This is a genomic window from Motilibacter deserti (assembly GCF_011250635.1).
GTDB classification, from domain to species: Bacteria; Actinomycetota; Actinomycetes; order Motilibacterales; family Motilibacteraceae; genus Motilibacter_A; species Motilibacter_A deserti.
Window position 1 is genome coordinate 100,697 of record NZ_JAANNP010000003.1, and the last position, 41,416, is coordinate 142,112.

Annotated in this window: 44 protein-coding genes (1 of these 44 only partly in view); 22 read left to right on the forward strand and 22 right to left on the reverse strand. The window is 73.6% G+C overall.

Going from position 1 to position 41,416, the window contains the following annotated elements; translation table 11 throughout:
- A partial coding sequence (locus G9H71_RS08630; protein WP_166280791.1) for an RDD family protein occupies window positions 1–602 on the forward strand: 602 nt, incomplete at its 5' end.
- Window positions 603–687: 85 nt separating this feature from the next.
- Here G9H71_RS08630 and G9H71_RS08635 read toward each other — a convergent pair.
- The 4 genes from G9H71_RS08635 to G9H71_RS08650 all read right to left on the reverse strand — a co-directional run bounded on the left by G9H71_RS08635 (window position 688) and on the right by G9H71_RS08650 (window position 3,905).
- Window positions 688–2,160, reverse strand: a complete 1,473-nt coding sequence (locus G9H71_RS08635; protein ID WP_166280793.1) for an MFS transporter — start codon at window positions 2,158–2,160, stop codon at window positions 688–690.
- Window positions 2,161–2,231: 71 nt separating this feature from the next.
- Entirely contained in the window at window positions 2,232–2,564 is a 333-nt protein-coding gene (locus G9H71_RS08640) for a YnfA family protein (protein WP_166280795.1), read from the reverse strand.
- Complete coding sequence (locus G9H71_RS08645) at window positions 2,561–3,235, reverse strand: potassium channel family protein (protein WP_166280797.1); 675 nt, start codon at window positions 3,233–3,235, stop codon at window positions 2,561–2,563. The genes G9H71_RS08640 and G9H71_RS08645 overlap by 4 nt, the downstream gene beginning before the upstream one ends.
- Before the next feature lie 4 nt (window positions 3,236–3,239).
- Complete coding sequence (locus tag G9H71_RS08650; protein WP_166280799.1) at window positions 3,240–3,905, reverse strand: potassium channel family protein; 666 nt, start codon at window positions 3,903–3,905, stop codon at window positions 3,240–3,242.
- A gap of 125 nt (window positions 3,906–4,030) precedes the next feature.
- Between G9H71_RS08650 and G9H71_RS23090 the strand changes: the two genes are divergently transcribed.
- Together G9H71_RS23090 and G9H71_RS25000 are read left to right on the forward strand one after the other, a co-directional pair.
- On the forward strand, window positions 4,031–6,079 hold the full coding sequence (locus G9H71_RS23090; RefSeq protein WP_331272851.1) for an APC family permease: 2,049 nt from the start codon (window positions 4,031–4,033) through the stop codon (window positions 6,077–6,079).
- The gene (locus G9H71_RS25000) at window positions 6,076–7,389 is read left to right on the forward strand and encodes a class I SAM-dependent RNA methyltransferase (protein WP_331272852.1); all 1,314 of its coding nucleotides are present in this window, start codon (window positions 6,076–6,078) and stop codon (window positions 7,387–7,389) included. Before G9H71_RS23090 ends, G9H71_RS25000 begins: the two co-directional genes overlap by 4 nt.
- Before the next feature lie 135 nt (window positions 7,390–7,524).
- Here the strand turns inward: G9H71_RS25000 and G9H71_RS08660 are convergent, their stop codons facing one another.
- The gene (locus G9H71_RS08660) at window positions 7,525–7,734 is read right to left on the reverse strand and encodes a hypothetical protein (protein ID WP_166280801.1); all 210 of its coding nucleotides are present in this window, start codon (window positions 7,732–7,734) and stop codon (window positions 7,525–7,527) included.
- A 130-nt stretch (window positions 7,735–7,864) separates the two neighbouring features.
- On the opposite strand from G9H71_RS08660, the gene G9H71_RS08665 reads away from it, so the two are divergent.
- Complete coding sequence (locus tag G9H71_RS08665; protein WP_166280803.1) at window positions 7,865–8,683, forward strand: FkbM family methyltransferase; 819 nt, start codon at window positions 7,865–7,867, stop codon at window positions 8,681–8,683.
- A 64-nt stretch (window positions 8,684–8,747) separates the two neighbouring features.
- Here the strand turns inward: G9H71_RS08665 and G9H71_RS08670 are convergent, their stop codons facing one another.
- Together G9H71_RS08670 and G9H71_RS08675 are read right to left on the reverse strand one after the other, a co-directional pair.
- Window positions 8,748–9,566: an ABC transporter permease gene (locus G9H71_RS08670; protein WP_166280805.1), complete on the reverse strand. Its 819-nt coding sequence runs from the start codon at window positions 9,564–9,566 to the stop codon at window positions 8,748–8,750.
- Entirely contained in the window at window positions 9,563–10,516 is a 954-nt protein-coding gene (locus tag G9H71_RS08675; protein ID WP_166280807.1) for an ATP-binding cassette domain-containing protein, read from the reverse strand. Before G9H71_RS08675 ends, G9H71_RS08670 begins: the two co-directional genes overlap by 4 nt.
- A gap of 77 nt (window positions 10,517–10,593) precedes the next feature.
- Between G9H71_RS08675 and G9H71_RS08680 the strand changes: the two genes are divergently transcribed.
- Window positions 10,594–11,358: a TetR/AcrR family transcriptional regulator gene (locus G9H71_RS08680; RefSeq protein ID WP_166280809.1), complete on the forward strand. Its 765-nt coding sequence runs from the start codon at window positions 10,594–10,596 to the stop codon at window positions 11,356–11,358.
- Window positions 11,359–11,467: 109 nt separating this feature from the next.
- Entirely contained in the window at window positions 11,468–12,163 is a 696-nt protein-coding gene (locus G9H71_RS08685; RefSeq protein WP_331272853.1) for a cyclase family protein, read from the forward strand.
- Here the strand turns inward: G9H71_RS08685 and G9H71_RS08690 are convergent.
- Entirely contained in the window at window positions 12,160–13,308 is a 1,149-nt protein-coding gene (locus G9H71_RS08690) for a glycoside hydrolase family 3 protein (protein ID WP_166280811.1), read from the reverse strand. The genes G9H71_RS08685 and G9H71_RS08690 overlap by 4 nt on opposite strands.
- 77 nt (window positions 13,309–13,385) lie before the next feature.
- Between G9H71_RS08690 and cobF the strand changes: the two genes are divergently transcribed.
- Genes cobF through G9H71_RS08710 form a run of 4 tightly spaced genes read left to right on the forward strand, consistent with a single transcriptional unit; the run spans window position 13,386 to window position 15,777 of the window.
- On the forward strand, window positions 13,386–14,156 hold the full coding sequence (gene cobF / locus G9H71_RS08695) for a precorrin-6A synthase (deacetylating) (RefSeq protein ID WP_166280813.1): 771 nt from the start codon (window positions 13,386–13,388) through the stop codon (window positions 14,154–14,156).
- A gap of 9 nt (window positions 14,157–14,165) precedes the next feature.
- Complete coding sequence (locus tag G9H71_RS08700; protein WP_166281201.1) at window positions 14,166–14,906, forward strand: cobalt-precorrin-6A reductase; 741 nt, start codon at window positions 14,166–14,168, stop codon at window positions 14,904–14,906.
- 38 nt (window positions 14,907–14,944) lie between these two features.
- The gene (locus tag G9H71_RS08705; RefSeq protein ID WP_166280815.1) at window positions 14,945–15,277 is read left to right on the forward strand and encodes an ArsR/SmtB family transcription factor; all 333 of its coding nucleotides are present in this window, start codon (window positions 14,945–14,947) and stop codon (window positions 15,275–15,277) included.
- On the forward strand, window positions 15,274–15,777 hold the full coding sequence (locus tag G9H71_RS08710) for an SRPBCC family protein (protein WP_166280817.1): 504 nt from the start codon (window positions 15,274–15,276) through the stop codon (window positions 15,775–15,777). Before G9H71_RS08705 ends, G9H71_RS08710 begins: the two co-directional genes overlap by 4 nt.
- A 4-nt stretch (window positions 15,778–15,781) precedes the next feature.
- On the opposite strand, the gene G9H71_RS08715 is transcribed toward G9H71_RS08710, so the two are convergent.
- Both G9H71_RS08715 and G9H71_RS08720 read right to left on the reverse strand, forming a co-directional pair.
- Window positions 15,782–16,558, reverse strand: coding sequence for an SDR family NAD(P)-dependent oxidoreductase (locus G9H71_RS08715; RefSeq protein WP_166280819.1), 777 nt, complete (start codon window positions 16,556–16,558; stop codon window positions 15,782–15,784).
- Window positions 16,559–16,762: 204 nt separating this feature from the next.
- Complete coding sequence (locus G9H71_RS08720) at window positions 16,763–17,137, reverse strand: hypothetical protein (protein ID WP_166280821.1); 375 nt, start codon at window positions 17,135–17,137, stop codon at window positions 16,763–16,765.
- A 291-nt stretch (window positions 17,138–17,428) separates the two neighbouring features.
- Here G9H71_RS08720 and G9H71_RS08725 point away from each other — a divergent pair, with 291 nt between their 5' ends.
- Window positions 17,429–18,292 carry an FRG domain-containing protein gene (locus G9H71_RS08725; protein WP_166280823.1) on the forward strand — a complete coding sequence of 288 codons (864 nt, stop codon included), beginning with the start codon at window positions 17,429–17,431 and terminating at the stop codon, window positions 18,290–18,292.
- A 40-nt stretch (window positions 18,293–18,332) separates the two neighbouring features.
- On the opposite strand, the gene G9H71_RS08730 is transcribed toward G9H71_RS08725, so the two are convergent.
- From G9H71_RS08730 to G9H71_RS08745, 4 genes are read right to left on the reverse strand one after another with little or no spacing between them, the layout of a single operon-like run.
- Window positions 18,333–19,286, reverse strand: coding sequence for a VWA domain-containing protein (locus G9H71_RS08730; RefSeq protein WP_166280825.1), 954 nt, complete (start codon window positions 19,284–19,286; stop codon window positions 18,333–18,335).
- Window positions 19,286–20,218, reverse strand: coding sequence for a DUF58 domain-containing protein (locus tag G9H71_RS08735; RefSeq protein ID WP_166280827.1), 933 nt, complete (start codon window positions 20,216–20,218; stop codon window positions 19,286–19,288). The genes G9H71_RS08730 and G9H71_RS08735 overlap by 1 nt, the downstream gene beginning before the upstream one ends.
- Window positions 20,215–21,216 carry an AAA family ATPase gene (locus G9H71_RS08740; RefSeq protein WP_231134457.1) on the reverse strand — a complete coding sequence of 334 codons (1,002 nt, stop codon included), beginning with the start codon at window positions 21,214–21,216 and terminating at the stop codon, window positions 20,215–20,217. The genes G9H71_RS08735 and G9H71_RS08740 overlap by 4 nt, the downstream gene beginning before the upstream one ends.
- 49 nt (window positions 21,217–21,265) lie before the next feature.
- The gene (locus G9H71_RS08745) at window positions 21,266–22,240 is read right to left on the reverse strand and encodes a VWA domain-containing protein (RefSeq protein WP_166280831.1); all 975 of its coding nucleotides are present in this window, start codon (window positions 22,238–22,240) and stop codon (window positions 21,266–21,268) included.
- A 118-nt stretch (window positions 22,241–22,358) separates the two neighbouring features.
- On the opposite strand from G9H71_RS08745, the gene G9H71_RS08750 reads away from it, so the two are divergent.
- Entirely contained in the window at window positions 22,359–22,820 is a 462-nt protein-coding gene (locus G9H71_RS08750) for a pyridoxamine 5'-phosphate oxidase family protein (RefSeq protein WP_166280833.1), read from the forward strand.
- A gap of 44 nt (window positions 22,821–22,864) precedes the next feature.
- On the opposite strand, the gene G9H71_RS08755 is transcribed toward G9H71_RS08750, so the two are convergent.
- Window positions 22,865–23,263 (reverse strand): RidA family protein, encoded by a 399-nt coding sequence (locus tag G9H71_RS08755; protein WP_166280835.1) that lies wholly within the window; start codon window positions 23,261–23,263, stop codon window positions 22,865–22,867.
- 112 nt (window positions 23,264–23,375) lie between these two features.
- Between G9H71_RS08755 and G9H71_RS08760 the strand changes: the two genes are divergently transcribed.
- Window positions 23,376–24,374, forward strand: coding sequence for a helix-turn-helix transcriptional regulator (locus G9H71_RS08760; RefSeq protein ID WP_166280837.1), 999 nt, complete (start codon window positions 23,376–23,378; stop codon window positions 24,372–24,374).
- A gap of 10 nt (window positions 24,375–24,384) precedes the next feature.
- Here the strand turns inward: G9H71_RS08760 and G9H71_RS08765 are convergent, their stop codons facing one another.
- Window positions 24,385–25,815 carry an NAD(P)/FAD-dependent oxidoreductase gene (locus G9H71_RS08765; protein WP_166280839.1) on the reverse strand — a complete coding sequence of 477 codons (1,431 nt, stop codon included), beginning with the start codon at window positions 25,813–25,815 and terminating at the stop codon, window positions 24,385–24,387.
- A 195-nt stretch (window positions 25,816–26,010) separates the two neighbouring features.
- Here G9H71_RS08765 and G9H71_RS08770 point away from each other — a divergent pair, with 195 nt between their 5' ends.
- The 4 genes from G9H71_RS08770 to G9H71_RS08785 all read left to right on the forward strand — a co-directional run bounded on the left by G9H71_RS08770 (window position 26,011) and on the right by G9H71_RS08785 (window position 28,656).
- Complete coding sequence (locus G9H71_RS08770; RefSeq protein ID WP_166280841.1) at window positions 26,011–26,772, forward strand: SDR family oxidoreductase; 762 nt, start codon at window positions 26,011–26,013, stop codon at window positions 26,770–26,772.
- Window positions 26,769–27,665: an RNA polymerase sigma factor SigJ gene (gene sigJ / locus G9H71_RS08775; protein WP_166280843.1), complete on the forward strand. Its 897-nt coding sequence runs from the start codon at window positions 26,769–26,771 to the stop codon at window positions 27,663–27,665. Before G9H71_RS08770 ends, sigJ begins: the two co-directional genes overlap by 4 nt.
- 43 nt (window positions 27,666–27,708) lie before the next feature.
- Window positions 27,709–28,221, forward strand: a complete 513-nt coding sequence (locus G9H71_RS08780; protein ID WP_166280845.1) for a DUF6584 family protein — start codon at window positions 27,709–27,711, stop codon at window positions 28,219–28,221.
- A gap of 105 nt (window positions 28,222–28,326) precedes the next feature.
- Entirely contained in the window at window positions 28,327–28,656 is a 330-nt protein-coding gene (locus G9H71_RS08785; protein WP_166280847.1) for a putative quinol monooxygenase, read from the forward strand.
- 73 nt (window positions 28,657–28,729) lie between these two features.
- Here G9H71_RS08785 and G9H71_RS08790 read toward each other — a convergent pair whose 3' ends face one another.
- Window positions 28,730–29,728 (reverse strand): sirohydrochlorin chelatase, encoded by a 999-nt coding sequence (locus G9H71_RS08790; protein WP_331272855.1) that lies wholly within the window; start codon window positions 29,726–29,728, stop codon window positions 28,730–28,732.
- A gap of 166 nt (window positions 29,729–29,894) precedes the next feature.
- Between G9H71_RS08790 and G9H71_RS08795 the strand changes: the two genes are divergently transcribed.
- A complete protein-coding gene (locus G9H71_RS08795) occupies window positions 29,895–32,735 on the forward strand; it encodes an aconitate hydratase (protein WP_166280849.1) in 2,841 nt (946 codons plus the stop codon).
- Window positions 32,736–32,829: 94 nt separating this feature from the next.
- Window positions 32,830–33,201: a hypothetical protein gene (locus G9H71_RS08800; RefSeq protein WP_166280851.1), complete on the forward strand. Its 372-nt coding sequence runs from the start codon at window positions 32,830–32,832 to the stop codon at window positions 33,199–33,201.
- Between the two features lie 83 nt (window positions 33,202–33,284).
- Here the strand turns inward: G9H71_RS08800 and G9H71_RS08805 are convergent, their stop codons facing one another.
- The 3 genes from G9H71_RS08805 to G9H71_RS08815 all read right to left on the reverse strand — a co-directional run bounded on the left by G9H71_RS08805 (window position 33,285) and on the right by G9H71_RS08815 (window position 36,501).
- Window positions 33,285–34,175, reverse strand: a complete 891-nt coding sequence (locus G9H71_RS08805) for a carbohydrate ABC transporter permease (protein WP_166280853.1) — start codon at window positions 34,173–34,175, stop codon at window positions 33,285–33,287.
- On the reverse strand, window positions 34,172–35,017 hold the full coding sequence (locus G9H71_RS08810) for a carbohydrate ABC transporter permease (protein WP_166280855.1): 846 nt from the start codon (window positions 35,015–35,017) through the stop codon (window positions 34,172–34,174). The genes G9H71_RS08805 and G9H71_RS08810 overlap by 4 nt, the downstream gene beginning before the upstream one ends.
- Window positions 35,018–35,178: 161 nt before the next feature.
- Window positions 35,179–36,501, reverse strand: coding sequence for an ABC transporter substrate-binding protein (locus tag G9H71_RS08815; protein ID WP_166280857.1), 1,323 nt, complete (start codon window positions 36,499–36,501; stop codon window positions 35,179–35,181).
- Between the two features lie 568 nt (window positions 36,502–37,069).
- On the opposite strand from G9H71_RS08815, the gene dxs reads away from it, so the two are divergent.
- On the forward strand, window positions 37,070–38,983 hold the full coding sequence (gene dxs, locus G9H71_RS08820) for a 1-deoxy-D-xylulose-5-phosphate synthase (RefSeq protein ID WP_166280859.1): 1,914 nt from the start codon (window positions 37,070–37,072) through the stop codon (window positions 38,981–38,983).
- 87 nt (window positions 38,984–39,070) lie between these two features.
- Here the strand turns inward: dxs and G9H71_RS08825 are convergent, their stop codons facing one another.
- The gene (locus G9H71_RS08825) at window positions 39,071–39,943 is read right to left on the reverse strand and encodes a hypothetical protein (protein WP_166280861.1); all 873 of its coding nucleotides are present in this window, start codon (window positions 39,941–39,943) and stop codon (window positions 39,071–39,073) included.
- 97 nt (window positions 39,944–40,040) lie between these two features.
- Here G9H71_RS08825 and G9H71_RS08830 point away from each other — a divergent pair, with 97 nt between their 5' ends.
- Entirely contained in the window at window positions 40,041–40,916 is an 876-nt protein-coding gene (locus tag G9H71_RS08830) for a DNA adenine methylase (RefSeq protein WP_166280863.1), read from the forward strand.
- 4 nt (window positions 40,917–40,920) lie between these two features.
- Here the strand turns inward: G9H71_RS08830 and G9H71_RS08835 are convergent, their stop codons facing one another.
- The gene (locus tag G9H71_RS08835; protein WP_166280865.1) at window positions 40,921–41,142 is read right to left on the reverse strand and encodes a helix-turn-helix domain-containing protein; all 222 of its coding nucleotides are present in this window, start codon (window positions 41,140–41,142) and stop codon (window positions 40,921–40,923) included.
- A gap of 96 nt (window positions 41,143–41,238) precedes the next feature.
- On the opposite strand from G9H71_RS08835, the gene G9H71_RS08840 reads away from it, so the two are divergent.
- Window positions 41,239–41,416, forward strand: partial view of a GNAT family N-acetyltransferase gene (locus G9H71_RS08840; RefSeq protein ID WP_231134458.1) — the 5' portion only. It continues 1,190 nt past the right edge of the window; only the first 178 of its 1,368 coding nucleotides appear in the window; it begins with the start codon at window positions 41,239–41,241; its stop codon lies off the right edge, out of view.

A 41,416-nucleotide genomic window follows, 5' to 3' on the forward strand; every position in this document is an offset into this window, starting at 1 on the left:
CGTACGGCCAGCCCCAGTACGGGGCACAGCAGTACGGCCAGCAGTACGGCCAGCCCGGCTACGGCTACCCGTCCGCCCCGGGCTACGGCGGCGGCTACGGGCAGCAGGCGTACGTCGGGACCCCGGCCTCGATGGGCAAGCGGCTCGGCGCGCGGCTGCTCGACGGCCTCATCATCGGCGTCCCGGCCCTCGTCGTCCTCATCGTGCTCTGGGTGCTGCCCTTCGCGGCCGGCTCCTCCACAGAGGAGCTGGACGAGTTCGGCGACACGACCACCAACTACGACCCCAACATCCCGCTGCTGCTGCTCGCGATCCTGGCGACGCTGGTGGTCTTCGTCCTCGCGTTCCTCTACGAGCCGGTGCTGACCGCACGGCGGGGGGCGACGTACGGCAAGAGCATCCTCGGCATCAAGGTCACGATGATCGACGGGCAGCCGATCACGTCCTCGGCCTCGTGGATCCGCTGGGCGGTCTTCCAGCTGCCCGGGATCATCGTGCCGTTCTGGCAGCTGGTGTTCGCGATCAGCCCGTTCTTCGACGGCGACCGCCGCCAGGGCTTCCACGACAAGGTCGCGAAGACCCTGGTCGTCGAGTCGCGCTGAGAGCGGCCGGCCGCTCCAGCCTCGAGAGGCGCCCCGGGCACGCGATCTGCGTGCGCGGGGCGCCTCTTCGCACCAGGGGCAGGCGTCAGGCCGCGTCGGCAGCTGGGCGGCCGGAGCCGCGCAGCGCGGAGGCCAGCGCGCCGAGCACGCAGAGGGCGAACAGCACCAGCAGGGCGACCCGGTAGCCGTCGACGAAGCCGTCGAGGTCCTGGCCGGGCAGCGCGGAGAGCGTCCCGGCGTACGCCGCCCGCTTCTCCGCCTCGGCGAGCGGGCTGGTCACGATGGCGAGCGACATCGCGGTGCTGACGACGAAGCCGGTGTTCTGCAGCATCGACCGCACCCCGTTGGCGATGCCGCGGCGGGCCGGCGGGACGCTCGACATGATCGCGCTGGTGTTGGGCGTCATGAACAGCCCGGTCCCGACACCGACCGCGAGCAGCGCGGGGGCGATGACGAGGCCGGGCAGCGTGGGGCGGACCGACACGGCGAGCACGAGCAGCCCGGCAGCCGCCAGCAGCAGGCCGGACGTCGCCAGCACACGGGCCGGGACGCGCCGGGCGAGCCGGCCGGCGAAGGGTGACACGAGCATCATCCCGAGCGCGACCGGCAGCACCCGGACCCCGGCCTCGAGCGCGTCGAGCCCCTGGGCCGCCTGCAGGAAGAGCGAGATCAGCAGCACGACCGCGAACCGCGCGACCGCGAGCAGGAAGACCGCGAGGTACGCCATGGCGCGCTCGCGGTCGGCGAAGAGCCGCAGGTCCACGAGCGGGTCGCGGCCGCGCCGGGCGGAGGTCTGCTGCAGGTGCAGGAAGGCGGGCAGCGCGACGGCCGCGGCCGCGGCGCCGGCGAGCACCGCGGGGCTGGCCCACCCGCTCGCGCCGCCCTCGGACAGGGCGAGCACGAGCCCGCCGAGGGCGACGGCCGAGAGCACGGCCCCGCGCAGGTCGAAGCGCTCTCCGGGCGCGGTCGGCGGCGCCGGCCGCAGGGTAAGGGCGGCCCAGGCCAGGCCCAGCACCCCGACCGGCACGTTGAAGAGGAAGACCGCCCGCCAGCCGAACGTCTCGACCATCGCCCCGCCGACGACGGGCCCGGCGACCTGGGCTGCGGAGATGATGGTGATGTTGAGCCCGAGCCCGGTGCTGAGCAGCTCGCGGGGGAAGGCGTCGGTCAGCAGCGCGGTCGTGTTGGTGATGATCGCGGCGGACCCGACGGCCTGGGCGGCGCGCAAGCCGATGAGCCACGCCGCGTCGGGGGCGAAGCCGCACCCGAGGCTGGCCAGGGTGAACACCGCGAGCCCGGCGACGTAGAGCCGTTTGCGCCCCACGAGGTCGGCCAGCCGGCCGAACACCAGGATCAGCGTGGTGTTGACCAGCATGTAGGCCAGCAGGATCCAGTTGGCCTGCGACGGGGTCGCCGAGAAGTGCCGGGAGACCGCAGGCAGCGCGACGTCCAGCGTGCTGGTGTTGAGCCCGGTGAGGATGACGCCGAGGCTGGTGACGGAGAGGACCTGCCACGCGTAGCGGGTGTCTGGTGAGGACGAGGGGGAGCCGGGCTGCACCGCACCAGTCTCCGGCGTGGCGCCCACGCCGGGCCCGGCACCCCGTGCCCGAGCGGGCTCCGAAAGGGCGGTCAGCCGCGCGGGGCGTACATGATGAGCCCGACGCCGGCCAGGCAGACGAGCGCGCCGGCCACGTCGTAGCGGTCGGGGCGGTAGCCGTCCACGGCCATGGCCCAGGCGAGCGACCCGGCGACGAACACCCCGCCGTATGCGGCCAGGACCCGGCCGAACGCCGCGTCCTGCTGCAACGTGGCGACGAAGCCGTAGAGCCCGAGCGCGATCACCCCGGCGCCGGCCCAAGCGAGGCCGCGGTGCTCGCGGACGCCCTGCCAGACCAGCCAGCAGCCGCCGATCTCCGCGACCGCCGCGAGCAGGAACAGCGCGACGGAGCGGGCGAGGCTCACGCCCGTCCGGACACGCCCGGGGCGAGCAGGTCCTCCAGCGCGGGCGCCGCCTCCGACACGGCTACGAAGAGCAGCTCGTCGCCGCCCTCGAGCGGGTCGTCCGGGCTCGGCGGGATCGGCCGCCCGCCGCGCAGGATCGCGACCAGGGCGGTGTCGGCCGGCCAGGGGACGTCGCCCACCCGCGTCCCGACGATGGGGGAGTCGGCGGGCAGGGTGAGCTCGACGAGGTCGCTGCCGGACTGCTGGAAGGTCATGATGCGGACGATGTCGCCGACGCTCACGGCCTCCTCGACGAGGGCGGTCATGAGCCGGGGCGTGGAGACCGCGACGTCGACACCCCAGGCCTCGTCGAACATCCACTCGTTCTTCGGGTTGTTCACCCGGGCGACGGTGCGGGGGACGGCGTACTCCGTCTTGGCGATCAGCGAGATGACCAGGTTGGCCTTGTCGTCACCGGTGGCCGCGACCACGACGTTGCAGCGGTTGAGGCTCGCCTCGTCCAGCGAGGACATCTCGCAGGCGTCGGCGAGCAGCCACTCGGCCTCGGGCACGGTGTCGGCTCGCACGGCCCGCGGGTCGCGGTCGATGAGGAGCACCTCGTGACCGTTCTGCAGCAGCTCGTTGGCGATGGACCGGCCGACGCTGCCGGCCCCGGCGATGGCGACGCGCATGGGCTCAGGCCTCCGCTTCCGGTCCGCGGGCGAAGACGCTGGTCACCCGCGACGTGTCCGTCTCGCGCATGACCACGTGCACGAGGTCGCCGTCCTGCACGAGCGTCTCCTCGTCGGGGAGCACGCCCTCGCCGAACCGGGTGAGGAAGGCCACCCGGGCTCCGGACTGCTCCTCGAGCCGCCGGACCGAGGAGCCGATCCAGGCCGGGGCGACGGCGACCTCGGCGAGGCGCATCGTCCCCGTCTCGTCGTGCCACTCGGCCTGCGCGCCCTCGGGCAGCAGCCGGCGCAGCACCTGGTCGGCGGTCCAGCGGACGGTCGCGACCGTGGGGATGCCGAGCCGCTGGTAGACCGCGGCCCGGCCGGGGTCGTAGATGCGGGCCACGACGTGGTCGACGCCGAAGGTCTCGCGGGCCACGCGGGCGGCCAGGATGTTGGAGTTGTCGCCGCTGCTCACGGCGGCCAGCGCGGCCGCGCCCTCGATGCCCGCCTCGAGCAGGGTGTCGCGGTCGTAGCCCTCGCCCTCGACCCGCTTGCCGGCGAAGCCGGCCCCCAGGCGTCGGAACGAGTCCGCGCGGCGGTCGATGATGGCCACGCTGTGGCCCATCTCCTCCAGGCTGTGGGCCAGGGTCGAGCCGACCCGGCCGCAGCCCATGATCACGAAGTGCACGCCCGTCCTCCTGCGGCGGTGCCGACCGGTGCCGAGGTGGCGCCGGGCGAACGCTCGCGAACGCTACACGGCACCGGCCGGGCGCGGTGCGCCCGTCCACAGACCCGCGCACCTAGCATCGGCGCGTGGCTCTCCTCTCGGACCTGTCGAAGCGCCTGCTCGTGGGGCGGGCGCTGCGCAGCGACCGCCTCGGCGAGACGCTCCTGCCCAAGCGCATCGCCCTGCCCGTGTTCGCCAGCGACATGCTCTCCTCCGTCACCTACGCGACGCAGGAGATCATCCTCTTCCTGACCCTGGGCGGGCTGGCCTACCTCTACCTGACCCCGTGGCTCGCCGGTGGCGTCGTCCTCCTGCTCGCCGTGGTCGTCGCGTCCTACCGGCAGCTCGTGCGGGCCTACCCGACCGGCGGCGGCGACTACGAGGTGGCGAGCAAGAACCTCGGCCGCGGCGCGGGCCTCACGGTCGCCAGCGCCCTGCTCGTCGACTACTGCCTGACCGTCGCGGTGTCGATCTCGGCCGGCGTCGACAACATCCTCTCCGCGGTCCCGGGGCTCGCGCACTACCGGGTCCCGCTGGCGGTGCTCTTCGTCCTCGTCCTGACGACGATCAACCTGCGCGGGCTCAAGGAGTCGGGGACGGCGTTCGCCGTGCCGACGTACGCGTTCATCACCGTGGTGCTGCTGCTCATCGGCACCGGGCTGGTGCGGGTGCTGTTCGGGGACACCCCCGAGTCCGAGAGCGCCGGCTACTCGATCCACCCCGAGGTGGAGAACCTCGCCGGCTTCGCGCTGGTCTTCTTCGTCCTGCGCGCGTTCACGTCCGGCTGCACCGCGCTGACCGGGATCGAGGCGATCGCGAACGGCGTCCCGGCGTTCCGCAAGCCGAAGGTCCGCAACGCCCGCCTGACGCTGCTGATGATGGCGATCCTCTCGACCGTGATGTTCGGCGGCATCACGACGCTGGCCATCATCACGGACGTCCACTACGTGGAGAACTCCTGCGACCTCGTCGGCTTCGACTGCGACAACGAGGTCCAGCGCACGGTCATCGCCCAGGTCGGCGCGGCGGTCTTCGGCGAGAACGTGCTGTTCTTCGCCCTGCAGGCCGTCGCGGCGCTGATCCTGGTCCTGGCCGCGAACACGGCCTTCAACGGGTTCCCGCTGCTGGGCTCGATCCTCGCCCAGGACCGCTTCCTGCCGCGCCAGCTGCACACCCGAGGCGACCGGCTCGTCTTCAGCAACGGCATCCTGCTGCTGTCCGGCTTCGCCATCGTGCTGATCGTGGCGTTCGAGGCGTCGGTGACCCGCCTCATCCAGCTCTACATCGTCGGCGTGTTCACCAGCTTCACGCTCGGCCAGATCGGGCTCATCAAGCACTGGAACCGCGAGCTCGCGGCCGAGCAGGACCCGGCCGTACGCCGCCGCATCCGCAACTCGCGGGTGATCAACACCGTGGGCGCCGCGTCGACCGGCACGGTCCTGGTCATCGTGCTGCTGACCAAGTTCCTGGCCGGCGCGTGGATCGTCTGCCTCGCCATGCCGGTGATCTTCCTGCTCATGCGCGGCATCAGCTCCCACTACGAGGCCGTGGCACGCGAGCTCGCCGTCGAGGAGGGCGAGGAGACGACCCTGCCCTCGCGCACCCACGCCATCGTGCTCGTCTCCAAGATCCACAAGCCGATGCTGCGGGCGCTCAACTACGCCCGCGCGTCGCGGCCGTCCACGCTCGAGGCTGTGACCGTCAACGTGGACCCGGTGGAGACGGCCGCGCTGCAGGCCGAGTGGGACCGCCGCAACCTGCCCGTGCAGCTGAAGGTCCTGGACTCGCCCTACCGCGAGATCACGATGCCGATCGTGAAGTACGTCCGCAGCGTCCGCCGGGCCAGCCCGCGCGACATCGTGATGGTCTACATCCCCGAGTACGTCGTGGGCCACTGGTGGGAGCAGCTGCTGCACAACCAGAGCGCGCTCCGGCTGAAGACCCGCCTGCTGTTCACCCCCGGGGTCATGGTCACGAGCGTGCCGTGGCAGCTGCGCTCGTCGATCTACGCCGAGATCCGCCCCGAGGTACGCCCCGGCAGCCCCGTCGTGAACGACGCCCGGCGCGGGATGACCAAGCCCGCCGACCATCCGCCGGAGGCCGTGAGCGCCGAGGGCGACAGGAGCCACCCGTGACCGTTCCCCCGACGACGCCCGCGCAGCTCACGCTGGGCACGGAGGTCGAGCTCGAGGTCGGCCCGGTCGCGCACGGCGGCCACTGCGTCGCGCGCCACGAGGGCCGGGTCGTGTTCGTGCGGCACGCCATCCCCGGCGAGCGGGTGCGCGCCCGCATCACCGAGGGCGGAGAGGGCTCGCGCTTCCTGCGCGCCGACGCGGTGCGGGTGCTCGAGCCCTCGCCGGACCGGGTGGAGCAGCCCTGCCCCTACGCCAAGCCGGGGCGCTGCGGCGGCTGCGACTGGCAGCACGTCGCGCTGCCGGCCCAGCGCCGGCTCAAGGCCCAGGTCGTGCAGGAGCAGCTGCGCCGGCTCGCGGGGCTGGACGTCCCGGTCGAGGTGGAGGCGGTGCCCGGCGACGACGACGGCCTGGGCTGGCGGACGCGGGTGCGGTTCGCCGTGGACGCCGAGGCGCGGCTGGCGCTGCGCAAGCACCGCTCTCATGAACTGGTGCGCATCGACCGCTGCCGGATCGCGTCGCCCGGCGTGGACGAGGTCGGCGCCAACGACCGGTCGTGGCCGGGCGCCGCGGAGGTCGAGGTCGTGGCGGCCGCTTCGGGCGACCGGGCCGTCCTGGTCTCCCCGCAGCCGGGCCGGCGGCTCAGGCTGCCCGGGGCCGCAGACCTGGCCGACGGGACGGCGGTGCTCGTCGAGGGCGAGCAGGGCACGGACCGCGTCCGCGGCAGGACCTGGCTGCGCGAGCAGGCGGCGGGGCGGGAGTGGCGCGTCGGGGTGGGCGGCTTCTGGCAGGTGCACCCCGGGGCGGCCGACGCCCTGGTCGGCGCGGTGCTGCTGGGGCTGGAGCCGCAGCCGGGGGAGACGGTGCTCGACCTCTACGCGGGTGTCGGCCTCTTCGCCGGAGCGCTCGCGCACCGGGTCGGCGAGGCCGGCCAGGTCGTGGCGGTCGAAGGGGACCGGCGGGCCGTCGCCGACGCACGGCGCAACCTGCACGGCCTTCCGCAGGCCCGGATCCTGGACGGCTCGGTGGACCGGGTGCTCGCCGCCCCCGCCCGGCTGGGCGTGGACCGCGCGGACCTGGTCGTCCTGGACCCGCCGCGGGTGGGGGCCCGGGCAAAGGTCGTGGGGCAGGTGGCCGGGCTCGGGCCGCGGGTCGTCGCCTACGTCGCGTGCGACCCGGCCGCGCTCGCCCGCGACCTCGCGCTGTTCGCCGAGCGTGGCTACGTGCTGAGGTCGCTGCGGGCCTTCGACATGTTCCCGATGACCCAGCACGTCGAGTGCGTCGCCGTGCTGGCGCAGGCGCCGGCGGATTGAGGCCGGGGCGGCCGCGGGTAGGAGGCCGCCGTGCTGAAGGTGATCCTGGTCCTGGCCGTCGTCGCAGTCGTGCTCGGCGTGGTCTACGTGCGCAGCGGCGCGGGCCGACGCTGACCGGCGCTGACCGGCGCTGAGTCAGGCGGCCGCGGCGAGCCCCGGGGCGGCGGCCGCGGCGACGTACTCGCCCGCCGTCAGCCGGGGGTGGGCCTCCGGCTCGGTGAACGACTGCTCGACCAGGGCGTACGCACGCTCGCGCACGGCCTGCTCGTCGGTGGCGCGGGCGACCTCGCAGCGGGTCGCGATGAACCAGTCGATGTCTTGGCAGCTGATCGTCTCGGGGCGCATAGGACGTGAATCGGCGCCTGGTCGTCCGACTGGAGGACTCTGCCCCCATCGGGGCCCCGTTCCGTGCCTTCGAGAGACCGGAGCTGGCTACGCTGCGGCGGACGTACCGACCGTCCGGAGGGACCCGCCCGTGGCCGCGCCGCTGTCCTACTATCCGCGGCTGCTGCGCGCGTACTGGCGCGAGACGGGCACGCCGGCCTCGTTCGCCCGGCTGCTGCGGGTGCGCCTGGCCCGGTCCAAGGGCGTGGGGAAGCTCGCCTATCCGACCCCGGGCCTCGCGCAGGTGCGCGTCCGCTCGCTGGGGGGCGACGTCGCGCTGCGCAGCCACAGCACCGACATCAGCGTCCTCGGCGAGCTGGTCGTGTCCGACGGCTACGAGCCCGTCGTACGCCTCCTCCCGCCGCCGTCGACGATCGTCGACCTCGGCGCCAACACCGGCCTCGCGGCGCGCTGGCTGCTCGACGCGTACGCCCGGGCGGGCCGACGCCCTCGTGTGCTCGCGGTCGAGCCGGAGCCCGGCAACCTGGAGGTGCTGCGGCGCAACGTCGGTGCCCTGCCCGAGGTCGCGATCGCACCGGTCGCGGTCGCTGCGGACGCCCGCGAGGTGCGACTGCGGACCACCAGCGGCGAGCACGGCTTCACCATGCTCGGCGACGGCCCGGGCGGCGTCCCCGTGCCCGCCCGCCCTCTGGTCGATCTCCTCGACGAGCACGGGTTCGCCGAGGTCGGGCTGCTGAAGGTCGACATCGAGGGCGGGGAGCGCGAGGTCTTCGCCGACTGCGCGGCCTGGATCGGGCGGGTCCGCTCGATGGTCGTCGAGTGCCACGCGGGCTACACGGTGGAGGCGCTGCTCGCCGACATCGAGCGAGCGGGTGGCAGGTTCGAGGTGCTGGACATCGACCGCAAGCCGGCGTGGGGCTTCGAGGTCGCTGTGCTGCAGGCGGCGTAGCTTTTCGCTGAAGCGTGCTGCGTGAACGGCGCTGCGCCGAAGTGACTGCTCCCGAAGCCGACTGCTAGGAACTGAGCTTCCGGAACCGAGCGACGGACAACGGCAGGAACACGGCGACGAGGAGCGCCGGCCAGGCGAGCGCGAGCTCCACGGCGTGCTCCGCGGCGAACGACGTCCCGCCGAAGCCGGGGTTGCCGAAGAGCTCCCGGCAGGCGGCGACCGTCGCCGACAGCGGGTTCCACTCGGCCAGGGCGCCCAGCCAGCCGGGCATGGTCGAGGGGTCGACGAAGGTGCTGGACAGGAAGCCGACCGGCCACACGAGGATCTGCACGGTGACGATGGACTCCGGCCCCTTGGCGAGCAGCCCGAGGTAGACCCCCACCCAGACCAGCGCCCAGCGCAGCAGCAGGAGCAGCGCGACCGCGGCGAGCGCCCGGAGGGCTCCGCGGTGCGGCTCCCACCCGACGAGCAGGCCGCAGCCGAGCATGACGGCGAGCCCGAGCGCGGCGTTGAGCATGTCCGCGGCGCTCCGGCCGACGACCACGGCCGCGGGGTGCATCGGCAGCGAGCGGAACCGGTCGGTCACGCCCCGCGCGGCGTCGGTCGCCACGGAGATCATCGTCACCTCGAGCCCGAACGCCATCGTCAGCGCGAAGAGCCCGGGGAGCAGGAACTCCCGGTAGCTCCCGCCTCCCGGGACGACCATCGCGCCGCCGAAGACGTAGCCGAACATCAGCACCATCAGGACGGGGAACAGCAGTCCGACCGCGAAGGCGACGGGCTGGTTGGCCCAGTGCTGCACGTCGCGGCGAGTGATCACGTACGCGTCGGAGAGCGCCCAGCGCAGCCGGGCCCTCGGTGCCGCCGCTGTCACGGTGCTCATGCCGCCACCTGCGCGGGCCGGCCGGTGAGGGAGACGAAGACCTCGTCGAGAGTGGGCCGGCGCAGGCCGACGTCCTCGACCTCGACGCCCGAGCGCCCGAGCGCCTCGAGCACGGCCGCCAGCGTCGCCACCCCGCTGCGTGCAGGCACCCGCACCCGCCGGGTCGCGACGTCCACCTCGGGCTCGGCTGCCGCAGCGCCGCCGACGAGGGCGGACGCGGTGCCGAGGTCCTCGGTACGCCGCACGACCGCCTCGACCCGGTCGGCCCCGAGGCGCGCCTTGAGCTGCTGCGGGGTGCCCTCGGCGACGACGTGGCCGCCGGCGACCACGCAGACCCGGCTCGCCAGCTGGTCGGCCTCGTCGAGGTACTGCGTCGTCAGGAGCACGGTCGTCCCGTCCGCGACGAGCCGGCGCACGGCCTGCCACACGTCCAGCCGGGCCGCCGGGTCCAGCCCCGTCGTCGGCTCGTCGAGGAAGAGCACGGCCGGCGCCAGGATCAGCCCGGCGGCCAGGTCCAGCCGGCGCCGCATCCCGCCCGAGTAGGTCGAGACGGCCCGGCCTGCGGCGTCGGCCAGGCCGAACCTCTCGAGCAGCTCGCTCGCGCGGGACCGGGCGGGTCGCCGGCCGAGGTGGTGCAGCCGGCCGAACATCTCGAGGTTCTGCCGGCCGGTCAGGGCCTCGTCGACGGCGGCGTGCTGGCCGACGAGGCCGATGGACGCGCGCACGCGGGTGGGCTCGCGGGCCACGTCGAACCCGGCGACGGCCGCGCGCCCGGCGTCCGCGCGCAGCAGCGTGGTGAGGATGCGCACGGCGGTCGTCTTGCCGGCACCGTTGGGGCCGAGCAGGCCGCACACCGTGCCTGCGGGGACCGCGAGGTCGAACCGGTCGAGGGCCTGCACGGTGCGGAAGGACTTGCTGAGCTCCTCGGCGAGGACGGCGGGGGGCGACATCGGAGCCTCCTGACTGAGTACGGCGTACTCGGTTGCGCTACCGCGTACTGCATACCCAGTTCTAGGATGGCTGTCAAATGACCGAGTACACCGGCCGCGGCGACCCGACGCTCGGCATGCAGCTGCTGTGGGGGACGCGCGAGGCGCCGAGCCGCGGCCCGAAGCCGAAGCTCGACGTGGAGGCGGTCGTCCGGGCCGCGATCGCCGTGGCCGACGCCGAGGGGCTGCCGGCGCTCTCGATGCGCCGCATCGCCGACGAGCTCGGCACCGGGGTGATGTCGCTCTACCGCTACGTCCCGGGCAAGGCCGAGCTGCTCGACGTCATGCTCGACCGGGTGTGCGCGGAGACCGCGCGACCCGAGCAGGTCGAGGGTGGGTGGCGTGCACGGCTGGAGCTCATCGCGCGCGAGGAGTGGGCGCTCTGCCTGCGCCACCCCTGGCTGCTGCAGCTGGCCACGTCGCGCCCGCCGCTCGGGCCGAACGTCACGGCGAAGTACGACTACGAGCTGCGCGCCGTCGACGGCATCGGGCTCACGGACCTGGAGATGGACGCCGTCGTGACGCTGGTGTCCGTCTTCGTGCACGGGGTCGCGCGCGGGGCGGTCGAGGCGGCGGCCGCGCCGGCGCGTACGGGCATGAGCGACCTCGAATGGTGGGAGGCGCACGCGCCGCTGATCGACCGCGTGCTCGACCCCGAGCGGTTCCCGCTGGCCGTGCGGGTCGGCGCCGCGGCGGGGGAGGAGTACCAGGCGGCCGGCAGCCCGGAGGCGACGTTCGAGTTCGGGCTCGCCCGGCTGCTCGACGGGGTCGCCGTGCTCGTGGACGGTCGCGGCGCGGGCTGACCGCCCCAGACGGCCGAAGTCAGGTTCGGTCGATTCCTGACGGGATCTCAACGCAACGTGGCCGGATCACCGCTGGCCTGCGACCGATCCGGCCCGGCAGAGTGCGGGGGTGACGACTCCGCGGCGTGCCCTGCTCGACCTCAGCCACCCCATCGCCGACGGCATGGTGACCTATCCGGGGATCGCCGCCCCGGTGCTCCGCACCGTCGTCGACCGGCACGAATCCGCGGCCCGGCTCGCGGCGGGGGTGTCGTTCGAGATCCTCGCGGTCGACATGGTGGCCAACACCGGCACCTACCTCGACGCGCCCCGCCACTACGACGCCGACGGCGCCGACATCGCCTCGCTGCCGCTGGAGCGCCTCGTCGACGTCCCGGTGACACTGGTCGACGTGCGCGGCGACGGGCCGGTCGACGCGGAGCGGCTGGCCTCGGTGGCGTGGGCGAGGGGCAACGCGGTCCTGCTGTGGACGGGATGGTCGCGGCACTGGGGCACCCCGGCGTACGCGGCCGGCGGGCCGTTCGTCGCCGCGGACGCCGTGGAGGTGCTGCTGGCCGCCGAGCCCGCTCTGGTCGGGATCGACGCGCTCAACATCGACCGGCCCACGGACCCGAGCCGCCCCGCCCACCACCGCCTGCTGCACGCGGGCGTGCCGATCGTGGAGCACCTGACGGCGCTGGACGAGCTGCACGCGCTGACGGGCGGCGAGCCTGGGCGGGCGCGGTTCACGGCCCTGCCCGCACCGTTCCTGCAGCTCGGGACGTTCCCGGTGCGGGCGGTGGCAAGCGTCGCCGTCGACCGCTAGGCCGCCGGCAGCAGCCCCAGCCGCTCCTTCGCCCGCAGCACCCGCAGGGCGGCGTCGTCCACCCGTCGGGCAAATCCCGAATCAGCCTTCACCTTCGCGAGCACGGCGCGCACCATCGCCGGGACGACCTGTGGGTTCACGGTCAGCACGATGTCCCCGCCCGCGGTCACGAACTTGACCGCGCGCTCGCCCGGCGACCAGTCCGACACCTGCACCGCGTTGCCGATGTCGTCGCTGATGACGACGCCGTCGAAGCCGAGGTCCCGGCGAAGCATGCCGCCGATCACGGTGGGCGAGAAGACTGCCGGGTTGGACGGGTCGATCCGCCGGTAGTAGGCGCTCGACACCATGACGAACGGCGCCCCGGCGCGGACCGCGGCGGCGAAGGGCCGCAGGTACGCGTCCTGCCGCGTGGTCGTCCGGTCGGTCACCCGGCGCGCGGTGTCCGTGTTCGCGGTCACCCGCCCGAGCCCCGGGAAGTGCTTGACCGCCGGGTCCACGCCGGCCGCCAGCATGCCCTGGGCCACAGCGACCCCGTCGACGCCGACCGCGGCGGGGGTGTAGCCGTACTGCCGGCGCCAGAAGCCGATCGGTGCGTTCGCGGCCGCCGCGGCCGCGCTCGGCACGGTGTCGAGGACCGGCGCCAGGTTGACGTTCACGCCGGCGTCGCGCAGCTGGCGGCCCCAGCCGCGCGCCCGCGCGCGCAGCGTGGCGACGGGGAGCCGGCCCTGCTCGAGCGCGCTCGGCATGGCGGGAAAGCCCGGCCCCTGCAGGACCTGCACGGCCCCGCCCTCCTGATCTGTGGCGACGAAGAGGGCCGCCGACCCGCGCCGGACCGACGACTGCAGGCGGGTCGTGACGCGCGCCGTCGCCTCCACCCCCGCATGGCTCCGTCCGGTCAGCATCACACTGCCCACTGCGAAGCGCTTCACGAGGTCGATCCCGGGGAGCGGGTCGGTCGCCGGCGTCCCGGCCATGAACAGCTGGCCGACCCGCTGGGCCGGGGTCATCGCGGCGAGCAGCGCGGCGGCCTGGTCCCGGGGCGCCGGGGCGGCCGTCGCCGGTGCCGCTGGCGGTGCCATGACGAGCAGGCCCGCCGCGAGGGCGGCGCTCAGCAGGCACGGCGCGCTCCGTCGTCCTCGCACCGCATCCACCCCTTCCCTCGTGCTTCCGGCCCCATCCTGCCGTGCCGCCTGCCCTGTGCGCAGGGCATGCTTGCGGCGTGCGGAACCTCCTCGTCATCGGCATCGGCGCGGGCGACCCCGACTACGTGACGATCCAGGCGGTCAAGGCGCTCAACCGGGTCGACGTCTTCTTCGTGCTCGACAAGGGCGAGGCCAAGCACGACCTGGTCGCGCTGCGGCAGGAGATCCTCGAGCGCCACGTCGAGCGCCCCTACCGCGTCGTCCACGGGCGCGACCCCGAGCGCGACGTGCGGTCCGGCCCGTACGCGGAGGCGGTCGAGGACTGGCGGCGACGCCGTGCCGACGTCTGCGAGCGGATGGTCCTCGACGAGCTGGCCGACGGGGAGTGCGGCGCGTTCCTCGTCTGGGGCGACCCGTCGCTCTACGACAGCACCCTCGGCATCGTCGAGGACATCGTCACGCGCGGCAACGTCGAGCTCGACTACGAGGTGGTCCCTGGCATCAGCAGCGTGTCGGCGCTCGCCGCGCGGCACCGCACGGTGCTCAACCGGGTCGGCGGGGCGTTCCAGGTCACGACGGGCCGGCGCGTGTCCGAGGGGCTGCCGGAGGACGTCGACGACGTGGCGGTGATGCTCGACGTGCGCCCCATGACCCGGCTGCCCGCGCAGGGGGTCGACGTCTACTGGGGCGCCTACGTCGGCACGCCGGACGAGGTCCTCGTGGCCGGGCCGCTGGAGCAGGTGGCCGCCCGCATCGACGCCGTCCGCGAGGAGGCGCGCGCCCGCAAGGGCTGGATCATGGACACCTACCTGCTGCGCCGCCACGTCGACGGCGACGCCCGGGGCTGACCCGTGGCCCTGACCGTGCTGCTGCTCGGTGGCACGGCCGAGGCGCGGGAGCTGGCCGGCCGCCTCGTGGGCGTGCCGGGGCTGCGGGTGGTGACCTCGCTGGCCGGGCGGGTCGCCGAGCCCCGCCTGCCCCGGGGGGAGGTGCGGGTCGGGGGGCTGGGCGGCGCCGACGGCCTGCTCTCGTGGGTCGCCGAGCACGCGCCCGCTGTCCTGGTCGACGCGACCCACCCGTTCGCCGAGTCCGTCAGCCGCTCTGCGGCGGCCGCCGCCGAGCGCGGCGGCTTCCCGCTGCTCCGGCTGGCCCGGCCGGGCTGGAGCGAGCGGGCGGGCGACCGGTGGCACCGCGTCCCCTCGCTCGCCGCGGCCGCCGATGCCACGCCCGCGCTCGGCGCGCGCCCGTTCCTCACCACGGGCCGGCAGGGGCTGGAGGTCTTCGCCGGGCACTCGACCTGGTCCCGGCTCGAGGTGCTCGTCCGCACGGTCGACCCGCCGGAACTGAAGCTGCCTCCGGGCTTCCGGCTCCGGTGCGACCGCGGCCCCTACTCGGTGGACGGGGAGCTGGCGCTCCTGCGGGCCGAGCAGGTGGACGTGCTCGTCACCAAGGACAGCGGGGGCACGTCCACCGCCGCGAAGCTCGACGCCGCGCGGGCGCTCGGGCTGCCGGTGGTGGTCGTGGACCGGCCCGTGCTGCCGGACGTGCCGTGCGTGGTGTCGGTCGACGACGCGGTGGCGTGGGCCCGTACGTTCTAGGTCTTGCTTATATAAGCGTGCGCTACTAGCTTTGCCTCGTGCACGCGTTCGAGGTCCTCGGCGACCCGGTCCGCCGCCGGATCGTGGAGCTGCTGGCCGACGGCGAGCGGTCGTCCGGGGACATCACCACCACCGTCCGCGAGGAGTTCGGCATCTCCCAGCCGGCGGTCTCCCAGCACCTGCGCGTGCTGCGGGACAACGGCTTCGCCTTCGTGCGACCGGAGGGGGCGCGCCGGCTCTACGCCCTCGACGCAGGCCCGCTCGCGGAGATCGACCAATGGCTCGGGCGCTACCGCCGCTTCTGGGCGCAGCGCCTCGACGCCCTCGACACCGAGGTCCGGCGGGGACGCCGGGACAGGAGGACACCATGACGACAGCGACCACCCCGCTCGGCCAGGTGCTGCGGGACAAGGACGGCGTGCGGCTCGAGTTCGTCCGGACGTTCGACGCGCCGCCCGCCGACGTGTGGGACGCGCTCACGGACCCGGTGCGCATGGACCGGTGGATCGGCACCTGGACGGGCGACCCCTCCACGGGGAGCGTGCTCTTCGCGATGACGAGCGAGGGCGACGTCCAGCCGGAGCCCGTGCGCATCGTGCGCTGCGAGCCGCCGAGCGTGCTGCAGCTGGAGATGACGACCGGCGACGGGCCCTGGCCGGTGACGGTCACGCTGCGCGAGGCGGGGGACCGCACCGAGCTGACGTTCGTCCACGAGCTCGCCGAGCCGTACGACGCGAGCGCCATCGGCCCGGGCTGGCAGTACTACCTGGACCGGCTCGACGCCGTCGTCGCCGGCGGCGAGCCCCCGGCGGACTTCGAGCCGTACTACCCGGCGCTCAAGGACGCCTACCCGATCCCGGCCGCGGGCTAGCCGGCTACTGCTCGGGAAGCTCGACGCCGGTCAGCTGCGCGCACCGGTCGAGCAGCTCGTCCTGCACCCGCTCGTCGGACGCGGCCGGGTGGGCGCGCTGCGGGCGCTGGTGCCGGAGGTACGTCCCGGTGACCCGCGCCCCCTCGTCCTCGCCCGCCGCCAGCCAGGCCTGGGTGACGGCGCCGAGGCGCAGGTCGTCCGGTGCGCCCGGCCCGCCCATCCGGGTCGGGACCCAGCCCGGGTCCACGGCGTTCGAGCGCACCTGCGGCCAACGGCGGGCCACCGCGAAGGCGAGGACGACGTCGAGCAGCTTGCTGTCGGCGTACGCCTGGGAGCCGTCCCATCGCCGGCGCTCCCACTGCAGGTACCCGAGGTCGGGGCTCCCGCCGCGGTGCATGCCGGACCCGAGGTAGACCAGCCGGTCCGGCGCGGGGACCAGCGCGGTCAGCAGGTAGGCCGAGAGCACGTTGACCGCGAAGACCTGCGCCAGCCCGTCGACGGTCTCGACCCGGCGCCGCTCCCGGTAGCCGATCGCTGCGTTGTGGATCACCGCGTCGTAGCGGCCGAGCCGTTCGGCCTGCGCCGCGACGTCCCGCGTCTCGGCGAGGCTCGCCAGGTCGCCCACGACGACTCCCTCGGCCTCCGGCAGTGCCCGCAGCGCGTCGTCCCGGCGGACTGCGTTGCGGGCGTGCAGGGTGACGGCGTGGCCCTGCTCGGCCAGGAGCCGTGCGGCGAGCAGGCCGAGGCCGTCGCTGGAGCCGGTGACGAGGACGCGTGCCATGGGGCGCTCCTTCCCCGCCGGCGGGCGTGGGCACCCGCGCGACGCGGTGTCCGCTCGCCGCGGGGTGGTCGCGTGCGCGGGATGCTGCGCCGGTGGCTTGCTGGAGGCGTGGAGCGCTGACCGCGTCATAGCGCGGCCACCGCTCCACAGGTCGAGCGCGGAGCAGCCCCGGGAGCCCGGACGCCCCGTCCCCGCCTGCCGGCCTCAGACGCTCGACGCGTCGGGGGTGGCCGGTGTCGTGGGCGTGCTCGGCGTCGTGGGCGCGCTCGGCGTCGTGGGCGTGCTCGGCGTCGTGCCGCTGTCCGGCGTGCCGCTCCCGGTGCCGCTGCCACCGCCCGAGCCGGCGGCGCCCTCGGGGCAGTCGGCGCCTCCGCGCCGGCCCCACCCGTCGCCGGCGCCCGGTTGCGCGTCGCCGGGCGTCACGGCGCCGGAGTAGCCCGATGTCGTCTCCGGCGTCGTCGCGGCACTGGCGCTGAGCGTCCCGGCGAGCACCCCGCCGGTGACGAGCCCGCCGGCGAGCAGCGCGAGCCCCGCGGCGTACCTCGTCCGGCTGTGGCGAGGGGTGGTCTGCTGGTCCATGGAGCCTTTTCTGTCCCGGCCTCCGATCGAGGCCGTTGCCTTCAGGGTGGGAGCTGTGCATGTGGCCGCGATGAGCTGGTGCTGTGGGGTTCTTGTGAGCCGCAGTGCAGTTCACTGAACCCCAGATCACTGAAGAACAGGCGCAGGGAGGGCGCTCGGCCAGCGACCGGGGCCGGTGCCGGCAGGGCGGCCGGTGTGTCGCGCGCGTGGACGGGTACCACGAGCGGAGCCGGGTGCGCCACCGTGGCGGAACGGCTCGGCCCGCAGGTGGGACGGCACGGAGGGGAAGCGATGGCGGACGTCGAGGTCAACAGCTGGGTCGACCTGATCGACGCGCTCTACGACATCCCGCAGACGAGCCTCGGCCGCTACCGCTCCAGCCTGCTCTACCGGGGCGTCTGCGACAGCTCGTGGAGCCTGGAGACGAGCCTCTACCGCCTCGGCCCGCACCACGCCAGCGTCGAGGAGCCGCTGCTGCGCAGCTTCCGCAAGTACGCCGAGCCGGGCTCGCTGGGCGCGGACTCGCTGTGGATGATGCTGTCGATGGCGCAGCACCACGGCGTGCCGACGCGGCTGCTCGACTGGACGCTGGCCCCGCGCGTCGCCGCCCACTTCGCCACCTCGAACGAGCAGCGCTACGACCGCGACGGAGCGATCTGGTGCGTGGACGTCGTGCGCGCCCGCGACCTGCTGCCGAAGCGGCTGCGCGACATCCTCGACCGGGAGGACGCGTTCTACTTCTCGGTCGAGATGCTGTCGGGCATCGGGTCGCTGCAGGAGCTGGACGCCTACGCCGCGGACGGCGAGTTCGCGCTGTTCTTCGAGCCGCCCTCGCTCGACGCGCGGATCGTGAACCAGGCCGCCGCCATGTCGGTGATGCCCGGGGCGAGCCTGTCCATCGCCGGCTTCCTGGAGGCTCATCCCGACCTCTGGTCGCGCATCATCATCCCGGCCAAGCTCAAGTGGGAGATCCGGGACAAGCTCGACCAGGACAACGTGACCGAGCGGCTGCTCTTCCCCGGGCTGGACGGGCTCGCCCGCTGGCTGACGCGCTACTACGGCCGCGGCCCGGCCGACGACGTCGACCGGGCCGGGAGCGAGGTGCCGCGTGAGGTGCCGGGCGAGGCGAGCCCCGGCCAGCCCGGCCCGCGCTGACCTTCGCGGTGCGGCGGGCCCGCGGGGTGCCGGCGGGGCGTCAGACCGCCCGCGGCGACCAGGCGATCGCGCTCCCCGCCGCAGCGACGGCCGCCAGCAGGCCGAGCCCGGCGACCCCGCCGGCCACGCCGCGACGTTCGGTCGTGTAGCCGACCTGGCTGCCGATGTCCTCGTAGACGCCCTGCAGCTCGCTGCCGCTGGCCGCCTCGTAGGCCTGGCCGCCCGTCTCCTGCGCCAGCGTCGCCAGCGACGGCGCGTCGACCGGCACCCGCACCATCCCCTGGCCCGTGCTGACCACGCCGTCCTCGGTGCCGTAGGCGATGGTCGAGACGGGTACGCCGGCGGCCTTGGCCTGCTCGGCCGCCTCCGCGAGCGAGCGGCCGGTCGTGTTCGCCCCGTCGGACAGGAGCACGAGCCGGGCCGGCGCGGCCGACTGCCCCGCGGCGCCCGGGACGGCGGCGACGGCGTCGAGGCCGGAGAAGACCGCCTCGCCGATCGCCGTGCCGTTGCCGAGCTGCAGCGCGTCGATGGCCGCCTCGACCTCGGCGTGGTCCTGCGTCGCCTCGACCACGGTCGCGGCCGACCCGGAGAAGGCGACGAGCCCGACGTTGAACTTCTCCGGCAGCCCCTCGACGAAGTCCCGGGCCGCGGCCTTCGCCGCGGTGATGCGGTCCGGGCTCACGTCCTCGGCGGCCATCGACAGCGACACGTCGAGCGCGACGATGACGGTGGCGCGCTCTCGGGGGATCTGCACCTGCGCGGTCGGCGCGGCGAAGGCCGTCGTGGTGGTCGCCAGCGCGGCCAGCATGAAGCCGGCGGCCACGTGCTTGCGCCACCCGAGGCGGGGGAGCGACGCGGCGAGCAGGCCGAGGCCCGGCAGCGTCACGGCGTCACGGGACCGCCGCCGCTGCAGCAGCACGTACGCCACGGCGAGCGCGGCGACGGCAGCCAGCAGCCACAGCCGGATCGGCTCGTCGAACCCGAGTCCGGACATCAAGCCCTCCCAGCGGGGACGACGGCGCGCGTGCGCCGCCGTCGGGTCAGGTAGCGGGCGAGCTGGGGGAGCCAGTCGTCCTCCGTGCGCACCTCGACGTGGTCGGCGCCGGCGGAGCGGACGGCCGCACGCTGCGCCTCGGCACGGGCGGCGGCAGCCTCGGCGTACCGCTCGCGGGTCTTCGCGTTCGTTCGGACGTCGACCTCGCGGCCGGTGTCGGGGTCCACCAACCGCAGGACGCCTACCGCCGGCAGCTCCCGCTCGCGGCGGTCGACGACCTGGACGACGACCACGTCGTGCCGGGCGGCAACCGTGCGGAGCGGGCGCTCCCACTGCTCGACCGGCTCGAGCAGGTCGCTGACGACGACCACGAGGCCACGTCGCCGCTGGCGGGCGCCGGCCGCCCGCAGCGCAGCCGCCAGCCGGTCGCCGGACGGGCCGGTCTCGCGAGGCTGCCGGAGCATCGCGCTCAGGGTGGCGTACGCCCCGGCCGACCCCGCCCGGGGTGGCAGCGCGCGGATGCCGTCGTTGCCGACGAGCAGCGCGCCGACCCGGTCGCCCGGGCCCTTGGCCATGTGGAGGAACGCCGCGGCGACCGCGATGCCGACGTCGCGCTTCTCGGCCGTCGCCGTCCCGAAGGACATCGACGTCGACAGGTCGAGGACCAGCGTCGTCTCGAGCTCGCGCTCGGCGATCGTGGTGCGGATGTGCGTCTCGCCGGTCCGCGCGGTGATCGCCCAGTCGATGCGGCGCACGTCGTCACCGGCCTGGTAGGACCGCGCGTCGGCCGCCTCGGTGCCCGGGCCGGGCAGGAAGCCGAGGTGGTCGCCCTGCAGCAGGCCGTCGAGCCGACGCGTCACCTTGAGCGAGAGCCGGCGGACCGTGGCCGCCGGGACGATCGGCGGCGGGGGGAGCTGGGCCGGCTCGCTCACGCCGCGCTCGCGGCCTGGGCGGGGGCGACCACGGGCGGGGCAACGACGGCGAGCGCCTTCTCCACGATCGAGCGGGCGGGCACCGCGTCGGCGAGCGCGTCGTAGCTCAGCACGATCCGGTGCGCGAGCACGTCGACCGCGAGGTCGGTGACGTCCTGCGGCAGCACGTAGCGGCGGCCGCGCAGCAGGGCGAGCGCCCGCGCGCCCTGCACCAGGCCGAGCGACCCGCGCGGGGACGCTCCGCTGGCGATCAGCGGGGCGAGCTCCGGCGCCTTCCACGCCGCGGGGTCACGGGTGACCATGACCAGGCGGACGGCGTACTCCGAGACCGCGTGGTGCACGAAGACCGAGTCCACCTCGTCCTGGGCGGCCAGCAGCTGTGCGGTGTCGAGCACCTGGGCGGCCCTCGGGGGGCGGACGGACATGCGGCGCACGATCTCCAGCTCCTCGCTCATGCCCGGGTGCGGCACGTCGACCTTGAGCAGGAACCGGTCGCGCTGGGCCTCGGGGAGCAGGTAGACGCCCTCGCTCTCGATCGGGTTCTGCGTCGCGAGCACGAGGAACGGCTTCGGCAGCGGGTACGTCATGCCGCCGATCGAGACCTGGCGCTCGGCCATCACCTCGAGCAGCGCGGACTGCACCTTGGCGGGCGCCCGGTTGATCTCGTCGGCGAGGACGAGGTTGGCGAAGACCGGGCCGAGCTCGACGTCGAAACGCTCGGTCGACGGCCGGTAGACGCGGGTGCCGACGATGTCGGACGGCACGAGGTCCGGCGTGAACTGCAGCCGGGCCGAGGTGCCGCCGACGACGGTCCCGAGCGTCTCGACCGCGAGCGTCTTCGCGACGCCGGGGACGCCCTCGAGCAGGACGTGGCCACGCGCCAGCAGGGCGACGAGCATGCGCTCGATCATCCGGTCCTGGCCGACGATGACCTTCTTCATCTCCATGAGCACCTGCTCCAGCAGGTGGCTGGTCTCGGTCGGCTCGGTGACGTGCATCGGGTCTCCTGAAGTGGACTGGGGTGAAGTGGATTGCATGTCTTGGCCGTCAGGCGAGGCGGCCGAACCAGACGAGGGAGGGGAGGGCGGTCCCCATGAGCAGCACCAGGCCGATGCCGGCGACGGCGTCGGAGACGTCCTTGCGCTCGGTCTTGGGCACGATCTGCTGGCCGATGTCGGTGTAGACGTCCTGCAGCTCGGCCGCGCCGGCCGCGCGGTACGCCGTCCCGCCCGTGCCGTCCGCGATCTGCTGCAGAAGCGCGAAGTTGACCGGCGCCGTCACCTCGCGGCCGTCGAACACCGTGCCCTGGCCGCTCTCGGTGCCCAGGCCGATGGTCGACACCGGGATCTGCGCGTCGGCCACGGCCGACACCGCCTCGTCGACGGGGGTTCCCGTGGTGCTGTCGCCGTCGGAGAGCAGGACGAGCCGGGCCGCGGGCGGGTCGCCGGCCGCAGCGCTGGCTGCCGTCAGGCCCAGGGACCGGAGGGCCGCGTCGAGGGAGAGCTGCAGTGCACTGCCCATCGCGGTGCCGCCGTCCATCGACAGCGTGTCGACCGCGGTGGCGACGGACTCGTGGTCGGCCGTCGGGGTGGCGACGAGGCGGGCGCTCGCGCTGTAGGCGACGAGCCCGACGTCGATGTCGTCGGGCAGCTCGCGGATGAAGGCCTGCGCGGTCTGCTTGGCGACGGTGAACCGGTTGGGGGCGACGTCGTCGACCTGCATGGAGGTCGACGTGTCGAGGGCGATGACGACGACGGCGCGCTCGTCCTTCGACGTCGCGACGACGGACGGCCGCGCGAACGCCGTCGTCAGCGCGACGATCCCGAGGACGAGGCCGATGGCCGCGAGCCTCCGTCGCCATCCTTGGCGCTTCGGCGCGACGGACGGGCGCAGGGCGCTGTCGGCGTACTGCTCGCTCGTGCGGCGTCGCCAGAGGATCAGCGCGGCGGCGAGCGCCGCCAGCAGCAGGCCGGCGAACGCCCAGAGCCGGCCGGGGGACTCGAAGGCGAGGTCGTGGGGCACATCAGCCACTGTTCGTGGCGGACCTGCCCTCTGCCTGGGCACAACCTGGGCGTTTGCTGTGATCTAGGTTGCCGCGGGCAAGGTGGCTGCGGCAGCCGGAGTCCGCTGTCATGGGGGCATGGCAGACGACAGCCTGGCGCTCGCGCGCGCGATCCTCGACGCCAATGCCTACATGGTCCTCGCGACGGCGGACGGGAGCGGCGCCGCATGGGCCTCGCCGGTGTGGTTCGCGACCGACGACCACCGGCACCTGTTCTGGGTCTCATCGCCGCATGCGCGGCACTCGCGCAACCTCGCCGCCCGGCCACGGCTGGGCATCGTGGTCTTCGACTCGACGGTTCCTCCAGGCCAGGGGCAGGGCGTCTACATGTCGGCGACGGCGGCCGAGCTCGGTGGGGTCGATCTGGACGAGGGGCTTCAGGTGTACGCCCGGGGCTCGTCGGCCGCCGGGCTCCGGACGTGGTCCCGCGAGGACGTCACGGCCCCCGCACGGCACCGCATCTACGGCGCGGTGGTCGACGAGCACTTCGTGCTCGACGATCACGACGAGCGCGTCCTCGTCGACCTCCGCATCGTCTGAGCATCGGGCCCCGGAGCCGACCCGAGCGGCCCGGCCCGCCGGGATCAGGCCACGGCCGTCGCCTCGAGCTCGACCATCAGGACGGGGATCGCCAGCCGCGTGACGCCGAGCATCGTCGTGGCCGGGGCGACACCGGCGGCCCCCAGGCGGGACGCCAGCACGCCGTAGTGCTCGAACAGCCGGTCGACGTCCGTGGTGTAGACGGTGAGCCGGACCAGGTTCGCCAACGTCATGCCGGCCTCGCCGAGGACGGCCTCCAGGTTGTCCAGGCTGAGCGCCAGCTGTGCCGCCATGTCACCGGGATGGCGAGGCTGGCCGTCGCTGCCCATCGCGGCCTGGCCCGAGCAGTAGAGGGTCCGCGCAGGCCCGTGGACCAGCTCCGCCTGGTTGTAGCCCAGCTCCACCGACCATGCCCACGGGTTGACCGCCGCCCGTTCGACCATCACGCCGTTCCTTCCGTCGAGTCGGGGCCCACCGGATGCGAGCCCTCCACGACGGCCAGCCTCCCGGCGAAGGACGACATCTCCTGTCACGTATTCCTGCGAGAATCGGTCCATGCGGGCCGACCGCCTCGTCGCGCTGGTGCTGCTGCTGCGCCAGCGCGGCAGGCTGTCCGCGGCGACCCTCGCCCGTGAGCTCGAGGTGTCCCCGCGGACCGTGCTGCGCGACATCGAGGCCCTGTCCGCGGCCGGTGTGCCGGTGTACGCCGAACGCGGCAGGCACGGAGGCTTCGCCCTGCTGCCCGGCTTCCAGTCCGAGCTCACCGGGCTGGGCCACGACGAAGCGCTCGCCCTGCTGGTCGCCGGCACGCGCCGCGGCGCACAGGTTCTCGGGCTGGGCTCCGCGCTCGCCTCGGCCGTGCTCAAGGTGGTCGATGCGCTGCCTGCGGCGGCGCGTGGCACGGCCGTCGCCGCCGCCCGCCGCGTGCTCATCGAGCCGGAGACGGACCTGCTCGCGCGCCGGCTACCCGACGAGGAGCTGCCGCACGGCGTGGCGGCCCAGGTCCGGAAGGCGGTGTTCTCCGGGCACAAGCTGCGGATCTCCTACGCCGCCGTGGGCCAGCCCCCGCGCGAGCGCGTGGTGGACCCTGTCGGGCTCGTGGCCGTGCGTGGCCAGGGCTACCTGCTGGCGACCCGCTCCGGCGAGGACCGCACCTACCGGATGTCGCGGATCCTCGACGCGCAGGAGCTCGACGAGCCCGCCCACCGGCCGGACACCGTCGACCTGGAGCGCACCTGGCAGGCGCGCAGCACGCAGTTCCGCACGGGCGGCGACTCGGTGCACGTACGCCTGCGCGTCGCCGCGGCCCGACGGCAGGAGGTGATGAGCACCGCGCTCGCGGTCGACGCCGTCGAGCCCGACGGAGACGGCTGGGCACGGCTCGAGGCGGTCTTCCAGGACGCGAGGCACGCCACCTGGGCGCTCTGGCAGCTCGGGGTGCACGCCGAGGCGCTCGAGCCGGAGTGGCTGCGTGCGGCGCTGCGCGAGCGCGCTGCGGCGCTCGCCGCACGCTACGGAGCACCGGGTGTGACGGGCGTTCAGGCCGAGCCCTGAGGCTGCGCCGTCACCGCTGGCGGTCACGTACGAGGCCGTCGGCCAGGGGCACGGAGGCGTCCTCCTCTATCGGCTTGCGCTGCTCGGGCGGCGTGTAGATCCCCGTGGCCTGCGCCGCGGCGAGCCGTGCGTCCTCCGGCCGGACGACCGACAGCTGCGTCGACTCCGGCGGGAGCACGCTCTGCCACAGCCAGTCCGCCGCGACGCGCAGCCGGTTCGCGGCGGCCGGGAGGGCGTACAGGTGATAGGCCCGGGTGACGACCTTGGCCAGCGGGCCGGTGACCGGGATCCCGAGCGGCTTCGCGACCGCGTCCCAGCCGCCGAGGTCGGCGACGAGGCCGAGGTCCTTGTGCTTGTACGCCCGCGGCCGGCCGACCCCGAGGCTGGCCGCGAGGTTGCGGCCCAGCACGGTCCCCTGACGCTGGGCGTGCTGCGCCGTCGGGGGAGTGGCGGGCCGCTCCGCGTCGAGCGCCGTCACGGTGAGGTCGGGGACGGCCGCGGCGTCACCCGCCGCCCAGAGCCCGGGAACGCCCGGCACCGACAGGTCGGGCTCGACGATCAGCCGGCCGCGCCGGGCCGGCAGGCCGAGGCTCTCGATGAGCGGGCTGGGGGCGATGCCCGCGCCCCAGAGCAGCGTCCGGGTGGCGACGACGGTGCCGTCGGTGAGGCGGACGCTGCGCTCGTCGGCCGACGCGACGGAGACCCCCAGCCGGACCTCGACCCCGCGCCGTTCGAGCAGGCGCAGGGCCCGCCTGCCGAGGCTCGGGCCGAGCTCCGGCAGCACCGTGGGCGAGACGTCGACGAGCACCCAGCGGACGTCCTCGGCGTGCGTGCGGCTCCACCGCCGCTCGATGCGCCGCAGCCAGCGCTGGGTCTGGGCGACGACCTCGGTGCCGGTGTAGCCCGCGCCCACCGCGACGACGGTGAGCAGCGCGCTGCGCTCCGCCCGGCCTTCGGGCGTGTCGGGCTGGGCGTCGGCGAGGTCGAGCTGCTGGAGCAGGTGGTCACGCAGATAGACCGCCTCGACGAGCGTCTTGAGCCCGCGCGCGTTCTCCGGCACGCCGGGGATGGGGAACTGGCGAGTCACCGAGCCCGGAGTGAGGGCGAGCCGGTCCCAGCCCAGCGTCTGCGCGGTCGTGCCACCGGCCGCGTCGACCGCCTGCACCGTCACGGTCCGCCCGGGCAGGTCGACGGCCGTCACGCGGCCGAGGACGAGGCGCACGCCCGGCAGCGCCCGACGCAGCGAGACCGCGATGTGGCGGGCCTCGACCACGCCGGTGGCGACCTCGGGCAGCAACGGGCTGTAGAGCAGGTAGTCCGTCGGGTTGACGAGCGTGAGCTCGGCCGTGCCCGCGGGCAGGTGGCGCTGCAGGTGGCGCAGGGCGTAGAACCCGGCGAACCCTCCGCCCACGACGACGATGCGGTCCCGGTCGCGGCTCATGGTGCCTCCTGGCGTTCCTTCCGGCGCCCCGGTCGGGGTGCTCGCACTGCTAGGACGGGAGTGCGCCCGAAGGTGTGACATGCCGCCAGGTGCCGGCTGTGTGACGTGGACGACGCTCCCGTCATGTCACACCACGGACGCCTCGACCGTCCACACCTCGCAGGGCAAGGACGCAACGACAGTGGAGGTGGCGGGATGAAGGTCGCGGTCGCCGGTGGCACCGGCCTGATGGGCAGACTCGTGGTTCAGGAATTGGGCAGCAGGAGTCACGACACCGTCGTGGTCTCGCGCTCCACCGGCGTCGATCTCACGACGGGCGCGGGGCTCGACGCCGCCCTGGCCGGCGCGGACGCCGTCATCGACGTGGGGAACGTGACGACGACGAGCCGCGCGAAGTCGCTCGCCTACTTCGGCCCCGCCACCGAGCACCTCCTGCGCGCGTCCGAGCGGGCGGGCGTACGCCACCTGGTGGCGCTGTCGGTCGTCGGAGCGGACCGCGTCGGCCTCGGCTACTACGCGGGCAAGGTCCGCCAGGAGGAGCTGATCGCCGCGGGCGGCGTGCCGTGGACCGTGCTCCGGGCGACGCAGTTCCACGAGTTCGCCGGGCAGCTGCTCGCGGGCGGGCGCGGCCCCGTCGTGCCGGTCCCGCGGATGCTCAGCCGCCCGGTCGCGGCGTCCGAGGTGGCCGCCGAGCTCGTACGGCTCGTGGCCGGGCCGGCACAGGGGATGGCCACGCCCATCGCGGGGCCGGAGCCGCTCTGGATGCACGACATGGTCCGCCGCTTGCTGCGTGCGCGGGGGTCGCGGCGGCTCGTCGTCCCGCTTCCCTTGCCCGGCGCGACGGGGCGGGCCTTGTCGTCGGGCGGCCTGTTGCCCGAAGGTGGCTTCGTGCACGGGAAGCAGTCCTACGCCGACCACCTCGCCGGTCCGACCGCGCCGGCTCCCGCTTCCCGATGACGCGGGAGGAGGAGCTGGCGGCGCAGTTCACCCGGGCCCGCTCGCGCTTGGTGGGGATCGCGTACGCCATCGTCGGCACCGTCGCGGAGGCGGAGGACGTCGTGTCCGACTGCTGGCCCCGGCTCGTCGCAGCGGACGGCGAGGAGCGCGTGCGCGACGTCGAGGCGTGGGCGGTCGTGGCCGTCTCCCGCCGCGCGCTGGACGTGCTTCGCTCGGCTCGCGTGCAGCGGGAGGCGTACGTCGGGCCGTGGCTGCCCGAGCCCGTCGTCGGTGCGCTGCCCCAGCCCTCGGCCGGCGTCGCCGACCCGGCGGACCGCGTCACGCTCGACGACTCGGTGAGCTATGCGCTGATGGTCGTGCTCGAGACGCTGTCCCCGGCCGAGCGCGTGGTGTGGGTGCTGCACGAGGTGTTCGGCATGCCGCTGTCCGAGGTGGCCGGCGTCGTCGGCCGGACTCCGGCGGCCGTCCGCCAGCTGGCCGTCCGCGCACGGGCGCACGTGCGCTCGGGCGCGCCACGGGTGGACGTCAGCGCGCAGGACCACGGGCGTACGGTCGCCGCCTTCCTCGCCGCCGCCGGGAACGGCGACCTCGCGGGCCTCGTCGCACTCCTCGACCCGGACGTGGTCCTGACCAGCGACGGCGGCGGCGTCGTCAACGCGGCCCGGCGGCCGGTCACCGGAGCGGAGCGGGTCGCGCGATTCCTGCTCGGCGTGGCCCAGAAGCGCAAGTGGGGCGCCGGCGACCGCGTCGAGCCCACGGTGGTCAACGGAGGCCCCGGGCTGGCGTTCTACGCCGAGGGCGAGCTCAGCTCGGTCGCCGCGCTCACCGTGGCCGACGGTCGCGTGCTCCGGGTGGACATCGTCCTCGCGCCGGCGAAGCTGCGGCGGGCGTAGAAACCCGCGGGCATTTGCAGCGGGCCGCGGGAGATCATGGCCCGTGCCTGTCGACAGGACCCTCGCGCGGGTCGACGCGGACCTCGCCGCCGGCGACGCGCGGATGGCCACGCAGCGGCTGCGCGGGCTGGTGGCGTCGTACCCGTGGCGGATGGACGTGCGCGAGCGCCTCGCCGCCGCGTACCGGATGACCGGCGACGCCGCGCAGGCCGGCCGCTGGGGCTACCTGCCCGGCGTCGCGACACCCGAGGAGCTGCAGGCGTTCGCACACGCGACCCCCGACCCGTTGAACCGCATGCGTGCTCTTCGATGGGCTGCCGCTGAGGACAGCGCCGAGCCGGACGTCCGGGCCAGGCTGCGGAGGCTGCGGGACGAGGCCGAGGCGACGTACGAGCGCGAGCTGCGCTACGAGGCGCTCCCGGCCACTCTCGCCGAGCCGTACGAGAGCAACAAATGGCTCGACCGGCTCGTCGTCGCTGCGATCGTGGCGACGATCCTGTTCTTCGTCCTGGGCGTGGCCAACGGCGTCGTCACCGTCGTGCGCTGGCTGCTCTGACCGGCCGACGGTCCGTCGACCGCTGTCACACCTTGGCGGCCGCGTCCGCGCTGCCCGAGGCGGGGTGTGACAGGGCGCCCGCAGGCCCCTTCTAGCATCGAGCGCGTGATCCTCATCGTCGTGAAGTGGCACGTCCGGGACGAGTACGCCGACCGCTGGCCTGAGCTGGTCCGCGAGTTCACCGAGGCCACCCGGGCCGAGCCCGGCAACCGGTTCTTCGAGTGGTCGCGCAGCGTCGACGACCCGTCCACGTGGGTGCTGGTCGAAGGGTTCGCCGACTCCGCCGCCGGCGCCGAGCACGTCGGCGGGGCGCACTTCCAGAAGGCGATCGCGCAGTTCCCCGACTACGTCAGCCGGACGCCCGAGATCATGTACGTCGACTCCGCCGATCTCGACGGGTGGGGGCCGATGGCCGAGGTGCAGCCGCGCGGCTGACGCCTCCGAATCCTCTGCAGGCATGCGGCGTCTGCTGTCGTGGGGACGGCAGCAGGCGCCGCATGTTCCCGGTCTAGTCCGGCTGGCCGTGCGTGTGCGAGTGGCTGTGCCCGTGCGAGTGCCCGTGGCCGTCCCTGTGCGCGTGGCCATGGCCGTGCGAGTGCGGGTGCGCCGGGTCGTCCGGGTGGTCGTGCGGGGCCTGCGGCAGCCCGACCTTGGCTTCGCGCCCCGGCAGCGGCGTGCGGTACATGCACGTGTCGCAGTTGTTGCGGATCCCGCCCGCGACGGCCTCCTCGTAGCGCGCGATGACCACGTCGGCGAGCAGGTCGCAGTCACCGATCAGGTCGGCGCACCGCACCTCGACCTCGGGGTGCTCGGCCGCCCACCCCTCCGCCTGGCTGACGATCCGGTCCGGCAGGACGCCGGCGAACATGAAGTACGGCAGCACGACCACCCGTGTCGCGCCGAGCAGCCGGCAGCGCTCGAGCGCCGCGGGCACACCGGGCTGCGCGAGGCTGATGAAGCTCGACTCGACCCCGGCCAGCCCCCGCCCTTCTGCGAAGAGCCGGCCGGCGCGGAACACCTCGGCGTTGGCGTCCGGGTCGGTGGACCCACGGCCGACGAGGACGACGTGGGTGCCCGCCCGCTCGGCGTCGTCGAGCACCGCCGACAGCCGCTCGTCGAGCGCGGCCAGGATGCGCGGGTCGGCTGCGAGCGGGCGGCCGTACGCGTACGTCAGCTGCGGGTGGCGCTCCCGCTCGCGGTCCATCGCCGCGGGGATGTCGCCCTTCGCGTGCCCGGCGGCCACGAGCATGAGCGGGACCGCGACCAGGTGGCGGTGGCCCGCGTCGACGAGCGAGGCGACCGCGTCCATGAGCGGGGGCGGGGCGAGCTCGATGAGGCCGCCGCCGACCGCCACTCCGGTGCCGGCCATGCGCTCGGCCACCCGCCGCGTGAAGCTCGTGAACTGCTCGACGCCGGCCGCGTCTCGCGTGCCGTGCCCGACGATCAGCAGCGGGGGAGCGGAGCGGGCGGAGTCTGCGGGCAGGGCGGCGACGGCGGGGGCGGGCACGCGGACAGTGTGGCCCGCGAGCGGCTACAGTGAAAGTATCTCGACGTCGAGATATCTCGCCGGGTCCAAGTAAGCCTCGCCTTACTGCCTGGCGGGGGCGGGAGCGGGGCAGGATGAACGAGATTGCCTTGGTCCCGCACCGGGACGCACTGGGAGGAGAGCGCTCGTGAGCGTGGACAGCTTCGGCAGTAAGGGTCGGCTGGACGTCGGCGGCAAGGACTACGAGATCTTCCGGCTGAGCGCCGTCGAGGGCGTCGAGCGGCTGCCCTACAGCCTCAAGGTGCTCCTCGAGAACCTCCTGCGCACCGAGGACGGCGCCAACATCACGGCCGACCACATCCGCGCGCTGGCGCAGTGGGACGCCGACGCCGAGCCGAGCGTGGAGATCCAGTTCACCCCGGCCCGCGTCGTCATGCAGGACTTCACCGGCGTGCCGTGCGTCGTCGACCTGGCCACGATGCGCGAGGCCGTCCGCGACCTCGGCGGCGACGCGACCAAGATCAACCCGCTGGCGCCCGCCGAGCTGGTCATCGACCACTCGGTCATCGCCGACCTCTTCGGCGCGCCGGACTCCTTCGAGCGCAACGTCGACCTGGAGTACGAGCGCAACCGCGAGCGCTACCAGTTCCTCCGCTGGGGCCAGACCGCGTTCAGCGAATTCAAGGTCGTGCCTCCGGGTACCGGAATCGTGCATCAGGTGAACATCGAGCACCTCGCGCGCACGGTCATGACCCGCGAGGTCGACGGCGCGCTGCGGGCCTACCCCGACACGTGCGTCGGCACCGACTCCCACACCACGATGGTCAACGGCATCGGCGTCCTCGGCTGGGGCGTCGGCGGCATCGAGGCCGAGGCCGCGATGCTCGGCCAGCCGGTCAGCATGCTCATCCCGCGCGTCGTCGGCTTCAAGCTGACCGGCGAGCTGCCCGAGGGCGCGACCGCGACCGACCTCGTGCTCACGATCACCGAGATGCTGCGCAAGCACGGCGTCGTCGGCAAGTTCGTCGAGTTCTACGGCCCGTCCGTCGCCAACGTGCCGCTCGCCAACCGCGCCACCATCGGCAACATGAGCCCGGAGTACGGCTCCACCTGCGCGATCTTCCCGATCGACGCCGAGACCGTCCGCTACCTCAAGCTCACCGGCCGCTCGGAGGAGCAGGTCGCGCTCGTCGAGGCATACGCCAAGGAGCAGGGCCTCTGGCACGACCCGTCGGCCGAGCCGGCCTACTCCGAGCACGTCGAGCTCGACCTGTCGACGATCGTCCCGTCGCTCGCCGGTCCCAAGCGCCCGCAGGACCGCGTGATCCTGGCCGAGGCCAAGGAGAGCTTCCGCAGCGCGCTGGCGAACTACGTGTCCGCCGGCGTCACCGGCGGCGACGACCGCAAGCCCGGCGTCCCGCAGAACGAGCAGCCCTTCGGCGTCGCGGGCAGCGCGGACGAGGCGTCCGCCGAGTCGTTCCCGGCCTCCGACCCGCCCGCCGCGACCCACGACGACCCGGCGGACCAGCCGGTCTCGGCGATCGTCGGCGACGTCACCGGCCGCCCCAGCAACCCGGTCCGCACCACGCTGTCGTCCGGCGAGACCATCGAGCTCGACCACGGCGCGGTCACGATCGCGGCCATCACGTCGTGCACCAACACGTCGAACCCCTCGGTCATGATCGGCGCGGCGCTGCTCGCCAAGAAGGCCGTCGAGCTGGGCCTGTCGCGCAAGCCGTGGGTCAAGACGACGCTGGCGCCGGGGTCCAAGGTCGTCATGGACTACTACGACCGTGCCGGGCTGACGCCGTACCTCGACAAGCTCGGCTTCAACCTCGTCGGCTACGGCTGCACGACCTGCATCGGCAACTCCGGCCCGCTGCCGGAGGAGGTCAGCGCGGCGGTCAACGAGGGCGACCTCGCGGTCGTCTCGGTCCTCTCGGGCAACCGCAACTTCGAGGGCCGCATCAACCCCGACATCAAGATGAACTACCTCGCGTCGCCGCCGCTGGTCGTGGCGTACGCGCTCGCCGGCACGATGGACATCGACATCACGACCGAGCCGCTCGGCACCTCCTCCGACGGCGAGCCGGTCTACCTGCGCGACATCTGGCCCTCGTCGCAGGAGATCGAGGAGACCGTCGAGTCGGCGATCGCCTCGGAGATGTTTACCCGCGACTACGCCGATGTCTTCGCCGGCGACGAGCGCTGGCAGTCGCTGCCGACGCCCGAGGGCAACACCTTCGCGTGGGACCAGGAGTCGACGTACGTCCGCAAGCCCCCGTACTTCGAGGGCATGCCGGCGACGCCGGCGCCGGTCGCCGACATCGAGAACGCCCGGACGCTGCTCAAGCTCGGCGACTCGGTGACCACCGACCACATCAGCCCCGCGGGCTCGATCAAGGCGGACTCGCCGGCGGGCAAGTACCTCTCCGAGCACGGCGTCGAGCGGCGTGACTTCAACTCCTACGGCTCGCGCCGTGGCAACCACGAGGTCATGATCCGCGGCACCTTCGCCAACATCCGGCTGCGCAACCAGCTGGCGCCCGGGACCGAAGGCGGGTTCACCCGCGACTTCACCCAGACCGACGGCCCCGTGTCGACCATCTACGACGCCGCGCAGAACTACGCGGCCGCCGGCACGCCGCTGGTGATCCTCGCCGGCAAGGAGTACGGCTCCGGCTCCTCGCGCGACTGGGCCGCCAAGGGCACCGCGCTGCTCGGCGTCCGCGCCGTCATCGCCGAGTCCTACGAGCGCATCCACCGCTCGAACCTCATCGGCATGGGCGTGCTGCCGCTGCAGTTCCCCGAGGGCGAGAGCGCCGACTCGCTCGGCCTGACGGGCGAGGAGACGTTCAGCATCACCGGCGTCACCGAGCTCAACGAGGGCCGGACCCCGTCGACGGTCACCGTGCAGGCGGGGGACAAGTCCTTCGAGGCCCGCGTGCGCATCGACACGCCCGGTGAGGCGGACTACTACCGCCACGGGGGCATCCTGCAGTACGTGCTGCGGAGCCTGCTGGCCTGACGGTCAGTCAAGACCATCCGCCGACGGCGGGTCGCCCGGGTGCTCGCGCCCGGACGGCCCGCCGTCGCCGTTCCCCGTCGAGAAAGGTCCTGCGATGACCGAGGGGTACGCCCCGCCCGGCTGGCCCGCCGAGGTCCGTCCGCCCGGCGCGCCGGACTGGGAGAAGACCGCCGTCGCGTGGCTCTTCGACCTCTGCCCGCCGGACTACCGCGCGCACGAGGTGCTGCGGCGCTACCCCGCGGTGCTCGCGCGGTTCGCCGCGTACGCCGTGGCTGCCGGGATCGAGGCCTCCCGCCGCGGCCTGTCGACGGCCCGGGACGACCTGCGCGGCGTCGTGCCGCCGCAGGCCGTGGAGGCGGCACTGGCCGCGTACGAGCGCGAAGGGGCGCGGCTGCAGGCGTCGGCCCGTGCCGTCGCGCTGGTCGAGGAGGCGCTGCGCGGGCGGCGGTTCACGCAGCGGATGTAGCCGGCGGGCCGACGCCGGCACCGGGAACGCGGAAGGCGGGCCGCCCCGAGGGGCGGCCCGCCTTTGCTCGCGTGTCGCGGGAGCTAGCTCTTGACCGACCCGGCCATCAGGCCGCCGACGAAGTAGCGCCCGAGGACGATGTAGACGATCAGCGTCGGGATCGACGCGATCATCGCACCGGCCATCGAGGCCGAGTAGTTCGTCAGCTGGCCGCCGGCCAGCGCGTTCAACGCGATCGTGATCGGCCCGTTCCTGGTGTTCGAGAGGAAGATCGCGAACAGGTAGTCGTTCCAGGCCGAGGTGAACTGCCAGATGATCGTGACCACGAAGCCCGGGCCCGACAGCGGCAGGATGATCGACGCGTACGTGCGGAACATTCCGGCGCCGTCGACCTGTGCCGCCTCGACGAGCTCGTGCGGCACCGAGGCGTAGTAGTTGCGGAAGATCAGCGTGCAGATCGGGATGCCGTAGATGATGTGCACGAAGATCAGCGTGGGGATGCCGTTCGGCAGGCCGATCCAGACCGTGAGCTGGCGCAGCGGGATGACGACGGCCTGGTACGGGATGAACATCCCGAACAGGAACAGCGTGAACAGCACGTCTGCACCGGGGAAGCGCCACCGCGACAGCACGAAGCCGTTGATCGAGCCGATCGCCGAGGAGATCAGCGCGGCCGGGATCGCCAGCTGGAACGTACGCCAGAGCGAGGGGCTCAGGCTGTCCCAGGCGGTCTTCCAGCCCTCGGTCGTCCAGTTCTGCGGCAGGAGCCACGCACGGTCGGCCGAGGTCTCCGCCGACGGCTTGAAGCTCGTCACGAAGAGCACGTAGGCCGGCAGCAGCACCATGAGCAGGAAGAGGACCAGCAGCACGAACCGGACCGTCCGGGCGGTCTGCGAGCGGGGCGAGGACTTCTTCTTGCGCGGGCGCGGAGCGGCCGCCGAGGTCGCCGGCGCCGGGATCGTCTGAGTGCTCATCGGCGCTTCTCCGCCCGGGCGTTGGAGATGAGGTACGGGACCACGACGATCGCGACGACGACCAGCAGGATGACCGCGATCGCACAGGCCTTGGCGTAGTTCGACCCGAGCAGCGTGGTCCACAGGTAGACCGCCGGCACCTCGGTGAGGTACTGCGCGCCGGAGACGGCCATGATCAGGTCGAACATCTTCATCGACATGTGGCCGACGATGATGAGCGCCGACAGCGCGACGGGGGACAGCTGCGGGAAGATCACGTGCCGGTACATCTGGAACTCGGACGCGCCGTCGACCCGAGCGGCCTCGCGCAGCTCGCCGGGGATGCCGCGGAAGCCGGCCAGGAAGAGCGCCATGACGTAGCCCGACAGCTGCCAGATGGCGGGGATCGCCATCGCGGCCATGCCCCAGTCGGGGTCGTTCCACCACGGGTTCTGCAGGAAGCCGAGGTGCAGGCTGTCGAAGAGCTTGTTCAGGCCGCCGGCCTCATCGCCCTGTGCGCTGTTGAGCAGCCAGCGCCAGACGACGCCCGAGGCGATGAACGAGACGGCCATCGGGAACAGGTAGATCGAGCGGAAGATGCCTTCGCCTTTGAAGCCGCGCTCGAGGAGGAGGGCCCACAGGAATCCCAGGACCATGGTGCCGACGATGAAGACCACCGTCAGGATGCCCAGATTCTTCAGGGAGTGGATGAACCGGTCGTCCTGGAAGAGGTTGGTGAAGTTCTCCAGACCGACGTAGCCATCCGCCGGCAGCGCCGTCGTCCGGTCCGTGAGGGACGTGTTGACCGTCCACCCGATGAGCCCGTAGACGAAGACGGCGATGACGACGATCGAGGGGATCATGACCAGCAGGCCAGGACCCCATTTTCTGATTCCTATGTGGCGCACTACGTGACTCCAAAAGGCGGAATGTCCGGGATTCGCCCTCACGCACCGAGGCGGGGCCAGCCGGTCCCCGGCTGACCCCGCCGCAGCGTAGGCCCGTTCGAGCTAACGGGAGGAGGTCAGCTCTGGAGGTTGTTCGACGCAGCCTGGGTCAGGCCGCTCTGGAGCTCGGACACGGCCCCGCTGTCGAACTTCGACGTGCCGAACTTGCCGACCGCCGAGGTGATGTCGTTGAGCCAGGAGATCGAGGCCGCGGCGCCGTGCGCGAGCGACGGGACGATCGTGTCGGTGCTGAAGTCCTTGATCGCCGACTGCTGGTAGGTCGGGTAGTCGGCTGCGGAGGCGTCCGTGCGGGCCGGGATCGAGCCCTTGACCGTGTTGAACGCCTTCTGGCCCTCGGCGCTGCCGACGACGCGCAGCCAGTCCTTGGCGCCCTCGGGGTTCTTCGCCCCGACCGGGAGCGTGAAGGAGTCCGAGAGGAAGTCGAACGTGCCCTGCGAGCCCGGCACCGGGAAGTAGATGTAGTCGGTGCCCTCCTCAAGCTTCTCGCCCTGCCAGTTGGCCGCGACCCAGTCACCCATGACGTTGTAAGCGGCCTTGCCGTCGCGCACCATGTTCGCCGCGTCCGGCCAGTCGAGGCTCGAGCGGTTGCTGTTGGTGTAGCTCATGAGCTTGGCGTAGTCGTTCAGCGCCGTGGTGACCTCGGCCGAGTCCCACTTGGTGTCCCCGGTCCAGAGGCCCTTGTAGGCGTCGGCCTTCAGGTCCGAGATCAGGACGGTCTCGAGCAGCTGGACCTGAGTCCAGTCGGTCGCGATCGAGAGCGGGGTCTCGACGCCGCTGGCCTTGACCTTGTCCAGCTGGGTGATCCAGTCGGCGATCGACGCGGGGGGCTCGGCCGCGGGGTCGATGCCGGCCTTCTCGAGCACGCTCGGGTTCGCCCACACGACGTTGGCGCGGTGCACGTTCGACGGCACCGAGTAGATCTTGCCCTCGTAGGTGATCGCGTCGATCAGCGTCTTCGGGAAGACGTCGGACCAGCCCTCGGACTGGTAGAGGTCCGACAGGTCCTCGAGCTGGCCGGCCTTGATGTAGTCGGACAGCTCGCCACCCGCGTGGCCCTGGAAGGTGTCCGGCGGGTCCTGGGTCTGCAGCCGGGACGCGAGCACTGCCTTCGCGTTGCTACCGGCGCCACCGGCCACCGCGCCGTTGACGAACTTGAGGTTCGGGTACTTCTCGCCGAAGACCTTGACCAGGCCGTCGAGGCCCGCCTTCTCGCCACCCTCGGTCCACCAGGTGAAGACCTCGACGTCGCCGGAGGCCTCGGTGCCGCTGCCCGAGTTGCCGCCGGTGTCGCCGGCCGAGTTGTCCGAGTCGTCTCCGCCGCATCCAGCCAGGGCGAGCCCCAGCGCCGCGATGCCGGCGACGAGCGAGAGTCGTCGCATGCCGCTTTGCCTCCGTGATGTAACGAGCCTGGGGGCAGGACCGCCGCCCAGGGGAGGTAGCACACGCCAGAGAGCGTGGCCACCGGAAGTTCAGTGTTGCGCGTTAGTTAAGGCCCTGCTCCGGTTGGCGGTCAATCGAACCCGCCGAACCGCAACTGGATCGTGATCCGTTTGCGGTTGCGAAGGCTCTCCCTTAGCGTTTCGTAAGACAACGTTGTCAGAAGCGCCCTCACTTTGCCCCCTTCCGAAGCAGCGTCGCCCCTCCACCGCCGGCTCGCAATCGATGCGGCGAGGAGGCCGGGGAAGCCACCCGGACGGCCCTGTAGCGCGCGGTGCCGTCCGTCAGTCGTGCTCTTGCCGTGCTCTCAGCGGCCTCTGCCGTGCTCGCGCCGACGGCGCTTCCTCGTGCCGACGTGCGGTGCTCGGGCAACTTCCCACGTGGAGAGTACTGCCGTCGACAGCACCTCCGCGTACCATCGTGCTGCCTCGATGGTGAGGCGGGACGACGGGGGGCAGCGGCCCCCGCGGGGGTCATATTCGGGCTGCGGCCCGGGAAGCGGGGACGTGCGTGGGTCTGCTCGACTCGATCCGCGGGCCGCGCGACCTCCGGTCGCTCGACCGCGCGCAGCTCGACGAGCTCGCGGCTGAGATCCGCACCTTCCTCATCTCCTCGGTCTCCCGCACCGGCGGGCACCTCGGGCCGAACCTCGGCGTCGTCGAGCTGACGATCGCTCTGCACCGGGTGTTCGAGTCCCCGCGCGAGCCGATCGTCTTCGACACCGGCCACCAGTCCTACGTCCACAAGCTGCTCACGGGGCGGCGCGAGGGCTTCGCGACCCTGCGCCAGAAGGGGGGCCTGTCCGGCTACCCCTGCCGGGACGAGTCCGACCACGACCTCGTGGAGAACAGCCACGCCTCCACCGCGCTGTCCTACGCCGACGGCCTCGCCAAGGCGTACCAGCTGCAGGGCCGCTCGGACCGCACCGTCGTGGCGGTCGTCGGCGACGGCGCGCTGACCGGTGGCATGGCCTGGGAGGCGCTCAACAACATCGCCGCCAGCGACCGCCCGGTCGTCATCGTCGTCAACGACAACGAGCGGTCGTACGCCCCGACCATCGGCGGCCTCGCCCGCCACCTCGCCACCCTGCGCACGACCCGCGGCTACGAGCGCTTCCTGGAGTGGGGCAAGCACGTCCTCGGCCGCACCCCGGTCGTCGGCGCGCCGATCTACGACACCCTGCACGGCCTGAAGAAGGGCGTGAAGGACATCGTCGCCCCACAGGGGATGTTCGAGGACCTCGGGCTGAAGTACGTCGGGCCCGTCGACGGGCACGACGTCGAGGAGGTCGAGCGCGCGCTCCGGCTCGCCCGCAGCTTCGGCGGCCCCGTCATCGTCCACGCGCTCACGCAGAAGGGGCGGGGCTACGCCCCCGCCGAGGCGTTCGAGGCCGACCTCTTCCACGCGGTCGGTGTCATCGACCCCGAGACGGGCGAGCCGCTCGCCGCGTCCGGGACGTCGTGGACCAGCGTCTTCGCCGAGGAGATGGTGGCCGCCGGCGCCGAGCGCACCGACGTCGTCGGCATCACCGCCGCGATGTGCATCCCGGTGGGCCTCGACGCCTTCGCCCAGGCCTATCCGGACCGCGTGTTCGACGTCGGCATCGCCGAGCAGCACGCGGTGACGAGCGCGGCGGGCATGGCCACCGCGGGCCTGCACCCGGTCGTGGCGGTCTACGCGACCTTCCTCAACCGGGCCTTCGACCAGGTGCTCATGGACGTCGCGCTGCACAAGTGCGGCGTGACCTTCGTGCTGGACCGCGCCGGCATCACCGGCGACGACGGACCGAGCCACAACGGCATGTGGGACATGTCGATGCTGCAGGTCGTCCCCGGCCTCCGGCTCGCCGCCCCGCGCGACGCCCAGACGCTGCGCGCAGAGCTGCGCGAGGCGCTCGACGTCCACGACGCCCCGACCGTGGTGCGGTTCCCCAAGGGCAAGATCCCCGCCGACGTCCCGGCCGTCGGGCACGTGGGCACCGGCGACGTGCTCCGCCGCGACGGCGACCCGGACGTGCTGCTCGTCTCGGTCGGCGCGATGGCCGAGCTCTGCCTCGAGGTCGCGGACCGGCTGGTCGCGCAGGGCGTCGGGGTGACCGTCGTGGACCCGCGCTGGGTCAAGCCGGTCGACCCCGAGCTGGTCACGCTGGCCGGCCGGCACCGGCTGCTGGTCAGCGTCGAGGACGGCGTACGCACCGGCGGCGTCGGCGCGCGCCTCGCCCAGGCGCTGCGCGACGCCGGCATCCCCACCCCGGTGCGCGACTTCGGCATCCCGGAGCGGTTCCTCGACCACGCCAAGCGCGCGGAGGTGCAGGCCGAGGTCGGGCTCACCGCCCAGGAGGTCAGCCGCCAGGTCATCGAGGCCGTCGCCGGGCTGCCCGAGGCGTACTCGCCAGAGGCGGGCGCCTCCGCCGGCCGAGGCTGAGCCCAGGGGCGTCGCCCGGAGCGGAAGCGTGCGGGCACACAGCGGCAGCCCGAGCGCCGCTCGCCCAGCCCGCGGTCCCGGATCCGCTCAGCTCGTCATGCCCGGCCCGGTCGGCAGCCGGGCGGGCCGCAGGTCCACCACGTCGCGCAGCGGCAGCGCGGCCGGGCGCCCGCCGGCGGCGGCCAGCACGACCTCGTCGACCGTGACGAGCAGCGGCCGCGGGAAGCCGCGCGCGTCGTCGTCCACGAGCGCGGCCGCCGCCACGGCGAACGCCGGGTCCAGCTGGGACGGGTCGACCCAGCCCCGGCGCCGCATCGGCACCACCACCGCGCGCATGCCGATCGGGCACCCCGCGGCGAGCGCGGCCCGGAACGGCCGGGTGGCGAGCAGGGTCACGACGTCGCAGTGGCCCACCGGGGCGAGCAGCCGCGGCTCGCGGACCAGCCGCTCGGCCGCCAGCTCGCCCATCGCGTCCGCGTGCTCGAGCGCGTCCGTCCACACGTCGTCGACGTCGCCTCCGCGCCCGGAGGCCGCGAGCGTGACCGGCGGGACGGGGACGAGCTCGGGGCCGGGCAGAAGCCCGAGCAGGCCGGGGCCGACCTCGACGGCGCCGCCCAGCACCCGCGTCCGCGCCCACCCGGGGCCGGGGGAGGCCGTCGATCCCGAGGGCAGCGCAAGGGCACGTACCCGGTCGCGCGCCGTCGGGTCGTCGAGGGCACGGCGCAGCCGCAGGTGGCGCCGGAGCCGCCGACGGGCGGGGGACGCAGGGACGCCCGGCTCGAGGGAGGGCAGGCCCTCGGGGCCGCGTACGACAGCGGCCAGCTCGGCCCAGGCCACCTCGAGCGGCCGGCCGTCACGCAGCACCACGCCGCCGGCGTACGGCTCGAGGTCGATCCCGTCCAGCACGCTCACCGCGAGCGTCAGGCGGCGCAGGGCGGCCCGGTCGGTGAGCTCGTGCACGCCAGGACCTTAGGCCCGGAACGCCCCGTTCGGCCGCCCGCCGGCCGGGTGAACGCCTGAACGGGTGAACGCGCGCGGGCTTGTAGCCTGCCCCGCGATGCCTCCTTCCGCCGATGGCGCGCCCGTGGTGGCGCCGTTGCGCCTGCAGTTGCTCAAGTGGGTGGGCAACAAGCAGCGGTTCGCCCACGAGATCGCCGGGCGCCTGCCCGACCTCGGGGGCGGCACGTACTTCGAGCCCTTCCTCGGCAGCGGGGCCGTCCTCGGCACGTTGGCTCCGGCCCGTGCGGTCGCCTCCGACGCGTTCGCCCCGCTGGTCGGGATCTGGCAGACGCTGCACGACGACCCGGACACGCTGACGGGCTGGTACGTCGACCGGTGGCAGCGCTACACCGAGGCCCCCGACCGGGTCGTCGCGTACGAGCAGGTCAAGGCGTCCTACAACGCCGCGCCCAACCCGGCGGACCTGCTCTTCCTCTCCCGCGCCTGCTACGGGGGCGTCGTCCGCTTCCGCAAGGCCGACGGCCACATGTCGACGCCCTGCGGCGTGCACCGCCCCATCGCACCGGACGCGTTCGCCGCGCGGGTGGCCGTGTGGCGAACGCGCACGGCGGGGGCGAAGTTCGAGCACATGGACTACCGCGAGGCGCTCGCGTTGGCCGCCGACGGCGACGTCGTCTACTGCGACCCGCCCTACACGCACACCCAGACGATCCTCTACGGGGCGCAGGCGTTCCGCCTCGCCGAGCTGCTGGCAGAGATCGCCGCCGCCAAGCGACGTGGCGCGCGGGTCGCGCTCAGCATCGACGGGAGCAAGAAGTCCGGCGACGTGCTCTGCAACGTCCCGCTCCCGCCGGGGCTCTTCGAGCGCGAGGTGCTGGTGAACGTGGGCCGCTCGATGCTGCGCCGCTTCCAGCTGCCGGGCGGCGACCTGCGCGGGGAGGGCGTCGTGGACCGGCTGCTGCTGACCTACTGACGCGTCAACCGTTCGCGGGCCCGCGCCCGCGCGTGGAGCCGCCCCGCCCGCGCAGCGGGATGCCGCTCTCGACGAGGAGGTTGCGGCTCAGCCCGATGCTCAGCGAGTGCTGGACGGCGAGGTCACGGATGCTCTTGCCGGAGCGGTACTCCTCGACCAGCACACCGATCATCTGCTTGCGCTCGTCGCCGGTCAGGCGCTGGCCCTTGCGCCGCTGCTGCTCCATGGCAACTCCCTCCGCCCCCGCACCGCCGTCCGCGACTGCTTACCCCTTGATCACCGCACTACTCGCCGCCGCCGGCAACGCCCGCGCCGGCGCCGAATGCGCGTGCGGGCGGGGGCGGGGGGTCGGCAGGATGCTGCGGTGACAAACGGCACCGGCGGCGGCACCGACACCGACAGCGGCACCGCCGCCAACACGGACACGGACACGGACACGGACAGGGGCACCGGCACCGCCACCGGCACCGGCACCGGCACCGGCACCGGCACCGGCACCG

Coding starts and splice junctions, on each gene's coding strand:
- G9H71_RS08645 (WP_166280797.1), bottom strand. CDS start 3,235: ATGCGCGTCGCCATCGCCGGGGCCGGCAGCGTCGGCCGGTCCATCGCC.
- G9H71_RS08660 (WP_166280801.1), bottom strand. CDS start 7,734: ATGCGCCCCGAGACGATCAGCTGCCAAGACATCGACTGGTTCATCGCG.
- G9H71_RS08670 (WP_166280805.1), bottom strand. CDS start 9,566: ATGAGCACCGTGACAGCGGCGGCACCGAGGGCCCGGCTGCGCTGGGCG.
- G9H71_RS08675 (WP_166280807.1), bottom strand. CDS start 10,516: ATGTCGCCCCCCGCCGTCCTCGCCGAGGAGCTCAGCAAGTCCTTCCGC.
- G9H71_RS08680 (WP_166280809.1), top strand. CDS start 10,594: ATGACCGAGTACACCGGCCGCGGCGACCCGACGCTCGGCATGCAGCTG.
- G9H71_RS08710 (WP_166280817.1), top strand. CDS start 15,274: ATGACGACAGCGACCACCCCGCTCGGCCAGGTGCTGCGGGACAAGGAC.
- G9H71_RS08715 (WP_166280819.1), bottom strand. CDS start 16,558: ATGGCACGCGTCCTCGTCACCGGCTCCAGCGACGGCCTCGGCCTGCTC.
- G9H71_RS08720 (WP_166280821.1), bottom strand. CDS start 17,137: ATGGACCAGCAGACCACCCCTCGCCACAGCCGGACGAGGTACGCCGCG.
- G9H71_RS08725 (WP_166280823.1), top strand. CDS start 17,429: ATGGCGGACGTCGAGGTCAACAGCTGGGTCGACCTGATCGACGCGCTC.
- G9H71_RS08730 (WP_166280825.1), bottom strand. CDS start 19,286: ATGTCCGGACTCGGGTTCGACGAGCCGATCCGGCTGTGGCTGCTGGCT.
- G9H71_RS08740 (WP_231134457.1), bottom strand. CDS start 21,216: ATGCACGTCACCGAGCCGACCGAGACCAGCCACCTGCTGGAGCAGGTG.
- G9H71_RS08750 (WP_166280833.1), top strand. CDS start 22,359: ATGGCAGACGACAGCCTGGCGCTCGCGCGCGCGATCCTCGACGCCAAT.
- G9H71_RS08755 (WP_166280835.1), bottom strand. CDS start 23,263: ATGGTCGAACGGGCGGCGGTCAACCCGTGGGCATGGTCGGTGGAGCTG.
- G9H71_RS08760 (WP_166280837.1), top strand. CDS start 23,376: ATGCGGGCCGACCGCCTCGTCGCGCTGGTGCTGCTGCTGCGCCAGCGC.
- G9H71_RS08765 (WP_166280839.1), bottom strand. CDS start 25,815: ATGAGCCGCGACCGGGACCGCATCGTCGTCGTGGGCGGAGGGTTCGCC.
- G9H71_RS08770 (WP_166280841.1), top strand. CDS start 26,011: ATGAAGGTCGCGGTCGCCGGTGGCACCGGCCTGATGGGCAGACTCGTG.
- sigJ (WP_166280843.1), top strand. CDS start 26,769: ATGACGCGGGAGGAGGAGCTGGCGGCGCAGTTCACCCGGGCCCGCTCG.
- G9H71_RS08800 (WP_166280851.1), top strand. CDS start 32,830: ATGACCGAGGGGTACGCCCCGCCCGGCTGGCCCGCCGAGGTCCGTCCG.
- G9H71_RS08805 (WP_166280853.1), bottom strand. CDS start 34,175: ATGAGCACTCAGACGATCCCGGCGCCGGCGACCTCGGCGGCCGCTCCG.
- G9H71_RS08810 (WP_166280855.1), bottom strand. CDS start 35,017: ATGATCCCCTCGATCGTCGTCATCGCCGTCTTCGTCTACGGGCTCATC.
- G9H71_RS08815 (WP_166280857.1), bottom strand. CDS start 36,501: ATGCGACGACTCTCGCTCGTCGCCGGCATCGCGGCGCTGGGGCTCGCC.
- G9H71_RS08830 (WP_166280863.1), top strand. CDS start 40,041: ATGCCTCCTTCCGCCGATGGCGCGCCCGTGGTGGCGCCGTTGCGCCTG.
- G9H71_RS08835 (WP_166280865.1), bottom strand. CDS start 41,142: ATGGAGCAGCAGCGGCGCAAGGGCCAGCGCCTGACCGGCGACGAGCGC.